Origin of the sequence: Streptomyces narbonensis (genome assembly GCF_014649015.1) — a bacterium.
Lineage (GTDB): Bacteria > Actinomycetota > Actinomycetes > Streptomycetales > Streptomycetaceae > Streptomyces > Streptomyces narbonensis.
In genome coordinates, this window is the sequence record NZ_BMSF01000009.1 from 1 (window position 1) to 57,671 (window position 57,671).

Below are 57,671 nucleotides of genomic sequence, written 5' to 3' on the forward strand. Positions count from 1 at the left end.
CGGGTGGAAGCCCACGTACTGGACGTACGTGGGCTTTCGCCCGGTGCGGCGAGAGTGCGTGCCTGGGGGCGCCTCCCAGCGGTAGCTGGGGGAGCGCCGCGGGGCAGACGGGAATGTGACGACACCCCCTAGGCGCGCAGGAAGTGGAGCGGCGGTTCCGGGTTTGCCGGCCTTGTTCAGGCGCCCGGGGCCGCCGTCACCATGCCGGCCGCGATGGCCGCGCCGAGCGCGGCGTAGTCGTCGGCGTTCTGGCCGGCATAGGCGAGCGAGAAGTCGGCTACGGAGCGGTCGAAGACGTCCGAGGCGCCCAGGTAGCCGGCGATGGCGATCCGGTCGCCGGAGCGGGCGTGGGCGCGGGCCAGGGCCCTGCCGCAGAGCCGCGCGTAGGTCCGGAGCATGGACGGGGTCATGGTCTCCACCTCGGCCGAGCCCTTCATGTCGCGCAACTGGCGCCAGTAGAAGTGGCGTTGCTCGGGTCCGGTCATCCAGCCGAGGAAGATGTCGCTGGCGGCCTGGGTGAGGCGCTGCCCGCAGACCACCCGGCGGCCCTGGTGTTCGTATTCCGTCGCCGGCAGATAGGGCTCCAGGGCCGAGCGGCCGGCCTCCTTGATCTGCAGGATGAGCGGGTCGCCGTCGTCGCGGCCTTCGAGGAGGAGGACGAAGCAGCGGGTGCCGACGCTGCCGACCCCGACGACCTTCCGGGCCGCGTCGACGAAGCGGTAGCGGTCGAGCAGGATGCGCCGCTCCTCGGAGAGCGAGCTGCGGTAGTCGCTGAAGATCTTGCCGAGGGTGACACGGTCGACGTCCGTCGTCCGCTCCAGGAGCGGCGGGTCCTCGACGATGCGCCGCACGCCGGCCGCGTCCGTCTCGGTGAGCTTGTTGAAGGCCTGGAGGCTGGTGCGGCGGCGGGCCTTGGCGATCCGGCCGGCGACGCGGGCGCGGTCGCCACGACCGACCAGGGGAAGCAGGTCGTCGGCGGCTATCCGCTCGTACCAGACGTCGAGTTCGCCGAGCTCCGCGAGGCGGCGCATGGTCGTGCGGTACGACTCCGTGGCCACGAGCGCGGCCCGGTGGGCCTTGGCCTTCGCGCTGCCGTTCTGGAGGGCGGCGACGGTGACGCTCGCGGCGAGCCGCTTGACATCCCACTCGAAGGGGCCGGGGAGGGTCTCGTCGAAGTCGTTCACGTCGAAGAGAAGCGTCCGTTCGGGGGAGGCATACACCCCGAAGTTCAGCAGGTGGGCGTCGCCGCAGAGCTGGACGGTGAGTCCGGTGTGGCGCTGGGCGCCGAGGTCGGCCGCCATGACTCCGGCGGCGCCTCGGAAGAAGGCGAAGGGCGAGACCGCCATCCGGCCGTAGCGGAGGGGCACGAGGCCGGGCAGACGGTCCTGGGACTCGCGCTCCAGGACGGCCAGCGCGTCGGGACGCTGTGAGGAGGGGATCCAGCGGCCGTGCGAGGAGCGGGGGACGCGCTTACGGGCCTCCCGGCCCCTCGCCGCGCGCTCCGACGGTGTCGTCATCCGGCCTCACCCGCCTCTTCCGCCGCCGCGGCACTGTGCCCGCCGCCTGGTCCCCATTACACGGTGCGACGCTCGTTTCGGCCACTCTGCCGGGCCGCTCTAGCGGAATGGTTTAGACCAATGATAGGAATTGATCACCGATACGGCCCATGCGGTCACGCTGTGCTTAGAGAGGGTTTGATCATGGCCGAGCCCGATGCCGAGGCGACGGAAGTGCCGCTCTACCTCCGGGTCGCCGCCGTCCTGCGCGAGGACCTCGCCCACCGGCGCATCTCTCCCGGGAGCCGGCTCCCTTCGGAACGTTCCCTGTCCCAGCGCTACCACGTCAACCGGCAGACGGTACGCAGCGCGCTCCAGCTCCTGCGGGACGAGCGACTCGTGGTGACCGACCGGCGCGGGACGTTCGCCGCGGCGGCCGGCGCCGCCGAGCCCGTACCGCCGCCGCTCGCAGCCCGCCGGCCGACCTTCCCAGGCGGCCCGCGCGTGAGCGAGGCCCTGGTGCGGGCCTCGCTCACCTGGGAGCCGCCGCCGACGCCGCTCACCTCCCGGCTGCTGCTCGCCCCCGGCGAGCCGACGCTCGTCCACCGCCACCTCGTGTTCGGACCCCACGGGGCGGCGCTCCAGCGGGCCGTGTCGTGGTTCTCCCGGCCGGCGATCTCCGAGATTCCCCAGCTCGCCCGCTACCGGCGGATCAAGGACAGCCACCACCAGCCCGACCTGCGGCTGCTCTACCACTGGATGCACCAGGCGGGCCTGCGGGTCACCCACCGGGAGTCGATCGGCGTGCCGCCCGTCCCGTCACTCCCCGTGAGTACGAGTGGGGGTGTGAGCGCGAGTGGGAGTGCGAGTGCGGTGCCCGGCGACGGTGGCGGCGGCGCGGCCCGGCTGGTCGTCCACCGGGTGGTGAGCGACCAGCACGGGCACGCGCTGGAGATCACGGACATCGACTTCTCGGCGCGGTCGGCGGCCTGGACGTACGAGTTCAGCGCCTGAGGGGAGAGCGTTCCCGCCGGCGGACCCGGCAGGTGATCCCCGCAGCGGTCCCCCGCCGGTGTCCCGCCCCGCTACGGCGTCGTGACCAGGGGCCTCGGCGGGGTCCGCATGCCGTTGCCGATGTGGAAACTCGGGTGCGGGGGCTGGTTGTAGGCGGTGTTCTGCCAGGCCAGCCCCGTGCGGTACATCGTGTCGTGCAGCAGGGTCGTGATCCGCGTCCCCGTCTCGTACGGCGTCGAGTAGATCCGCAGCGCGGTGTTGTCGCTCGTGCGCCACACGACCTCCTCGCGCCAGTCGCCGAGGATGTCCCCCGAGAGCGCGGGCGTCGCCTTGGTCGTGTTGTTCGACGCGACCGACGCGCCGGTGAGGAGGCGGGTCTCGCCTGCGGTCCCGTACTTGTCGATCCGGGTGCCGTCGAGGAGTTCCCTGGTGGTGTCGCCGTCCCACCAGTTCAGGAAGTTGGTGGAAGAGGGCTCTCGGCCCTTGGCGGCCCCGGCCTCGTCCCGTAGCGAAGTGTCGGACGAGGACCACACCTCCGCCCCGTCGTTCCCGGCCCAGATGTCGCCCGCGACCCCGCGGCCGTTGTCGCAGCAGGCCGCGAGCTGCCAGCGGGCGGTGCCGTTCGCCGGGTCGATGTACAGCTGGGAGGGCTGTGAGGAGGACTCCGAGACCTTGAAGTACTCCAACCCCGCCTTCCCCGGGTCGAGGTCGCCGAGGTGCTGGGCGTCGCCGTGGCCCGTCCTGGTGGTCCACAGGCCGTTGCCGTTGTCGTCCACGGCCATCGCGCCGTAGACGATCTCGTCCCTGCCGTCGGCGTCCACGTCGCCGATGGACAGACTGTGCGAGCCCTGGCCGTCGTAGCCCTTCCCCGCGTTCGTGGAGCTCGACGAGTCGAAGGTCCAGCGGCGCGTGAAGGCGCCGTCGCGCCAGTCCCAGGCGGCGATGACGCTCCGCGTGTAGTAGCCGCGCGCCATGACCAGCGAGGGCCTGGCGCCGTCGAGGTACGCGGTGGCCGCGAGGAAGCGGTCGACCCGGTTGCCGTAGCTGTCGCCCCAGGAGGAGACGGTGCCGCGCGCGGGCACGTAGGCGGTGGTGCCCATGGCGGCGCCGGTGCGCCCGTCGAACATCGTCAGGTACTCGGCTCCCGCCAGGACGTACCCGCTGCTGTTGCGGTGGTCGGCGGAGGCACTGCCGATCACCGTGCCGCGTCCGTCGACGGTGCCGTCGGCGGTCTTCATGGCCACCTCGGCCCTGCCGTCGCCGTCGTAGTCGTAGACCTGGAACTGCGTGTAGTGCGCGCCCGAGCGGATGTTGCGGCCGAGGTCGATCCGCCACAGACGGGTGCCGTCGAGCGTGACACCGTCCACGACGGTGTTGCCGGTGTAGCCGGACTGAGAGTTGTCCTTGGCGTTCGTGGGCTGCCACTTGAGGACGAAGTCCAGGTCGCCGTCGCCGTCGAGGTCGCCCACGGAGGCGTCGTTGGCCTCGTAGGTGTACGCCACGCCGTCGGGTGTCGTGCCGCCGGCCGGTGGGGTGATCGGCACGTCCTTGTAGCCGGTGCGGAGCTGCACGGCGTGGACGGAGTCCGCCTGTTCGACGCCGCCGATCACCGCGCGGACCGTGTAGTCGGCGTGGCTCGGCGCGCCGGCGTGGAAGTAGTTGGTGGACGCGGTGACGGGCGTGGCGTTGACCTTCGTACCAGCCCGGTAGACGTTGAAGGCGACGGAGTCGGGGTCGGTGGCCAGCCAGCGCCAGCTGACGAGGTTCCCGGTGCCGGTGTGGACGCTCACCACGCCCCGGTCGAGCCGCTCGACCTGCCGCGCGGTGGCGGCGGACGCGGTCCCTGTGGTCGCGGTGAGCGCGGCGCAGGTCAGCACGCCGGCCGCGAGCGCGGCGGTCAGGCGGCGGGCGACGACGGGAAGTCGGGAGTACGGCACTTGCGGGTACTGCACGAGTCCTCCTGGGGGCAGAGAGCCGTTGTGTACCCCCCAGTCGTCGCGGCCGCGGGATCGGTTGCCCGTCCCCTCCGTCAGTCGGTGTCGCGCGGGTCGAAGGACTCCGTGTCGACGCGCAGGGGCCGCGGGAAGGCGCGGGCGACCGACTCCCAGGGCGTGAACTTGAAGTTCGTGCTCTCGCGGTCGCCGTCGGCGGGCGCGGCCGCGCCGTCGTGGGTGACGAGAAGGCCCCGGGGGAAGCTGCGGCCGAGCGGGACGTTGACCACGGTGCTGCCGTCGGAGTGCTGCACCCCGTCGGTGGCGGATCCGTCGCCGATCGCGAACGAGCCGAGGTAGGCGTTGCCGCGCTTCCGGTCGTAGGCGGCGAAGGTGTCGTCGCCCTGGCTGGACGCGAGGACGTAACCCGCGCCGTCGCCCGCGTGGTAGACGGTGACGCCCTCGGCGTCGGCGCTCAGGTGCTCGCCGCCGAAGCCGGGGTCGCGGGCGGTGTCGAGGACGCACTCCTCCTCGGCGCTGTCGTACGTCCACGGAATGCCGTACTCGCGGACCCGGTCGAGGAGTACGGGCTTCGCGAACCCGGCGTCGTCGACCGCCATGCGCCACAGGCCGACGGCCTCCTGGGCCGCGTAGAGGACGTGCTCCTCCTGGTCGACGGCCATGCCCTCGACCTGCGGGCGCTCGCCGGGGTCGGCGCACGGCCGCCAGGAGGTGCCGTCGGGGAGGGTGAAGGAGGCGGGCAGGTCGAGGGTGTCCTCGGTGCGGTAGCCGACCCGGCCGCCCCGGTCCTCCAGTTCGAGCAGGCGCAGGCTCGTCTCCTCGCGCCGCGAGACCACGACGTACGCCTCGTCGTCGTCGCGGTAGGCGGCGAGGCCGTAGGCGGTGCGCTGCTCGTCCACCTCGGACTCGTCGGCCGCGAAGACCGGTGCCACGTCGGCGGCGGTCACGTCGCGCAGGGGCGGGAGGCCCTTGGCGACGGCGACGGGGTCGATGGCGTAGGCCCGGACGCGGTCCCGGCCCCGGTCGCTCACGAGGGCCAGGTCCGTCTTCCGGCCGGCCAGGTCGAAGCCGTAGACGATGTCGACGTTGTTGAAGCGGCCGGGTGCGGCGTCCTCGCCGGGGGCCTGCGGCGCGGCGATGTGCTGGAGCCGGCGTCCGTCGAGGCCGTAGACGTCGAGCCCGGCCTCCTTGAGGGTGCCGATCACGATGCTGCGGCCGGGGCGGGTCGGGTCGACCCAGACGGCGGGGTCGTCGGCGTTCGCGTTGCCGCCCGCCTCGTCGTCGTGGACGGCGGGCGTCTCGACGCGCGCCGTGACGGCGGCGGGGAGCGGGACGGGCTGGGTGGTCGCGGAGGCGGCGGTGACCACCGCGAGGGCGGTGGCGGCGAGAGCGGTCAGAGCGGAAGCGCTCACGGTACTCCTCGGTAGGGTGGACGGACGGGCGAGACGCTACGGACGGAGGGTGGAGCTCCGGGGACACCGGCGTGAACGCCGGATGCACCGTGAACACCCGCCGAACGTCCGGGAGTTCATGGCCGTGTGGGAAGGGGCGTCGGACGCCCTCTAGAGTCGACGACCGTGGAACACACCGACGAAGATCTCGGGCGCCTCGTCTGGGGCGAGGCCGAACAGCGCGCCGCGCGAGGCGACACCTCGTACGTCCGCGAACTCGGGGAGGAGCTGGCCGACCGGCATGCGGCGGCTGCCGAACGGGTCCGGGAGTACGACCGGCATCTCGCCCATGTCGTGCGCGTCCTCGCCCTCTCCCCCGGCCGCGACGGGCTCGCCCAGCTGCTCCGGCTCCTCGACGCCAAGACCCCGTCCGGATCCGGCGGCAACCTGCGCGCGATCGCCTCGCTCCTCGCGGAGCATCATCGCGTCGCCGACCTGGCAGACGCCGTCTTCGACCGCGTCGAGCGGGACCGGCTGGACGAACTGCGTGCCTGTCTCTTCCACGAGTTGGTGCTCCGCGGCGTGGACATCGACGACTTCCCGGGGCTGCGCTCCTGGCCGCTCGTCCGACCCGGCTGGCATCCTCTGGCCTGGCTTCCCCCGTACCGCAGCGACCTCGAGGCCGAGGCCGACTTCCCCAGCCGCTCGATGCGCGGCGCCACGTGGGAAATACCGACCGGGCTGCCGACCGAGGGCCGGGTGGACCCGCCCGCACCGCGCACCACCGAGAAGTCCGCGCTGCGGGACATCGCCACCGTCGATGTGCACGAGACGGTGGTGAGCGCTGTGAACGCAGGCGACTGGGGGAACTGCGCCGCATGGGTCTTCCGGCTCGACGAACCCATCGCGCCTGACGAGGTGCCCGCCCTGCTGCCCACCCTGCCCATGCCCTGTGTCGAAGGGCTGGGCCCGGAGGGCCGCTTCGAGATCGCGGTCCGCCCGGCGGACGACATCTGGCGCCTGCTGTTCGCCACCGCATCGATGGGCGGCATGTACGGCTCCGGTGTGCAGGGCGCGTACGGACGGCTGTGGGCCTGGCGTTCGCTCGCGGGACTCAGCGGTGCTCCGGCAGGCGCGAGCGCCGAGGCGGTGGAGCGGCACGCCCTGCAGAGCGCCTGGTTCCACTTCGAGGCGGACACGGACTGGTTCCACAACGAGGTCGGCAACGACTACGGCATAGCCGCCCTCTCGCCGGACCGCCGCCGGATCGCCGTCCTGGCGGCGACGGACACCGACTAGGACCTTTCGGCCTGAGGTCTCCCCAGGCCCTCAGGGGCCTGGGGAAAGCCGCGAGCGTGCGCGCCGGGCGTCGCGCGCCGGGCGGGACCTTCTGCAACACCCTTTAGACGATTCCCTCGGCGATGTCCGCTTCCTCGCGGGCCGTTCCGTACGTCTTCGGGGTGCCGTACGAGCGGCGGGCGACGTACCACCAGACGCTGGCGAGGACGAGGACGACGGCGAGCGCGATCACGGCGTAGTTCATGGTGTCGACCGTCACCGGCGACTTCTGCGGCAGGCAGTAGAGGACGGTCACCAGGGCCACCCACACGACGGCGGTCCAGCCGATCGGCTTGCTCCAGCGGCCCAGGCTCCACGGCCCGGGGGTGAAGCGGTTCCCGGCGCGCAGGCGGAGGTAGATCGGGATGGCGTAGGCGGGGGTGATGCCGATGACGTTGATCGCGGTGACCGCGCCGTAGGCGGTGGCGGAGTACAGCGCGGGCGCGGCGAGCAGCGCCGCCACGGCTACGGCCAGCCAGACGGCCGGGACGGGGGTCTGTGTGCGGGTGCTGACCTTCCGCCAGATCGCGGAGCCGGGAAGGGCGTTGTCGCGGCTGAAGGCGAAGACCATGCGGCTCGCGGCGGCGACCTCGGCGTTGCCGCAGAAGAGCTGGGCGACGATCACCACGAGCAGGAGGGCAGTGGCTCCGCCCGAGCCGAGTGCGTCGAGGAGGATCTGGGCGGGCGGGACGCCGGTCGCGGAGTTCTGCGCGGCCGCGTAGTCCTGGATGGCGAAGCTCAGTCCGGCCAGGAGGGCGAAGCCGGCGATCCAGGAGACCCAGATGGCCCGCACGATGCCCTTGGCGGCGGCGACGGAGGCGTTGGAGGTCTCTTCGGAGAGATGGGCCGATGCGTCGTAGCCGGAGAAGGTGTACTGGGCGAGGAGCAGGCCGATCGCCGCGACGTAGAAGGGGTTGGCCCAGCCGGTGTCGTTCACGAACTCGGTGAAGACGAACTCGGCGGACTGGTGGCGGTCGGGGATGAAGGCGAGCGCGCCGACGATGAGCGCGACGCCCGCGAGGTGCCACCAGACGCTGATCGAGTTGAGGACACTGACGAGGCGGACGCCGAAGAGGTTCAGGACGGCGTGCAGGAGCAGGATCGCCAGGAAGATGAGGAAGGTGGAGCCCGCGGTGGGCACGAAGCCCCACTGGAGGTTAAGGAAGGCCCCGGTGAAGAGGGCGGCCCCGTAGTCGATGCCGGCGATGGCCCCGACCAGGCCGAGGAGGTTCAGCCAGCCGGTGTACCAGCCCCAGCGCCGCCCGCCGAGCCGGTCCGCCATGTAGTAGAGCGCGCCGGAGGTGGGGTAGGCGCTGGTCACCTCGGCGAGGGCGAGGCCCACGCACAGGACGAAGAGGCCGACTCCGGCCCAGCCCCAGAGCATGACGGCGGGGCCGCCCGTGCCCATGCCGAAGCCGTACAGCGTCATGCAGCCGGAGAGGACCGAGATGACGGAGAAGCTGATCGCGAAGTTGCCGAAGCCACCCATCCGACGGGCCAGGACGGGCTGGTAGCCGAGCTCTCTGAGCCGCGCCTCCTCGTCCTGGACGGGGGGTGGCTTGCGTATCGCGTCGGTCGGGGCTGCGGTGCGGGACATGGGGACCTCCGGGGACGGGGGGTGAGCGGGGACGGGCGGTGGAGAGGGGTGAGCGGGGACGGGCGGTGGAGAGGGGTGAGCGGGGAGGGCGGTGAACGGGGGGCGAGAGGGGCGGGCAGTGGTCAGGGGCGGGCGGGGCGCGGTCGAGCGGGGCGAGGAGGATCGGGGCGCGATCGAGCAGGACGCGGGGGGCGGCGCCGTCAGTGCGCTTCAGCCGGTGAGGCAGCGGGCTCTGGCACGCACGAAGACCTCCTCCGCCAGGGCCCGGTCGTCCGGCCGGGCCGTGCGGTAGGCCCATGGCAGCGTCGCGTAGTACGGCCCGAGCGCTTGGAAGACGCGGGCGGCGTCGTCGAAGCGCAGGGCTCCGTAGAGGGCGTGGGCCAGGTGGTTCAGGTCGAGCAGGGAGGCCTCTTCGGTGGCACAGAAGAGGAACCAGGTGTCCAGGGCGCGCTCGGCGTCGCGTACCGCGTCCTCGGCGACCCAGTGAAGGTCCAGGGCGCGCTCGTGGCCGCGCTCGCGCCGGTAGCGCTCGACCCGCACGTAGAGCGGCAAGGCGTGCAGGGCGGAGCCGACGGGAGCGGAAGTGGAGGCCCACTGGGCGTAGTTGACGGCCTCGGAGATCGGGCCGGGGTTGCGGGCGTAGACGCACTGGAGCATGCGGTGGTGTGCTTCGCGGTTGTACGGGTCGCGCTTCTCCGCCTCGGCGAGCAGCCCCCACGGGCCGGGGGCCAGCATGGGGGCCGGCGGGGAGAGCCGGTGCTCGGCCATCCGCTGGCGGCCGTCGAGGGCGGCGAGGGCGAGGAGGCCGACCCAGGGCACGGGGTCGGCGGGGGCCAGTTCGGCGGCCTCGCGGCACCCGGTCCAGGCCTCCTGCCAGAGTTCGCGGGTACGGGCGTGGCCGGCGCGGTGGGCGCGGACGGCCCGCTCGACGGCGACGCGGCTGTGCATCACGGTGGCGGGGATGCTGCCGGGCTGTTCGGTGCGCCAGGCGTGGACGACGTCGGTGCCGGCGGCGACGGCGGCGAGGACCTGGGTGCGCCGGGTCCAGCCGTCCCATCCGGAGGTCTCGTCGAGCAGGCGGGCCATGGCCACCCAGCGGCCGGTGCGCAGGTCCTGGACGGCGTTGCGCAGGGCGTGGTCGTGTCCCGCGGGGTGGTAGACGGGCCGGAAACCCTGTGCGGCCATCAGGGGGTGGGGCCTGGTGTGGGTGACATGCTTCCTCGGTGGATGGAGGGGGGTGGTCAGTCCCCCGACGGCCTTCCTGCCGTTGATCGGCGATCACTATAGAGGGCACTGGACGCGACCAGTCCACTCTTCTCGGTGACGGTAACTATTAAGACAGCGACCGAATTTGACTTACTGTCAGTCACGGGGGGTCGACCTGACGGTGTCACTCGCCGACGCTTGACGCGGGCCGCGGGCGGCGGCACCCTGACCCTTTTCGGTGATCGGACGATCACGTTCCGATCCGGCGACGGGGGCAGTGGGATGACGGGCGGTCCGGTACTCGCCGTGGACCAGGGAACGTCGGGCACCAAGGCGCTCGTCCTCTGCCCGGAGCGCGGGGTGATCGGCACCGGCACGGCTCCCGTCCGGCCCCGCTACCTCCCCGGCGGCCTCGTCGAGGTCGACCCCCGTGAGCTGTACGGCTCCGTCGTCGCGGCCGGGCGGGCGGCGCTGGCCGAGGCCGGGACCACGGTCACGGCCGTGGGCCTCGCCAATCAGGGCGAGACGGTGCTCGCCTGGGACCCGGCCACGGGCGATCCCCTGACGGACGCGCTGGTCTGGCAGGACCGCAGGGCCGCCTCCGTCTGCGACGGACTCGCCGACCACGCCGAGCTGTTGCACCGGCTGACCGGTCTGCCCGTGGACCCCTACTTCGCCGCGCCCAAGATGGCCTGGATCCGCCGTCACGCCACCGGCGCCGGGGTGGTCACCACCAGCGACGCCTGGCTCGTCCACCGGCTGACGGGCGCCTTCGTCACCGACGCCGCCACCGCCGGACGCACCGGACTGCTCGATCCGGACACGGTCGCGTGGTCGGAGACGGCCCTCGACCTGTACGGCCTGGGCGGCGAGCGGCTGCCCCGGGTGGTGGACTGCGACACCCCGGTCGGCACCACGACGGCCTTCGGCCCGCCGCTGCCGCTGACCGGCCTGCTGGTCGACCAGCAGGCCGCCCTGCTCGCGCAGAGCGCGAGCGAGCCGTCCGCGGCCAAGTGCACGTACGGCACGGGCGCCTTCCTTCTCGCGCGGACCGGGCCGGAGCCCCGGCGCGGCACCTCGGGCCTGGTGAGCTGTGTCGCCTGGCGGCTGGGCGGACACGTCGAGCACTGCCTGGACGGCCAGGTGTACACGGTGGCCTCGGCCGTCCGCTGGCTCACCGACCTGGGCGTCCTCGCCGGCGCCGAGGAGATCGACACGGTCGGCGGCGGCGTGCCGGACACCGGCGGGGTCACCTTCGTACCCGCGCTGGCCGGCCTCGCCGCGCCGTGGTGGCGGGGAGACGTGCGCGGCTCGCTCACCGGCCTCGGCCTGGACACCTCCCCCGGCCATCTGGTGCGCGCGCTGTGCGAGGGGATCGCCGCGCAGGTGGTGGAGCTCGCCGCGGCGGTCGCCGCCGACCGGGGAGCGCCGCTGACCTCGCTGCGCGCCGACGGGGGCCTGACCCGGTCGGCGCTGCTCATACAGACCCAGGCCGACCTGCTGCAACTCCCCGTCGAGGTGGCGTCGTCACCCGATGCCACGGCTCTCGGAGTGGGCGCGGTGGCCCGCCTCGGCCTCCACCCGGGTCTCGCGCTGCACGAGGCGGTGCCGGAGTGGAAACCCTCGGCCGTCTACGAGCCCCGGATCGACGCCGACGAGGCCGCCGCACGCCTGGCCGCGTTCCGCGCGGAGGTGGCGTCGCTGATCGACCGCGGCGGGGCGGGGGGCGCGGGCGGTGCCGGGAGCACGGCGGGCGCCGGGAGTGTCGCGGGCGCTGGGAGTGCCGCAGGCACGGGCGCCGCGGGCGCTGGGAGTGCCGGGTGACCGTCACCCGTACCGGCCCGTTGCCCACCGGCCCCGAGGCCGAGTACGACGTCGTGGTCGTCGGCGCGGGGGTCGTCGGCTGTGCCATCGCGCGCGCTCTCGCCCGGCACCCGCTGCGGGTCGCTCTCGTGGAGGCCGCGCACGACGTCGGCGACGGTACGTCGAAGGCCAACACGGCCATCCTGCACACCGGTTTCGACGCCGCGCCGGGCACGCTCGAAGCCCGGCTGGTCCGCGAAGGGCATCGGCTGCTCGGCGCGTTCGCCGGCGAGGCGGGCATTCCCGTGGAGCCGCTCGGCGCGCTCCTCGTCGCCTGGGACGAGCAGCAGCGGGCCACGCTCCCCCGCCTCGCGGAGAAGGCGGAGCGCAACGGCCACCTCGCCACCCGGCTGCTCTCGGCCGAGGAACTAAGCTCACGAGAACCGCATGTGGGGCCGGGCGCGCTGGCGGCGCTCGCCGTCCCGGGCGAGTCGGTGATCTGCTCGTGGACGACGACCCTCGCGTACGCGACGCAGGCCGTGCGGTCCGGGGTCGACCTGCATCTCGGCTGCCGGGTGGAGCAGGTCCGTACGGGCGATCCCTGGCACCGGCTCGTCACCCGGCGCGGAGTGCTGAGGACCCGGCACCTGGTCAACGCCTGCGGGCTCCACGCGGACGCCTTCGACGCGCTGCTGGACCGCCGCGACTTCACCGTCACCCCGCGCCGGGGCCAGCTGCTCGTCTTCGACAAGTTCGCCCGCGACCTGGTCCGGCACATCCTCCTTCCCGTGCCAGGGCCGCTCGGCAAGGGCGTGCTCGTCTCGCCCACGGTGTACGGGAACGTCATGCTCGGGCCCACCGCCGAGGACCTCGACGACAAGACCGCCACCGGCACGACGGCCGAGGGTCTTGCCGGGCTCCGCGAGCAGGGCGGCCGGATCGTGCCCGCGCTGCTCGACGAGGAGGTCACGGCGGTCTACGCGGGCCTGCGCGCCGCCACGGGACAGGAGGACTACCGGTGCGCGGCCCACCCCGCGCTCCGGTACGTCACCGTGGGCGGGATCCGCTCCACCGGGCTCTCCGCCTCCCTGGCGCTCGCCGACCACGTGCTGGGGCTCCTCGCCGACTGCGGTCTCGAACCCGGTCCGGAACGCCCGCTCGCCCCGGTCCGCATGCCCAATCTCGGCGAGGCCTTCCGCCGCCCGTACCGCGACGCCGAACTGATCGCGCGGGACCCGGACTTCGGGGTGATCGTCTGCCACTGCGAACGCGTGACGCGCGGCGAGATCAGGGCCGCCTACGCGTCGGAGATCCCTCCGGCGGGCCCTGACGGACTGCGGCGCCGGACGCGCGCCCGGGGCGGACGGTGCCAGGGGAACTTCTGCGGCGCCGAGCTACGGGCACTGAGCGAGGAGTACGGGAAGGGGGCCCGGTGAACCGCGTGGTCGACGTACTCGTGGTGGGCGCGGGACCCGCCGGGCTCGCCGCCGCCGCGCGGCTCGCGGCGGCGGGCGCGGGGCGGGTCGAGGTGCTGGAGCGTGAGCACACGGCCGGCGGCGTACCGCGGTACTGCGGGCACCCGGGGTTCGGCGCGGACCGCCGGGGGCGGCCGCTGGACGGTCCGGCGTACGCGCGCCGCGCGCTCCGTGCGGCGCTCCGCTCCGGCGCCGTCGTCCGGACCGGGGTCTCCGCCACGGGCTGGGCCGGGCCGCTCGCCCTGGACGTGACGGCTCCGACCGGACTCGAACGGATCCGGGCGCACGCCGTGGTCCTCGCGACAGGGGTGCGCGAACGTCCGCGCAGCGCCCGGCTCGTGCCGGGCTCACGGCCGGCCGGGGTGCTGACGACGGGCGAACTCCTGCGGACGGCAGGGATGTTCGAGGGCGACCGAAGGGCCCTGAGGTCGCACCTCGGACGGCGTGCGGTGGTCGTCGGCGGTGAGCCGGTGGCCCGGCACGCGGCAGGGGCGTTGCGCACGGCGGGCGTGGAGGTGGCGGCGGTCGTCACCGAACTCCCCTTCCCAGCGCGGGGTTTCGGTGCCGTACCCGTCCTCACGTGGACGTCGGTGGTCGAGCTGCTGGGGCGGGGGCGGCTGACCGGGGTCTCGGTCCGGGGGCGGGACGGGCGGACGTCCGTGCTGCGCTGCGACACCGTGGTGTTCACCGGCGACTGGATCCCCGACCACGAGCTGGCCCGGGCCCGGGGTCTCGCACTCGCGCCGGGGACCCGTGGGCCCGTCACGGACGGCGCGTACCGCACGGCCGAGCCGGGGGTCTTCGCCGTCGGCAACCTCCTGCACGGGGTGGAACCGGCGCAGGTGGCCGCCGCCGAGGGCCGCAAGGCCGCCGACGCGGTCCTCGACCTGCTCGCCGGCCGGGCCGGTCCACCCGCGGGAGTGCCGGTGCTGACGGCAGGACCCCTGCGGTGGGTGACACCGGGGCTCCTCGGCCCGGCACCCGCCGCCCCCTTGCTCGTACGGCCGGACCGGCGGCTCGTACGACCGCTCCTGACCGTCGCCCAGGACGGCTCGCCGCTCCGGCGGGCGCGGTTGCGCGGGGAGCCTGCGCCCTGGCGGTCGGTGCGGCTGGGGCCGGAGTGGACACGCGGCGTGGATCCGGCGGGCGGCCCGGTGGTGGTCGGCGCGGAGGAGTACGCACCGTAGGAACATTCCGTCAGACTGTCCCGTATGCCGGACAAACGCAGCGCGGGTCTCCTGGTCTTCCGTCACACGGCGGCCGGGGGTGTCGAAGTCCTCATCGGCCACATGGGCGGGCCCTTCTGGGCCTCCAAGGAGCAGGCGGCGTGGTCGATCCCCAAGGGGGAGTACGAGCCGGACGAGGCTCCCGAGGTGGCGGCGCGGCGGGAGTTCCTGGAGGAACTGGGACTCCCGGCGCCCGAGGGCACGTGGATCGACCTCGGGGAGGCCCGACAGCGCAGCGGGAAGCTCGTCACGGTCTGGGCGGTCGAGGGCGAGGTCGACCTGGAGGCGGTGGTGCCCGGCACCTTCACCTTGGAGTGGCCACCCCGGTCCGGCACCCACCAGGAGTTCCCGGAGATCGACCGGGTCGGCTGGTTCGCCCCGGGCGAGGCCGCTCCGCTGCTCGTCGCCGGACAGCGGGTCTTCCTGGACCGGCTGACAGGACATCTGGGCATGCCGGCCTAGGCCGTGTTGGGGAAGTTGCCGGTGCGTCGAGTGGACCGTCCGGGGAAGTCCCGGGCGGTCACGACGTTCGAACTGCCACGAACTCACCGGGGCCTGGGGAGCTTCGCCCCGGGATCACGGCCTGTCAGGCGACAGGACCGCCCGCATTGAGGATCAGCCGCTGGAGCACCTTCAGCGTGGTGACGTAGTCCTTGTCGTCGATGCCCTCGTGGAGGGCGGCGCGGATCGCGGGGGAGTTGCGCGCGAGGTCGACGCGGGCCTGTTCTCCCTCCGCGGTGAGCCACAGCCGGTCCTCGTCGTCGCGGGTCAGCCAGCCGCGCTCCAGAAGCGCTTCGGCCTCCACCGCCAAATCGTCCTCGGGCCGGATGTAGGAGGCCATGGCCTTCCGTAGCTCGAACAGGCTCATCCCCGCGCCGTCGGGCGAGATGTCGTTCACCGACAGGTTGCGCAGCAGCCAGAATTGGGGCTGGGTGAAGCCCTTCTCGGCCTGCCGGGCACGGGTGTACGCGATGAGCGCCTCGTAGGCGACACCGGTCCAGTACGCGGCGGGCTGCCCGGCGAGTTGGGCGTCGGAGATCTGTTGGGTCGTCATGAGATGTTCCCTCCCGGCACTTCAGCGTGGAGCCCGCATGTCGTGCGGGTCATACGGAGACCGTATGACCTCAAGTGCGGTTGAGGGCAAGCAGATGATCTTCACGACGACCGCCGGCACGGCGACGAGGCACTGGGTCGCCTCGAAGCGGACCGTGAGCCTGCCGAACCGGGCGACACTTCACACCGCACCTTCCATGCACTCACGGAGTGTGATGATATGCTACTCACCGTGACAATGGAGCCCGAGGGCATCCCTCGACACCTCACCAACGCGCCCAATCGCGTCTACTACTTCGACATCGGAACCGGCACCTGGCACGGAAAAGCCACCTTCCGCGTCACCTCCTGGCGTCGCCTCAGGCGCAGCCGCATCGGGTTGACGAACAAGCTGCTCGTGACCGCGATGCATGTCGTCGAGCGGCTCACCGGTGCGCCGAAGCAGGAGTCGACGATCGTGGCGAAGCCGAACGAGGGCGAGTTCGGTCAGGCCGACAACGTGGTCAGGATCTCCAAGTTCGGCGTGACCCTGTACCTCCTGGAAGAGCGGTACGTACTGCACAGCGACGGAATCGGAGTCACCGTGCTCGGCGACGAGAGGCTCGGACCCGTGCCGCGCCTGCTCACGCGGTCCTTCACCTACTCCGCGGAGATCCGCGACGAGGGGATGGCCGCGACCTACCTCATGCCGCTGCTCGGAGCCATGTGGACCGCGGACTACCGGGTCGCACCCGACCGCCAGAGCCTCTTCGCGGAACTGGTGTGCGACTGGGGCAGGGCGACCGAGGAAACCCGCCTGATCAGCGCGCCGGCCTAGCGGGCGGCAGGAACACACTCCCGATGACCGCCGAGTTCATGATCCCCGCCGCAAAGGTCACCCTGGTCGCCGAGTTGCTCGCCGACCGGGTCAGGCAGTACGAGACCGCACAGGATCACCGGGCCGCGTTCGCCTACACCTACTACCGCCTCACGACGACGCTCGCCACGGGCCTGGACACGGGCACCCCCGCGTTCAGCGACCCGCCGTGGGTCGCCGAGCTGTGCGAGACGCTCGCATCGGCCTACTTCAGGGCCATGGACAGCATCGACGCATGGCTGGCAGGACGATCCGGCGGCTCCACCGGCGAACTCCAGCCCGACGACCTGCCGGACTCCATCCCTCGGCCATGGCGAGACGTCTTCGCCGCTTCGAGCTTCCGGCACTCCTACATGCTGGAGGACGTGCTCTTCTCGATGATGGCCCACATGTCGTACGACTTGCCCGAGGCGTTGCGGCACATGGCGACGTCCACGGGCGACCGCGGCCGCATCGCCGACTTCCACCGCATGAACGAGCTGCTGGCGTCCTGTATCGACGTGGTCCAGGACGACCTTTCGTCCAGGTACCTTCACGGGCTCAGTTCTCTGGACAGGCTGTTCACCCGTAGTGACGAACTGTTGACCAATTACGGGATCCGGGTCGCACGGGGCTTGGCCTGGTTCAACTGCGACAGACTCCTGGACCCGGATGCGACCGAGGAAGCCTCGCGGTCGATCGGCAGGAGCACCGCCGCGCTCATCTCCGAAATCCGCTCCCCCGGCGACTGGAAACTGCGCTCCGGCCTGTGGATCCTGCGGAGGTTGATTCCCGACCGCCGGCACTGGCCCACGCCCGGTACGCCCCTCGTGTAGACGGCGCCCCCTGGTCCGGCGATCCCACGGGACGGCCCTGAACCCCATTGTCAGACCCGTGCGAGAGGGTGGTGGGCGTAGACCTGTCGAGAGGGAGCCCGACATGATCACGATGACCGCCACCGAGCGCGCCGCTGCCCAGGCGTACCTGCGGCTGCTGGAGTCCACGCAGGCGGTGCTGACCGACCCGCAGCTCGCCCCGTACGCCGGGGTGATGCTCACCCATCCGATGGCGGAGGCCGACGAGGCGCTTCGCGCGGCGGGGCTCTCGGGGAACGAGGACCGGTTGTTGCGCCTCGTCTCCTCGCTGCGGGCCTCACCGGCCGACGTGTGGGGGTGGAGCGGGTAGCGCCGTCGACGGCGGGTCGTCAGGGGGCAGGGCGGACCGGGAGGGTTCGGACGCTGTTGCCGACGAAGCCGGCGTGGCTCGACAGCTCGGTCTCCGCGACGGCCAGATCCAGGTCGGGGAAGCGGGTGAAGAGCGCCTCCAGGGCGATCGCGGCCTCCATGCGGGCGAGTGGGGCGCCCAGGCAGTAGTGGGGGCCGTGGCCCAGGGAGAGGTGCTTCGTCGTCGTGGCGCGGGTGATGTCGAAGCGGTCGGCGTCCGGGCCGTGTGCCTTCGCGTCGCGGCCCGCCGCCGAGTATCCGGCGAGGACGGGCGTGCCCTTGGGGATGAGGGTGCCGTCGACCGTGAGGTCGCGGGTGGGGTAGCGGAACGGGAAGTAGCTGACCGGGCTGTCCCAGCGCAGGGTCTCCTCCACCACGTCCGCCCACGAGGCCCGGCCTTCGAGGACGAGGGCGAGCTGCTCGCGGTGACCGCAGAGTGCCCGTACGGCGTTGGTGACGAGGTTCAGCGTGGTCTCGTGGCCCGCGATGATCATCAGGAGCAGGGTGCCGATCAGCTCGGGCTGGCTCAGCCGGTCGCCGCCCTCGTCCCGGGCGGCGATGAGGGCGCTGGTGAGGTCGTCGCCGGGGGTACGGGCCTTGTCGGCGGCGATGGAGGCGAGGAGCTCGACGAGTTCGCGGTTGGCGGCGACGGCCCGCGCGGGCTCGGTGTCGGTGGCGACCACGAGGCTGGACAGGTGGTGCAGCCGGTCCTGGTGGGCGGGGTCGACGCCGAGGAGTTCGCAGATGACCCCGAGGGGCAGCGGGAGCGCGTAGTGGCGGCGCAGGTCGGCGGTGCCTGCGCCGGTGCGGGCCGCTTCGGCGAGGCCGTCGAGGAGTCCTGACGTGACGGCCTCGACGCGCGGGCGGAGCTCCTCGACCCGGCGTGCGGTGAAGGCGCTGCTGACCAGGGCGCGCAGGCGCCGGTGGTCGGCGCCGTCCGCCGTGGTCATGCCGGGCACGGTGGCGAAGGTGCGCAGCGGCCAGCCGTCGGGTATCCGGCCCTCGGCGAGGGCGGTGAAGTGCTGGGCGCCCTTGGCCACGTCGGGGTGGGAGAGGAAGTCACGGAGCGCGTCGTGGCCGAGGACCGCCATGCCCTCGATCTCGCCGGGGAGGACCACGGCAGCCACGGCACCCTCGGCGAGGAGCCGGGCGTTGGCCGCGTGCGGGCAGCCTCCGGCCGGGTCCATGCCGTGCGGCGGGCGGCCGGGTGCGGCGCTGTGCGGGGTGTTCACGGAGGGCGCTCCTGACTGCGACGGCGGGCCCGTGCGGCTCGCAGGCGGTCAGATCCTACGGTCAACCCCCGGATGTGGGTGAGGTGTTGTCCGGGGTGCGGCCCTCTGTGGTGCCGCGGCCGAGGAGTTCCGCCAGGCCCCGGCGGGTCGCCGCGACGATCACCCGGTCGCCCGGGCCGAGCACCCGATCCGGGGCGAGACGCCAGCCCTGGGGCGATGCCCCGGCGCCGTGAGAACCGGCGCTCCGGGCCAGGGCGATGACCCGCCAGGCTCCTGGTGTGAAGGCCTCGGCGACCGTGCGGCCCTCCAGGAACGGATGGTCCGCGACGTCGACGGCGGCGAAGAGCAGGACGCGCCGCTCGACGGGTACGGCCCCGAGGACCTGGCGGCCCATCATGGCCCCCGCGAAGGCGGGCGCGGCGAGGTGGGAGACGCTGCGGCTCCGGGTGAGCGCCTCGGGGTGGGCGGTGCGCAGGGTGCGGTAGACGGCGGTGGCGAAGTCGTCGTCGTACAGGCGGAGCACGACCCGCAGGTCGGGGGCGACCGAGCGGGCGGAGAGCGCGGCCTCCAGGTTGGTGATGTCGACGCTGGTCAGGGCGAGGAGGGCGTGGGCCCGGTGGACGCGGGCGGCCTCCAGGACGCCTTCCTCCGTGACGTCGCCGATGACGGTCGGGACGCGCAGCCGGCGGGCCAGCGCGATGCCGCGCGCCTCCGGGTCCGACTCGACGCACACGACGGGGATCCCCATCCTGCGGAGCCGGCCGAGGACACGGGTGCCGACCTTGCCGAGGCCGAGGAGGACGACGTGGCCGTGCAGCCCACGGGGCGGCCGGCGCAGGGTGGTCGCCGTGCGGAAGGTGCCGAGCCCTTCGAGGAGGGCGGCGACGATCACCGGGAGCAGGAGCAGTCCGACGAATCCGGCGAGGATCTGGAGGACCTGACGGCTGGTCGGCTCGCCGACCGCCGGGTCGCCGATGGCGAAGATGTCGAGGAGCGTCAGATAGGCGGCGTGCAGGGGGTGGTCGCCGGTGGTGAAGGTCGAGGCGAGGGCCAGGGCGAGGACGGCGGCGGCGGCTCCGGCGAGGGACCAGCGCAGGCGGCGGGAGAAGAGCGAGCCGACGGGCAGTCCGGTGCCGCCGAAGCGGCCCGTCGGGACGGTCGGGGCGGCGGGGGTGACCGCTTCGAGGGTCACGGCGGCCCGGCCGGTCGCGGCGGCCACCGTACGGTCGTCGGGCAGGAGGCGCGGGCCGTCGTCGCCGCTGCGCTCGGAGCCCTCGCAGCCCGCCGGGTCGCCGGCCGTGGCGGAGAGCAGCGCGAGGGTGAGCCGGCCGGGGTCGGGAGCCTCGCCCGCGGGCGGTGTCCGCTCGACGGCGTGCAGCAGGAGTCCGCCCGCCTGGACGACCTTGCTGGTGCCCGCGACGGCCGCCGCGGCGAGTCCGGGGGCCGCGGTGTCGGCGTCGGAGAGGACGGTGGTGGCGGCGTCGAGCTTCTCGGGGTCGAGGCCGGGCTCGGCGACGGCCGCGGCCTGGTCCAGGAGGTGTTCGAGGTGCTGGCCGAGCTTGCGGTTGTAGAGCCGGATGACCAGGCGCAGCCGGGGGTTGAGGCGGCGGGCCGTGAGCGCGGCCCGGATGTTGGTCTCGTCGTCGTCGTGGACGAGCGCGAGCGCGGCGGCGCGCTCGACTCCGGCGTCCACGAGGGCCCGGTCGTCGGCCTCCGCCGCTTCGACGATCCGGAGCGTGCCCGCCGGCTCGTCGCCGTCCGCGTCGCCTCCGGACGCGGCGGTGGCCGCCGCCCCGGTCGCCGCGGTCGTGCGCGTGACGGCGGCGGTGACGCGGCCGAAGAGGGCGAGCGCCCGGCCGCCCGTGCGGGCGGCGGGGAGGGGCGGGGCGTCGGGCCGTACGGGCACGAGGAGGGTGACCCGCTCTCCGTACACCCCGTGCAGTTCGCCCGCGAGGCGGTGGGCGAGGGCGTCGTCCCCGCAGACGACCATGTGTCCGGCGGGGGCCGCACGGGGCTGCCGCTCGGCCCGGAAGGCGGGCGCGCCGAAGGGCCCGCCGAAAGCCCCGCCGGCCGGGCCTCCCGGGGCGCGCGCGGGACCGGGCACCGGCCTGGCGGCCGCGCCGGGGACAGGCGATCCGGTGGGAGGAGCTCCGGCAGGAGGCGCTCCGGCGGGCGGGACGGTCCCGGGAGGGCTTCCGGCCGGTGGCGCTCCGGTTCCTGCTCCGGCGGCCGGAACGGCGTTGTTCTGGTTCGGGTGTGAGGGCACGTCACCAGGATGCCCTGCGGCACCGACAGCAGTTTGACGGGCCGGTGCGGCTCCGCCCTCCCCCGGGCGGGCGCACGGCGTGCGGCCGTACGCCGGAACCTCTAAGCCGGTCGGCGCACTCCGATCTGCGCGGGCCACCCCTCCTTCCTAATGTGGCTGAATGATCGTCACGTCAGCTGTCCGTCATGCTGCCGCCGGTACCGCGGCGCTGCTGTTCGTGCTGCCCGCCCCGGCGGCCACGGCCTCCCCCGCCCGTCCCCTCTCCCCCGGCTCCTCCCTCGGAGAGCCGACGCCGCCCGCACCGAGGTTCGTCGACCCCGCGCGGCTCGACCGGAAGGGCACGCAGGTGCAGCGGCTGCCGGGGGCGCCGTCCGTCCCCGAGCTGTCCGCCCTCTCGTGGGTGGTGGCGGACGCGTCCTCGGGCGAGGTCCTCGCCGCGCGGAACGCCCACCGCAGACTGCCGCCGGCCAGCACCCTCAAGGCGCTCTTCGCACTCACCGCGCTCCCCCACAACGACCCGTCCGATCAGCACACCGTGGCCGATTCCGAGCTGACCGGGATCGGGGCGGGCAGCAGCCTCGTCGGGATCAAGGAGGGGTACACGTACAAGGTGTCGGACCTGTGGAACGGCGTCTTCCTCAGCTCGGGCAACGACGCCGTGCACGTCCTCGCCGCGATGAACGGCGGCTGGGACTCGATGTCCCGGAAGATGCAGGAGAAGGCCCGCTCCCTCGGCGCCCGGGACACCCATGTGGTCTCCCCCGACGGGTACGACGCCCCGGGCCAGGTGTCCTCCGCGTACGACCTCGCGGTCTTCGGGCGGGCCGGGCTCCAGGACCCGGCCTTCACGCGGTACTGCTCCACGCCGTACGCGGACTTCCCGGCGGGTTCCTGGTCGTACGGCATCGCCAACACCAACCGGCTCCTCACGGGCGAAGACGGCGTCGCCCGCTACCCGGGGCTCATCGGCATCAAGAACGGCTACACGACGAACGCGGGCAACACGCTGATCTCGGCGGCGCGCCGGGGCGGCCGGACGCTGGTCGTCTCGGTGATGAACCCGCAGGGCGGCGGCGGGCTCACCGTCTACGAGGAGGCCCGCTCACTGCTCGACTGGGGCTTCGAGGCCGCGGGGCGGGTGCAGCCCGTGGGCTCGCTGCTGCCGGAGCGGACGAAGGCCGCGGCCGATGCGGGCGCCCGGGCCGTGGCGGCGGCGCGTGCCGGCGACCGCGAGGACGACGACGTCCCCGTCGCGGCCGGTGGGGCGCCGCGGGCCGGGGCGGCGATGGCCGCCGCCCACGAGGGCTCCCCGGGCGAGGACGGTCCTGCGGCTCGGCTGCCGTTGGCGCTGGTGGGCTCGGCCTGCGCGGCGGCCCTCGCGCTGTGGGCCTTGCGGCGCAGGGCGGCGCACCGGGTCTGACAGCACACGCCCGAAGGCCTCGGGGTACGCAGGCCACGGGGGACGGTGTACGCAGGGGGACGGTGTACGCGGGGGGACGGTGTACGCGGGGGGACGGTGTACGCGGGCCGGGTGGCACGGGTTACGCCGGCCACGGGGGACGGATTACACCGGCCATGGAGGAACGGGGTACACGGGCCACGGGGCACGGAGTACGCCGAGCCACGGGGGACGGGGGGTCAGGAACCGCCGGTCGTGCGGCGCCACTGGAGACATCGGACGGTCGTGCGGACGACCGTCCGGTGGGCGTCGCACGGTCCGGCTGCCGGAGGGGTGCCCGTTGATCCGCCGGGCACCCCCTGGGCTGTGCGGTCAGGCGCCCACGTAGGCCGCGAGGTGCTCGCCGGTGAGGGTCGAGCGGTCGGCGACGAGCTTCGCGGGAGTGCCCTCGAAGACGATCGTGCCGCCGTCGTGGCCGGCGCCCGGGCCGAGGTCGATGATCCAGTCGGCGTGGGCCATGACCGCCTGGTGGTGCTCGACGACGATGACCGACTTCCCGGAGTCGACGAGCCGGTCGAGCAGGCCGAGGAGCTGCTCGACGTCGGCGAGGTGAAGGCCGGTGGTCGGCTCGTCGAGGACGTAGATCCCGCCCTTGTCGCCCATGTGCGTGGCCAGCTTGAGCCGTTGCCGCTCGCCGCCGGAGAGCGTGGTGAGCGGCTGCCCGAGGCTGAGGTAGCCGAGGCCGACGTCGGCGAGCCGGTCGAGGATCTTGTGCGCGGCCGGGGTGCGCGCCTCACCCTCCGCGAAGAACTCCTCGGCCTCGGTCACCGACATCGCGAGCACCTCGCTGATGTCCTTGCCGCCGAGGTGGTATTCGAGGACCGAGGCCTGGAACCGCTTGCCCTCGCAGTCCTCGCAGGTCGTCGCGACCCCGGCCATCATCCCCAGGTCGGTGTAGATGACTCCCGCGCCGTTGCAGGTCGGGCAGGCGCCCTCGGAGTTGGCGCTGAACAGCGCGGGCTTCACGCCGTTGGCCTTGGCGAAGGCCTTGCGGATCGGTTCGAGCAGCCCCGTATAGGTGGCGGGGTTGCTGCGGCGCGAGCCCCGGATGGGGCTCTGGTCGACGGAGACGACCTCCTCGCCGGCCGGGATCGACCCGTGCACGAGCGAGCTCTTGCCGGAGCCGGCCACCCCGGTGACGACCGCGAGCACGCCGAGCGGGATGTCGACGTCGACGTCGCGGAGGTTGTGCGCCGACGCGCCGCGGATCTCCAGGGTTCCGGTGGGCGTCCGCACCGCGTCCTTGACGGACGACCGGTCGTCGAAGTGCCGCCCGGTGATGGTGTCCCCCGCCCGCAGCGCCTCGACGGTGCCCTCGAAGCAGACCGTGCCGCCGCCCGTGCCGGCGCCGGGGCCGAGGTCGACGACGTGGTCGGCGATCGCGATCGTCTCCGGCTTGTGCTCCACGACGAGCACCGTGTTGCCCTTGTCGCGCAGTCGGAGCAGCAGGTCGTTCATCCGCTGGATGTCGTGGGGGTGCAGGCCGATGGTGGGCTCGTCGAAGACGTACGTGACGTCGGTCAGCGAGGAACCGAGGTGCCGGATCATCTTGGCGCGCTGCGCCTCGCCGCCCGAGAGGGTCCCGGCGGGCCGGTCGAGCGAGAGGTAGCCGAGGCCGATCTCCACGAAGGAGTCGAGGGTGTCCCCCAGGGCCTTCAGGAGCGGTGCCACGGAGGGCTCGTCGAGTCCGCGGACCCAGGTGGCGAGGTCGCTGATCTGCATGGCGCAGGCGTCGGCGATGCTGATCTTCTTGATCTTCGAGGCCCGGGCGCCCTCGCTGAGGCGCGTGCCGTCGCACTCGGGGCAGGTGGTGAAGGTGACCGCCCGGTCGACGAAGGCCCGGATGTGCGGCTGCATGCCCTCCTTGTCCTTGGACAGGAAGGACTTCTGGATGCGCGGGACCAGACCTTCGTAGGTCATGTTGATGCCCGCGATCTTCATCCGCGTCGGCTCGTGGTGGAGGAAGTCGTGGAGTTCCTTCTTGGTGTACTTGCGGATCGGCTTGTCCGGGTCGACGAGACCCGACTCGGTGTAGAGGCGGTAGTTCCAGCCGCCCGCCGTGTAGCCGGGGATGGTGAGGGCGCCCTCGTTGAGCGACTGGGTGTCGTCGTAGAGCTGGCCGAGGTCGATGTCGGAGACGGTGCCCCGGCCCTCGCAGCGGGTACACATGCCGCCGGTGCGCTGGAAGGTCGCCTTCACGGCCTTCTTGTCGCCCTTCTCGACGGTGATCGCGCCGCTCGCCCTCACCGAGGGGACGTTGAACGCGTAGGCGCTGGGCGGGCCGATGTGCGGCTTGCCCAGGCGGCTGAAGAGGATGCGGAGCATCGCGTTGACGTCGGTGGCGGTGCCGACGGTGGAGCGGGGGTCGGCGCCCATCCGCTGCTGGTCGACGATGATCGCGGTCGTCAGTCCTTCGAGGACGTCGACCTCGGGCCGGGCGAGGGTCGGCATGAAGCCCTGGACGAAGGCGCTGTACGTCTCGTTGATCATCCGCTGCGACTCGGCGGCGATCGTGTCGAACACCAGGGAGCTCTTGCCGGAGCCGGAGACGCCCGTGAAGACCGTGAGCCGGCGCTTCGGGATCTCGATGCTGACGTCCTTGAGGTTGTTCTCGCGGGCTCCGAGCACCCGGATCGTGTCGTGGGTGTCGGCGGCGTGCGGCGCCGCCGACCGCTTGCCCGTCCTCGGGGCAGCCTGGCTCATCGTTTCTCCTCTGTCGGACGGGTCGAATCGCGATCATCGCGATCCTCGCACCGCTTCGCCCCCGGTGCCCGGGAAAAGGCGATGCCCACGACGGCCACGCTAGCCGGGCCCCGACGGCCACGCTTCTCGGTTCCTGACCGGAACCCGCGGGTCAGCTCCCCGCCAGGCCCTCCAGGGCCTCCCTGGGCGCGGGGCGGCCCTGGGCGACGTACCGCTCGGCGGCGCGGACCGCCTCGTGCGCGGTGCGCTCTCCCATCAGGACGCAGAGGGTGTACGCCGTGTCCTCGAAGCGTCGGCGGACCGACAGGTCGCACGGCCTGGCGAGCACGGACCGCTCCTGGGTGCGGTAGTGGCGGAGCAGCCGGTCGACCGTGTTCGCGTCGGGCAGCAGCATCGGGTTACTCCTGTCTCATGGCTCCCGAGTCGCTCCATCCTGACGGTCGTCGGCCACGCCCGCGACCCGCACGGGCACAGCGCGTGACGGGGCGGCTCCCGGAGTGCGGTTCCGCCGTCCATGGCGGAGGGTCGGAGACATGAACCCGAGCGCGCAACAGCGGGTGGTCGTCACCGGCGCCACCGGCAACGTCGGCACGAGCCTGGTGCGGGCGCTGGCCCGCGAGCCGCTGGTCGGCTCCGTCCTCGGCCTCGCCCGCCGCAGGCCCGGCCTGGAGCTGCCCGGGGTGGAGTGGGCGGAGGTCGACCTCTCCCTGGAGGGCGACGAGCCCCGGCTCGCCCAGTACGTGGCGGACGCGGACGCGGTCGTGCACCTGGCCTGGCGCTTCGGCCCGACGCACGATCCGGTGGAGACCTGGCGGACCAATGTCCTCGGCGCGGTGCGCGTCTTCGACGCGGTCGCGGCGGCGCGGGTGCCGGTCCTCGTGCACGCCTCCTCGGTCGGCGCGTACTCCCCCGGCCCGAAGGGCGGCGCGCCGGTGTCCGAGGCCTGGCCGACGCACGGCTGGCCCGGCGCCGCGTACACCCGGGAAAAGGCCTATCTGGAACGGGTCCTCGACACCTTCGAGCGCGACCATCCGCTCACTCGGGTGGTCCGGATGCGCCCCTCCTTCCTCTTCAAGGAGGAGTCGGCGAGCGGGCAGCGGCGGATCTTCGCGGGCCGGTTCTTCCCCGGCCAGCTGATGCGGCCGGAGCTGATGCCGTTGCTCCCGGAGTTCGAGGGTCTCCGCTTCCAGGTCCTGCACACCGAGGACGCCGCCGACGCCTACCGGAGGGCGATCCTCCGGGACGTCCGCGGCGCGTTCAACCTCGCCGCCGACCCGGTGCTCGACGCCGACAGCCTCGGCCGCCTGCTGAACGCCCGGCCCGTGAAGGTCCCCGCCGGGGCGGTACGCGGCGCACTGTCGGCGGCGTGGCGCCTGCGGCTCGCGCAGGCCTCCCCCGGGCTCTTCGACGCGCTGCTGCACATGCCCCTGCTCTCCACCGAGCGGGCCCGGCGGGAGCTGGAGTGGGAGCCGTCGGCGAGCTCGCTCGAGGCCGTGGAGGCCTTCCTCCGCGGGGTCCGTGCGGGCACGGGCGACGACACGGCTCCCCTGGCGGGCCACCGCATCGGCTGAGACCGCGGAGGCTGCCCGGGTGGGCGATCCGAGGCGGCCGCCGTCCGTCCGTCCGAGCCGGCTGTCGGCTGTCGGCTGTCGGCTGTCGGCTGTCGGCTGTCGGCGGCCGACTGCTGATCACTGATCGCTGACTGCCGACTGCCGACTGCCGACTGCCGAGCCTGTCGTCGTCAGCCGGAGGCGCCCGACCAGTCGACGATCCTGATCCCGGCGCCCGCGGCCTCGTGGCCGCGACAGTGGGCGCGGTGCCGGCTCAGTACGGCGTCGATGTCGAGGTGACGGGCGAACTCGGGACGGGCGGCCAGGCGTTGGGCGTAGGCCCAGAGGGCGGGGTGGGCGGCGACCCGGTCCATCGCGGCGGCGTCCAGATGCCAGCGGTGGACGGTGTCGAGCTGGACGAGGGTGACCCAGACCTGCACGTCGGCGGCGGTGGGGCGGTCGCCGAGGATGTAAGAGCGGTCAGCGAGGCGCCGCTCCAGGGAGCCGAGCGCCGAGAAGAGGACGCCGAGCGGGTCGTGGTGGGCGGCGTCGCCGTCGAGGCCGAGTTCACCGGCGCGCTGGGCGGCCCTGTTGATGCTCCGCTCGCACAGGTCGGCCATGGCCTCGATCTCGCCCCGGTGCTCCTCGGGCACCAGGTCGGGGCCGTCCCCCCGGAAGCGCAGGGCGAGGTCCCGCAGGATGTCGGGGACATGGGTGCTGACGATCCGCCCGGTCCATCCGTCGCTCAGTACGGGCGCGGCGGCGGGCCCCGCGTACAGGTGGGCGCTCGCCTCGTACAGCGGGCGGAGTGCCGCGTATCCGCCGTCGGGAGTGTCGGGGGTCGCGGGGAGCACGGTCAGCGGGAGCGTGTCGTCGAGGCCGAGCAGGCCGTGGGTGAGGGCGATGCTCAGACAGCCGGGGCCCGAGGGCGCCAGGTGGAGCCGGTAGCGGTGCGGTACGGCGTAGTGGCCGCTGCGCACGTCGCGGCCGATCCGGCCGCGGAAGGCGGGCACGGCGGAGGCGGGCAGGAGCGAGGACGGGACGACGAACATGCTTCTCCCTGGAGGGTGCTCGGTGCTGGGTCCGGGCGGTGCGCGGCGGTGCCGGCGCGGTCGCGGTGACACGACGGCGCCGACTGCCGCGCAGGGCCGGGAGGCAGCAGAGGAACGGGAAGGAGGAGGCGGACGGACCCTGGCGGGCGGGCGGAACGAGGGGACGGGCGGGCCGGACCGAGGGCTTCAGTCGGCTGCGCTGCAGACCCGCAGCAGGTCGATGTGGCGCCGCGAGGTGAGGGGGACGGGGCGCGGGAGGGGCGCGGCATGTGCGGTGTCCCGCCGGCCGGTGCGTCCCATGGTTCCCTACCCGTTCACTCGGTTACTCCTTCGACGAGTCTCCGACCGGTCACCCGTGACGTCAAGGGTGCGGGACGCGCCGCCTCCGGGGCGCGCGTGTCGGGCCGGGGGCGTACGGAATAATGCGCGCATGCGCATTTCAGCCAGGGCCGACTACGCGGTGCGGGCCGCCCTCCAGCTCGCCGCAGCCCAGGACGCGGGGCCGCTGAAGGCCGAGGCGATCGCCGAAGTCCAGGGGATCTCGCACAAGTTCCTGGAGGGCATCCTGGGCGACATGCGCAAGGGCGGGCTCGTCCAGAGCCAGCGCGGCGGCAACGGCGGGTACTGGCTGGCGAGGCCGGCCGAGTCGATCTCGGTCGCGGAGGTCATCCGCTGCGTGGAGGGCCCGCTGGTCTCCGTACGCGGGGAGCGGCCGCCGGACCTCGCGTACACGGGGCCCGCCGAGTCGCTGCTCCCGCTGTGGATCGCGCTGCGCGCCAGTGTGCGCGAAGTGCTCGGGGTCTCGCTCGCGGAGGTCGCGTCGGCCGAACTGCCGGCGGGGATCGCCGCGCTCGCGGACGACCCGGAGGCCTGGACCAACCCCTGATCGGCCGGCCCGGAGCCCGGGATCGCACTGGGAGGAAGCCGCCATGCGGGCCGAGCGGTTTCGGGACACCGCTCGTGGCGTGAGGTCGCTCAGTCGGGCAGCGCGACGGTGAGGTCCACCTCGACCAGCTGCCCCGCGAAGCCCAGCTGCGCCACTCCCAGGAGCGTGCTGGCGGACGTGAAGGCCGGCCCGAGGGCGGAAGTCGTGAGCCGGTTCCAGACAAGCCCCAGGTCCCCTCTGTCGTCGCTCCGTACGTAGATCACCGAACGCACCACGTGCTGCGGCTGGGCGTTCACCGCCGCAAGGGCGGCGAGTGCGTTCGCGACCACCTGACCGACCTGCACGTCGAGGGAACCCTGACCTACGAGTGCGCCGCTCCGGTCGAGGGGGCACTGCCCCGCGAGATAGGCCGTTCGTCCGGCCTCCACCACGGTGATGTGGTGGTAGCCCGGCGTCTCGTGCAACAGATCGGGATTGATGCGGCTGATCTTCGCTGTCATGCCGAGAGTCTGACCAGTTCGCCAACGGCATGCACCGGAATTTGTCCCGCCGCGCGACCGTCCGACACGGCGCGAGGTCGAGGGACAAGCCGAGCGGGTGTCCGAAATTCTCTCATTCCGCCGATTCTCGTGGGTGGAGAACTCCGCACGACCTGCGCCGACATGACGATGTCTCACAGATCAAGACGCACGTGTCCAGCTTTCGGATGCCCCTTGGGGGCGGGCGACTGCCTCTGTCACTATCCCTAGTACTTCAGTGGGAATACAGGGGATCGGGTGAGGTGACGTGAGTACGCCGAGGAAATCGGTCAGGAGAACCGCGATACGCATCGTCCCGGCACCGGCCGACCGGCCTGCGGACGACGAGATCTGGCCCCGCGTCACCCGTGAGCTCGCCGACGATCTCGCCGTCGACGCCCCCGCGCGGGACCGGGCCGGCAAGGCCCCCTTCGACGAGGTCGCCCGGCTTCAGGAGGCCGGACTGCCCGCCCTCCTCACGGCGCCCGGGGCGAACCGGCGGGGTGCGGACTGGCGGGCCGCGTCCGCGGTCGTACGGGAGATCTCCGCCGCCGACAGCTCGGTCGGCGAACTCCTCGCCCACCACTACGTCCTGTCCTGGAGCAGCCGCTTCTTCGGCCCGGCGGAGGACCCGGAGCCCGCCCGCGCGGGCGACGGTCCCACCACCCTCGACGTGCGGACGGCCGAGGAGCACTGGCTGCTCGCCGGGGGCGTCGAGCCGCCGCGCACCGAGAAGGAGCCCGGACTCCGGCTCACACCCGACGCGGACGGCTGGATCCTCGACGGGCGCCGCGCGTTCGCCTCCGGCGTCGCCGTGGCAGACCGGCTGGTCGTCGGCGCCCGGCCCGGCGGGACCGGCGACCGGCTGATCGTCCTGGTGGACCCGGCGCATCCCGGCGTGTTCACCGACGCCGGCACGGACCGGGTCGGGCAACGGCTCTCCGGCGCGGGCACCGTCACCTTCGACCACGTCCCGGTCCCGGCCGGCGACGTCCTCGGCCTGCTCCCCCACGACGAACACGACGTCATCCCCTTCGCCGGCCTCGCCCCGCTCGCCCTGCGGCTCCTCCTCGTCCAGGTCGGGCTGGGCATCGCCGAGGGGGCGCTCGCCGAGGCCCGGGACATCAGCCGCGCCGGACAGGTCGGACCGGCCGTGGCCCACCCGGCCGGCGGCCCGTCCACCGTCGGCCCGGATCCGCTGGGGACGGGCGACGATCCCTACCTGCTCCTGGCCTACGGCGAGCTGGCCACGACCGCACACGCCGCCTCGGCCGTGGTCGAGCGGGCGACGGACGCCCTGGCCCGCGGACTCCTCGCCGGACGGGCGCTGAGCCCCGAGGAACGCGCCGACATCGCCGTCCTGGTCTCCGCCGCCGAGACGATCACCAGCCGGGCCGCCATACGCGTCACGACCCGCGTCCTCGAACTCGTCGACGGAGCCGAGGGGGCCGACGCCCGGTCAGGAGGGCCGGGATTCGACCGCTTCTGGCGCAACGCCCGTGCGCTCACCGCCCATACACAGCCGGCGCACCGGCTCCGCGACATCGGCGACCACTACCTCAACGGCGCCCACGCGCGGCTCACCCTGCCGGCCTGACCTGACCGGACGGCACCGGACGAGACCAGGCGGGACCGGACCGGACGACACCGCACCGGACCGGACGACACCGCACCGGACCGGGCCTGACCGGACGGGACCGGGCCTGACCAGACGGGACCGGGCCTGACCGGACGACACCGCAGAAGGGACGGACGGTCCGGCATGTCGGGACGTCCGTCCCTCTCGTCGGGCTGCCGATGGGCCCAAGCTGGAGGGAGGAGGGCCCGGCCGCCCGGCCGGCCCGGCACGCTATCGACGGAGGCAGTCCGATGAGTCGTGAGATCGTCGCAGGAGTGGACGGTTCCCCGGAGAGTCTCGCCGCGGCCGACTGGGCCGCCCGCGAGGCCCTGCACCGGGGACTCCCGCTGCGGCTCGTCCACGCCTGGCGCTTCGAACGCCTCGACCACCCGCTGCTCCGGGACCGCGCGGGCCAGGAGCGGGCAGCCCAAGAGGTCCTGCGCGAGGCCGAGGCGACGGTCGCACGCGACCACCCGGACGTCACCCTCATGGCCGAGGTGCTGCACGACACCCCGGTCGCGGCGCTGCTCGGCACCGAGTCGCGGGCCGAGATGCTCGTCATCGGCTCGCGCGGCCAAGGCGCCCTCGTCGGCTTCCTGCTCGGCTCGTACGGGCAGCAGATCATCGCCGCCGCCGGCCGGCCCGTGGTGGCCGTCAGGTGCCGCGACGGCCAGCCCTCCGAACCGCCGGTCGGTGACGTCCTCGTCGGCCAGCTCGGCAGCCCCGAGGACAGTGCCGCGGCGCTCGGCTTCGCCTTCGGAACCGCCGCCGCGCGCGGGGCGGCGGTGCGGGCCGTCCGCGCCTGGAACCTGCCTCCCCTCTACGCGTACAGCCCGGCGTCGATGCGGCTCGCCGACGAGGCCGGCGGTCTCGTCCCGTACGAGGAGAAGGCGCTGCGCGAGGCCTTGGCGCCCTGGCGGGAGCGGTTCCCCGAGGTGCCGGTGACGGAGCACGTCGAACTGGGCAGCGCCGGTCAGGTACTGCTCTCCGCCTCGGGGGCCGCGCAACTCCTCGTGGTCGGTCGCCGGGCCAAGCCCGGCGCCGTGGGCCCGCGCATCGGTTCCGTGGCCCACGCGGCGCTCCATCTCGCGCCGTGCCCGGTGGCGGTGATCCCGCAGGGCTGAAAGCCTCGGACGTGCATTGACGCGTCGGGTTGACGAGGAGTGTCGGGGCGGCCGGGGCCGGAAAGTGTTATCGCCGTCGTCCCGGTGGCTCTCCCCAAGCGCCGGACCGTGCGGCGACCTCGGCGAGAGAGCGGAGCTCCATGCGACACCACGACCATCCCGGTCACCCCGAAGACCCTGAACACGTCGCCCTCGACGGGCACCCGGACCACGACGGGCACGTCGTACGGCTCGATCACTCCGTGCGGGACGGCGGGCGCCACCGGAAGAGCGCCAAGGGCCGCGGCTCGCGCCGACGCGGCCCGCGGCGTCCCGGCTTCCGCGCCGCCGTCACCGCCGCCGGGGCCGCGGCCGTCGTCCTGACGGTGGCCGCCGGGTGGTACGTCGCCGCCCCCGCACCGGCCGCCGGTCCCTCGGCCGTCGCCGCACCCGAGACCGTCCCGGACGCCGCGGGAGCCTCGCCCGGCAAGGCCACGCCGGTGCGGGAGGCCGCGACTCCCTCCACGTCTCCCCCCTCGACCGCACCCGCGCCCGCCCGCTCCGCGGCGACGTCGCCGGCGGCCCGGACCACGCCCCCTCGGCCGGAGTCCGCACAGACGACGAAGGCAGCGACGCAGACGCCCGGTCCTCCCTCCTCGGCCGGGCGGGGGCAGTCCGGGCACGGGACCGAGCAGGGGCGGCAGCCGGGCGGTTCCACGGGTTCCGGGTCCGGGTCCGGGACGGATTCCAGGTCCGGGTCCGGGACGGATTCCAGGTCCGGTTCGGGTTCCGGGTCCGGCAGCGGGACCACGAACACGTCCGGGACCGGGACCGAGGCGGCCGGCGGGAGGGTCTCCGCGTACGTCCAGGAGGTCGTCGGCCTCGCCAACGCCGAGCGGGAGAAGGCCGGCTGCGGGCCGCTCCGCGCCGAGAGCCACCTGCGGACCGCCGCCCAGGGGCACTCCGACGACATGTCCGCGCGGGACTACTACGAGCACGACAGCCCGGAGGGCCGTTCCGCGGGCGACCGGATGACCGGCGCCGGGTACTCCTGGTCGACCTGGGGGGAGAACATCCACCGAGGGCCGAAGACTCCGGCCGAGGCGATGGCGGACTGGATGGACAGCCCCGGCCACCGCGAGAACATCCTCAACTGCTCCTTCGAGGACATCGGCGTCGGCGTGACGCTCACCGCCAGCGGCCCTTGGTGGGTGCAGAACTTCGGCGCCAAGCGCTGACCCGCGGCCGATCCGCGCCCTTCGGGGCGCGGCCCGGGTTCAGGAGGCCGGGGCCGCCAGCTTCTGCACCCAGATCGTGCCGCCGGGACCGGGCGCCGACGCCACACCGGTGTCCCGGTACCGGCAGTCCAGCATGTTCTCCTCGTGCATCGACCCGTCCATCCATCCGTCGACGACGGTCGCCGGATCCTTCGCCCCCTGGGCCAGGTTCTCGGCCCAGGCGCTCCAGTCGTACCCGGAGGCGGTGATCCGCGCGTCCGCGAAGTCGCCCTCCGGGCTGTTGTGGGCGTAGTAGCCCCGCGCGACCATGTCGCGCGCGTACCCCCGGGCCGCCGCGACCAGCCGCGGGTCGGTCCGCAGCGGGGCGCAGCCCGCCGCCGCCCGGAGGCTGTTGACCTTCTCGGTCACCCGCTCCTCGGCGGTCGGCGGGGGTGGCGGGGGCGTGGTGCGGCGGGGTGCCGGGGTACGGGTCGTGGGGGCCGGGGCGGCGACGGTCGCGGCCCTGGTCGTGGGCGGCGCCTGGGTGACCGGGGGCGCGGGTGCCGGGGTCGCGGCGCGGGGCCGGTCGGGTGCCACCCGTACCTCTTCCTGCTCCGGGACGAGCAGGGCGAGCGCTCCGAGGACGGCGACGGTCGCGGCTCCGGCGAGGCAGGCACGCCGGATCGGCGTCCACCAGCCCACGGGATCGGCGGCGAGGGCTTCGTCGCCGGGGCTGGCCAGCGCCCCCGCGGCGACCGGCGGGACGAGCCCGATGCCGACGAGCAGGCCCTCGACGGGGGCGAGGCCCCGGCCGCCGGCCGTCCGCCCCGTACAGGCGGCGCAGGTGCGCAGGTGGCGCGCGATCCGCTTGCGCCAGAGGGGCGAGGGGCGGCCGTCCCAGGTGGTGAGGGAGTCCGTGAGCTCGGGGCACGAGGGGTCGGCGTCGAGAGCGCGGACCACGGCCCGGCCGGTCTCCAGGCGTTCCTTCATCCGCTGGACGCGGACGGCGGCGTGCTGCGGGGAGACGCCGAGGCCGTCGGCGAGTTCGGCTCGGGTCAGCTCTCCGGCCGCCTCCAGCCACCACAGGGCGAGGAGTTCGCCGTCCTCGTCGTCGAGCCAGCGGGTGGCGCGGGCCACGTCGCGGCGCTCCCCGGAGAGGCGGAGGCGCAGGATGGTGAGCTCGGTGAAGTCGCCGGCGGGGTCGGCGAGGTCGGCGGCCCGGTCGAGGCCGGGCACGGGGGCCTGCCGGTTCTCGCGCCAGCGCCGGCGTATGCCGTTCATGGCGATGGCGACGAGCCAGGAGCGGAAGCGTTCCGGGTCGCGCAGGCCGGCGAGCCCGTCGAGGGCGCGGACCATCGTCTCCTGGACGATGTCGTCGGTGTCGGCGTGGCCGTCGAGGGCGCGGCCGACGACGTTGTGGACGAGGGGCAGGTAGGCGCGTACCAGCTCGTCCCTGGCGTGCGTGTCACCGGCCCGGGCCGCCTCCACCAGTGCGGTGGTGCGGCGCTCGTCGCTGTGCATGGGTCTGCTCCCTCATCCGTGGCCCGAGTCCCCCGTCGTTCGGAGACCCGTGAGAGCGGGAGGGATAACACTTCTCGGTGAGATTTCTCGGTCACACTGCTCGGTGACGCTTCTCGGTCACACTGCTCGGTGACAGTACCGGGTGACACTTCTCGGTGACACGTTCGGTCGTGCGTCTGCGGTCGGGGCAGACTACCTCTGTGGTCGCGGCAGGTTCGGGACGGTGGCCCCGGCGCCTTGACGGACGGCCTCCACGACCGCGTCGTGGAGGTCGCGGCTCTCCGTCTCGGTGCTGCACGGAACGGGACTGCCCGACATGGTGAACCAGTCGGATGCGCCGCTGTACTGCACGGCTACGCGTGCCTCGCCCTCGGTCCAGGTCGTGTGCACGGTCACATCGCCCGTGACGACGCCGGCCTCGTCGGTCAGCACCCCACCTCGCCCGGTGTAGACACCGGCGGTCGTCCAAGATGCCCAGCTCATCCATCCAGGTTCACACCAGGACGCCGGATGCGCCACCGACGGGACCGCCCCGGCCGGAATCCTTCCGGCCGGGGCGGTACGTGTCGTCCGCCGGGGCGGGCGACGGCGTCGCGCGCCTGATCAGGCGAGGGTCGCGAGGGCCTCGTTCAGCGTGGCGGACGGGCGCATCACGGCCGCGGCCTTGGCCGGGTCGGGCTGGTAGTAGCCGCCGATCTCGGCCGGGGAGCCCTGGACGGCGACGAGCTCGTCGACGATCTTCTGCTCGTTGGCGGCGAGCGTCTCGGCGAACGGGGCGAAGGCCTTGGCCAGCTCCGCGTCCTCGGTCTGGGCGGCGAGCTCCTGGGCCCAGTAGAGGCCGAGGTAGAAGTGGCTGCCGCGGTTGTCGATGCCGCCGAGGCGACGGGTCGGCGACTTGTCCTCGTTGAGGAAGGTGCCGGTGGCGCGGTCCAGCGTGTCGGCGAGGACCTGGGCGCGGGCGTTGCCCGTGGTCGTCGCGAGGTGCTCGAAGCTGGCGGCCAGGGCGAAGAACTCGCCGAGGCTGTCCCAGCGGAGGTAGTTCTCCTTGACGAGCTGCTGGACGTGCTTCGGGGCGGAGCCGCCGGCGCCGGTCTCGAAGAGGCCGCCGCCCGCCATCAGCGGGACGACCGACAGCATCTTGGCGCTGGTGCCCAGCTCCAGGATCGGGAAGAGGTCGGTCAGGTAGTCGCGGAGGACGTTGCCAGTGACCGAGATGGTGTCCTCGCCGCGGCGGATGCGCTCCAGGGAGAACTTCGTCGCCTCGACCGGGGACAGGATCTTGATGTCCAGGCCCTCGGTGTCGTGCTGCGGCAGGTACTGCTCGACCTTGGCGATCAGCTGGGCGTCGTGGGCGCGCGCGGCGTCCAGCCAGAAGACGGCCGGGGCGCCGGTGGCGCGGGCGCGGGTGACGGCGAGCTTGACCCAGTCCTGGATGGGCAGGTCCTTGGTCTGGCAGGCGCGGAAGAGGTCGCCCTCGGCGACTTCCTGCTCCAGGACGACGTTGCCCGCGGAGTCGACGAGGCGGACGGTGCCGGCCTCGGCGATCTCGAAGGTCTTGTCGTGGGAGCCGTACTCCTCGGCCTTCTGCGCCATGAGGCCGACGTTCGGGACGGAGCCCATGGTCGACGGGTCGAAGGCGCCGTGGGCGCGGCAGTCCTCGATGACGGCCTGGTAGACGCCCGAGTAGCTGTGGTCCGGGAGGACCGCGAGGGTGTCGGCCTCCTGGCCGTCCGGGCCCCACATGTGGCCGGAGGTGCGGATCATGGCCGGCATCGAGGCGTCGACGATGACGTCGGACGGCACGTGCAGGTTGGTGATGCCCTTGTCGGAGTCGACCATCGCCAGGGCGGGGCCCGCGGCGAGCTCGGCGTCGAAGGAGGCCTTGATCTCCTCGCCGAGACCGTGCGGGAGGGACTCCAGGCCCTTGAGGACGCCGCCGAGGCCGTCGTTCGGGGTGAGACCGGCGGCCGCGAGGACCTCGCCGTACTTGGCGAAGGTCGCCGGGAAGAACGCGCGGACGACGTGGCCGAAGACGATCGGGTCGGAGACCTTCATCATCGTGGCCTTGAGGTGCACGGAGAAGAGCACGCCCTCGGCCTTGGCGCGGGCGACCTGCTCGCCGAGGAAGGTGCGCAGGGCGGCGGCGCGCATGACGGCGGCGTCGACGACCTCGCCGGCGATGACCTTCAGCGGCTCGCGGAGCTCGGAGACGGTGCCGTCGGCGGCGGTGAACTCGAAGCGGAGGGTGTCGTCCTGCGCGATGACGGTGGACTTCTCCGTCGAGGCGAAGTCGTTGTCGCTCATGGTGGCGACGTTCGTCTTCGACTCGGGGGTCCAGGCGCCCATGCGGTGGGGGTGGTTCTTGGCGTAGTTCTTGACCGAGGCCGGAGCGCGGCGGTCGGAGTTGCCCTCGCGCAGGACCGGGTTGACGGCCGAGCCCTTGATCTTGTCGTAGCGGGCGCGGACGTCCTTGTCCTGGTCCGACTGCGCGTCGTCCGGGTAGTCCGGGAGGGCGTAGCCCTGCGCCTGGAGCTCGGCGATCGCGGCCTTCAGCTGCGGGATGGACGCCGAGACGTTCGGCAGCTTGATGATGTTGGCGCCGGGGGTCTTGGCGAGCGCGCCGAGCTCCGCGAGGGCGTCGGGGATGCGCTGGCCCTCCTCCAGGTACTCCGGGAAGACGGCGATGATGCGGCCCGCGAGGGAGATGTCCCGCGTCTCGACCGTGACGCCGGCCTGCGAGGCATACGCCTGGATCACGGGCAGGAACGAGTACGTCGCCAGGGCGGGCGCCTCGTCAGTGTGGGTGTAGATGATGGTCGAGTCAGTCACCAGGGTTCTCCAGCTCCACGTCTGCGTATGCGAGATTGCTCGACATCAAGATATCTCGTGATCGAGGTCCTCCGTAAAGGGCCCCACGACCTCGCCGTCGCGCGGGGCCCCCGCGGCCTCCACGAAGGGGCCGCCGAGCCGGTACGGGGAGGGGGCCCGGTCCATGTCGACGCGGCGGAGCAGGGCGAGCAGGAGCAGTCCGGCGGCGGCGGTGACGCCCGCGGCGAGGGCCTGTCCGCAGCGGTGGGCGAGCCGGAGCTCGGCCGGGTCGTAGGGGGCGGTGGCGGGCAGGGCGAGGGTGTCGCCGAGGAGCCAGAAGCCGGCGCCGAGCCCCAGGGTCGCGAGGGCGGCGAGCGGGGCGGCGGCGAGCAGGGCGCGCGAGCGGGGGCTTCGGCGGGCGGGGCGGACCTTGCCCCGGCGGGCGAGGAAGGTGGCGAGACCGCAGAAGACGGCGAGGACGACGAGGGTGGCGGCGATGAGGTCGCCCGGGCGGTGGTCCCCCGCCGCGACGGTGTAGGCGCCGACGGCTCCGGCCCAGAGGGTGCCGGCGAGGACGGTGGGTCCGCGCAGCCGGTACGGGACGAGGAGGGCGAGGCCGAAGGCCGTGCCGAGGGCGAGGGTGCTCTGGGCGCTGGGGAAGCCGCTTTGCAGGAGCGCCCCGCCGGAGTCCAGCAGCCGGGGGCGCGGCGCGTACCGCTGGAGGAGCCCGGTCAGCGCGAGGGACGTGACGAGGGCGCCGGCGACGGCTCCGGTGAGCGCGTACCGCTTGCGCAGGACGCCGGTGGCGAGCAGCAGGACGCAGCCGAGGACGAGCGAGAGCGTGGTGAGCCCGGCGAGCGAGGGGTGCTCGCGGAGCAGGGTGGCGGCGGCGGTGTCGGCGCGCCGTCCGGTGAGGGCCGCGTCGCCCCAGCGGCGGCCGGTCGCGGTGAGCACGAGGCCCGCGTAGACGACCGTGAGGAGGAGGACGGCCCCGAGGCAGCCGCGCCGGGTCCGGGTGCGGACCCTGGCGCTGAAGGAACCGGCGGCCTCGCCGGCCACGGCGGCGTACCACCAGGTGTCACCGGTCTCCAGCGGCCTCGGGGTGCCGCCGGCGCGGAGCCTGTCGTAGGAAGCCATGCCCCGATTCGAACCCACGCGCGGCGGACCCGCCCGCTGGATGCACCCGAACGACACGCCGAAGGCGTCAGCGGGGGGCGGGTACGGCCGCCCCGGGCCACACGGCCGGGGGGCGCGCGGCCGGGGTCGCATCGCCGGGTCGCGGCCGAAGGCGGGTGGAGGGCGGCGGGAAGCGGCCGGGGTGCGTGGAGGGCAGCCGGGAGCGGCCCGGGGCGGGGGGGCGCTCACGCGACGGCGACACGGGGGGTGGTCGTGCGGCCGTGGCGGCGCGTGCCGTAGAGCGTGAAGGCCGTGTTCACCAGGGCCACGTGACTGAGCGCCTGCGGGGTGTTGCCGAGTTGGCGGCCGGCCACCGGGTCCCATTCCTCGGCGAGGAGCCCGACGTCGTTGCGGATGGCGAGGACCCGTTCGAAGGCGGTCCGGGCCCTGTCGGGGCGGCCGGTCGCGGCGAGGGCGTCGGCGTACCAGAACGTGCAGGCGACGAAGGCCCCCTCGGTGCCGCCGAGGTCGTCGAGGTGGTGCGTCCCGCCGTCCCTGACGTCGCCGTACCGGCGGAGGAAGCCGTGCTCGTCGAGCCGTTCCATCGCCTTGACGGTGCCGAGGACCCGGGGGTCGTCGGCCGGCAGGAAGCCGAGCCGGGGGATCAACAGGGCGGTGGCGTCGACCTCGTGACCGCCGTAGTACTGCGTGAACGACTGCTGGTCCTCACTCCAGCCGCGGGCGCAGATCTCGGCGTGGATCTCGTGACGCAGGGCCTGCCAGCGGCGTACGGAGCCGCGCAGGCCGGCGACGCGGGCGAGGCGGACGGCGCGGTCGGCGGCGACCCAGGCCATGACCTTGGAGTGCACGAAGTGGCGGCGGGGGCCGCGGACTTCCCAGATGCCCTCGTCGGGTTCCCGCCAGCGCGTGCCGAGGTACTCCAGGAGCTCGGCGACCAGGGCCCAGGCCGGCGGGTCCAGGGCGACCCCCGCCCGTACGGCCGAGTAGACGGTGTTGAGCACCTCGCCGTAGATGTCGAGCTGGAACTGGTCGACGGCCGCGTTGCCGAATCTGACGGGGCGTGAACTCTCGTATCCGGGAAGCCAGTCGGCGTAGGTCTCGGGGAGCCGGCGCTGCCCCTCGACCCCGTACAGCGGCTGGAGGTCGGCGGGGTCGCCCGCGACGGCCCGGAGCAGCCAGTCCTTCCAGGCCATGGCCTCCCGCCGGTATCCGCCGCGCAGCAGACAGGAGAGGGTGAAGGTGGAGTCGCGCAGCCAGCAGAAGCGGTAGTCCCAGTTGCGCTGGGCGCCGATGCTCTCGGGGAGGGAGGCGGTGGCGGCCGCGACGATGCCACCGGTGGGGGCGTAGGTGAGGGCCTTGAGGGTGAGGAGGGAGCGGAGGACGGCCTCCCTGGCCGGCCCTTCGTAACGGAGCGCGCCCGCCCAGTCGTTCCAGAAGGCGAGGGTGCGCAGCAGGGTCGCGTCGATCTCGGCCGGCGAGGCGGTGGGGGGCACGGCGGTGTGCGAGGGGCGCCAGCCGAGGACGAAGGCGACGCTGCTCCCGGCGGAGACGGTGAACTCGACGGTCGTACGGTCCGGGGTCACGACGGGGTCGATGCCGGGGCCGCAGGAGAGGTAGGCGGCGTCGGGTCCCGCGATGGAGGCGACGGTGCGCCGGTCCACCGCGCGGGTCCAGGGCACGATGCTGCCGTGATGGAAGCGGAGTCTCAACTCGCCCCGCATGGCGACCCGTCCGGCGATCCCCTCGACGACGCGGACGATCCTCGGCCCGCCCTCGCCGGCTGAGCCCGGGTACTCCGGGGAGTCCTGGGAGCGCGGGGGCATGAAGTCCGTGACGCGGACGGTGCCGGTGACGGACTCCCAGTAGGTGTCGAGGACGAGCGTGTCGCCCCGGTAACTCCTGCGCGAGCAGCGGGCCCTCCCGACCGGGGCGAGGAGCCACCGGCCGTGGGCGGGGTCGCCGAGGAGGGCCGCGAGGCAGGCGGGCGAGTCGAAGCGGGGCGCACACCACCAGTCGACGGACCCGTCGGTCCCGATGAGCGCAGCCGTCTCCAGGTCGCCGACGAGGGCGTAGTCCTCAATTCGCCCTGCCATGACCGGATTGTATGTCTTTCAGGATTCCCGCGCAGAAACAAGGAAGGCGGGGAAGGGTAATCCCCAGGTGTTTCGGAGGTCTTTCGGCGGAGTTCCGGAGATGGTTCGGAGTTGATTCAACAGACGGTTCGGAGGTATTTCTTCTCGGTGTTTCGCATACTCTTGCGCATTTCTTGACGCCGTCGCCCTCGGCGCAGGATTCTGAAATGCGCGGTGTGCAGCAATGCGCGGTCCGCCGCGCGGAAGGCCGTACCCATGAGTAGCGACGCGCACCCCCTGCGCCGGTCGACCGACCGGGTGCCCGGCCCCGGTACGAGCACCGTGAGCCTCGTCCTGACGGTCCGCCCCGACGGCCAGGACCCGGGGAACGCGCTCGACCTGCTGCTCGGCCAGGTGCCGGAGTACGTGCGGGACGTGGTCCTGATCGGCGGGCCGACGGGCGCGGGACCCGCGCGGGACGGGACGACCGTCCGGGCGCTCGGGGTCTGGGACTTCACCCGGGGCGACATTCCGCACGCGGGGCTGCGCGCGGCCACCGGGGATCTGATCGTGCTGATGGACGCCGACGGCAGCATGTCGCCGCACGAGATTCCGCACTTCTTGCACTACCTGGAAAGCGGATTCGACTTCGTCAAGGGATCCCGTTTCATCGCGGGCGGGGCCGCCGCCGACTATCCGCTCGGACGACGGATCGGCCACCGCGCCCTCCTGCGTGTGGCACGCCGGCTGTACGGCCAGCAGCTGACCGATCTCTGGTACGGCTTCTGCGCGTTCCGGCGGGGCTTCGTCGACCTCCTCGACCTGCGCGAGGACGGTGTGGAACTCGGCGCCGAACTCGTGACGCACGCCCTGCACTACGGGCTGCGCGTCGCCGAGGTGCCCAGTCGCGAACTGCCGAGCCGGCACGGCCCGTCGCACCCGCGCACCGTCCGCGACGGTGCGCGCATCCTCGGCACGCTCCTCGACGAGCGGCCCCACAACGCCCTCTCGCGGTTCGCCCACGGCAGCCTCCGACGCGCCCGCGCCGGCCCCGGCACCTCTCCGGTTGACGAATCACATCCCGGGGGCTAAGGCTGGAAACAGCATCATTTTCGACCTGAGCAGACCCTCGGTTGGGTCGGTTGCCGGAAGAGGCTCGTCGTGACCTCACTCCACATCAACCGCGTGCCGGCGGCACCCGCTCCGCATCCCCTGCGGCGGGTGACCGACTGGCCCCTCTCCGAGGCCCGGCGCCGTCAAGTCTGCCGCAGCCCGCGCCGCCCGACCCCCCACCCGGCCCGCCGGACGTCCGACCGGCTCCGCGCCGCCGTCACCGCGCCCCTCTGCCGGGCGTGCAGGCCCCGTGGCGCCGCCCGGCGCCGCCGCGCCCGTACGGTCAGGACGCACGCGCCGCGCCGCGCCGGTTCCGGTAAGCCAGCCGGATCCGACGGTCCAGCAGAGTCCCCCGGTCCGTCCGTCCCGGCCCACGGCGGCCCCCGTCGTGGCCGACAGGCCGCCCTCGTCGTGGTGAGGCGGCGGGTGTCGTGACAGGCGCCCGGGACGCCGTCCTCGTCGCCGTGTCCGGTCCGGACCGCGCGGGCACGTCCTCGCTGGTCCGCAGGCTCGCCGCGCTGCTGCGCGAGCGGAGCGTCACGGTCGTCACCACGCAGTGCCACGGCTGCTTCCTGTGCCGCAGGTTCCCGGTTCCACCACGGGTGAGGGATGCGGGGGAACCGGGTGAGCGGCGGGCACGGCGGGCTTCGGATCCCGAGCGCCGGGGATCCCTGCTCCGCCGTGCCCACGCGTCCCTGGACGCCGCCGAGTCGGCGGGCCGGATCGCGGTCGCCCTGGTGACGGCCGCCTCGCGGGCGCGCGGCGGGCAGGCCGTGGTCCTGACCGACCGCGGGCCGCTCGACGGTCTGGCGGGTTTCGACCCACCCGGCTCCTCGGTGGCCGCGCGTGCCTTCCGCCGGATCGCGCAGCGGTACGGCCTGACGCTCCTCGTGGAGACCGCGCTCGAGGCGCCGCCCGGGCGCGGCCGGCGGGAGGCCCCCGCCGTTTCGGCCGCCCGGTGGTACCGCTACCGGGCCTGGTCCGTACGGCTGCCGCGGGTGGCGCGCCTCGATGGCGCGCGGGCCCCTTCGCTCCTCGCCGCCACCGCCTTGGAGCAGGTCCTCGACACGGTGCGGGAGCGGGCCGCGAGCGAGGCGGAGGAGGAGAACGGCGGGGGCACGAGCGGGGGCGGATGGAGCGGGGGCCCGAAGGGCGCCGCCGAATCCGGGGGCCCGAGGAGCGCGGGCACCGAGTCCGGGGGCCCGACGTGCGGAGGCACCGAGCGCGGAGGTGAGGTGCCTCCGCATGTGGTCGTGTCCGTCTACGACGACACCGGGGACCGCGGCCGGGGCGGCGCCGCCCCGATCGTCGGCAAGGTGGCCCGCAGGCTCGCGGAGGACTTCCGGGTGACGGTCGTGACGGCCGGCCGTCGCGCCGGGACCGAGTACCGGGACGGTGTCCGGTACGTACGCCTGCCGGTGTGCCGGGCGGGACCGCGAGCCGGGCGGCTGGCCTTCCTGGCGCTGCTGCCGTTCGTGGCCCGCCGCATCCGGCACGACCTGTGGCTGGAGAGCTTCACCCCGCCGTTCCCGACGGGCTTCCTGCCGCTGGCGACCAGCGCGCCGGTCGTCGGCATCGACCGGGGGCGCGGCGCCGCCGTGCCACGGCGCCGCTCCCCCGTGTCGTTCCTCCGGCGGCTCGGACTGCGCCGCTACGGGCACATCGTGGCGACGAACGCGGCGGACGGCTCGGCGATCCGGCGGCTCAGCCCCCGGGCCGACGTCCAGGTCTTCGCCGAGGGCATGGACCCGCGCCTCCTCGACGAGTCCCGGCTCGGCAGCGGCCAGTTCATCCTCTTCCTGGGGCGGATCGACACCTGGGCCAAGGGCCTCGACCTGCTCCTCGACGCCTATGACCGGGCCCGCCCGCCCCTCGACCTGCTGCTCGCCGGCAGCGGCACGCCCGCCGAGGAGCGCCGTCTCGCGGCGCTCGTCGCCGCCCGCGGCCGGGGGCCCGACCCCCGGATCCACTGGGTGGGGTACGCCGACGAGGAGCGCAAGCGGCAACTCCTGCGCGACAGCGCCTTCCTCGTGCTGCCCTCCCGCCACGAGACGTTCGGCCGCGTGGCCCTCGAAGCCATGTCGTACGGCAAGCCCGTCCTCCACTTCGATCTGCCCGCCCTGCGCTGGACACGTGACGGCGGCTCCGTGGCCGTCGCGCCGTTCGACGTGGTGGCCTTCGGTGAGCGGATGGGCGAGCTCGCCCGCGGACCGGCGCTCCGCCGCGACCTGGGCCGGCGCTCGGCGCTCGCCTCCCGGCGCTACACGTGGGACGAGATGACGGGCCGCTACCTGGCCCTGGCCCACCGGCTCCTGGACGCGCCCGCCGCCGTACGGAGGCCGAGGAGAGGGACGTCATGTCGGACGACCCGCTGACCGGCTTCGTCCGGGCCGTCGTCGGGTCCGGCGCCACCGGGCTCGTGCTCTCCCCGCGCCCGGACGACGCCGTGCCGCCCTGCCGCGCAGACTGCGTGGTGCGGCGGGCTCCGCTGACGGCCGCGACGGTCGTGGCGGTCCCGACGGGGGCGGGGGTGCGTGATGGTCCCCCATGAGCGGCCACGCGTCCTGCTCCTGACGAGCTGCCCGCTGGACGGGGCGGAGGGCTCGGACGTCCGGCTCGCCTCCGACGTCCTCGAAGCGCTGCCCGACGTCGACTTCGTCTGGTTCGCCCAGTGGCCGGACCACCGCCGGCACCCGCCGCGCCGCGGGCGCCCCGTCCGCATGCTCACACGGAGTGGTTCCGCCCACACCCCGCACCGGGTCCAGGCCGCGCTCACCGGGGCCGTGTTCGCGCGCCGGGTCGACCTGGTCCATGTCTTCCTCACCGTGGGCCGCGCCTTTCCCCTCTTCTCCCGGCTCCGGCCGCTGCTCCTCGGGGGGCGGCCGGTCGTCCACACCGTGACCGGCGTGATGGACGCCCGCTTCCTGGACCGCGCCAGGCCCCTGGGGGCGACGGTCGCCCTGTCGGAGTCGATGGCGCGGCGGCTGCGAGCCGCGGATTTCGGGGACGTACGGGTCGTCCCGCCCATGATCGACCTGGACGCGTGGCCTTACCTGCCGCGCCCGCAGGGCTACCCGGTGGTCCTCTTCGCCGGGCACCACGATCCGCGCGGCGGTGCGGAGACCGTGATCGACGCGGCGGCCGAGGCCTGGCGGGAGGGGGCGCGGTTCCGTCTGGTGCTCGCCGTCCGCGCGCGGCCGGGGCAGCGGACCGGGCTCCTGGAAGAGGCGCTGCGGGAGCGGGCCGGTGCGGCGGGGCTGCCCGACGTCGAGGTCCTCGGCCACGTCGAGGACATGCGGGAACTGATCACCTCGGTGCACGTGCTGCTCTACCCGCCGGACTCGCTCGGCGGGAAGGCGGACATCCCGCTGACCGTGCTCCAGTCGCTGGCCTCGGGGCGGCCGGCGATCCTGAGCGACCTGCCGCAGTTCGCGGACTTCGGCCACGCGGTGCTGCGGGCGCCCGCGGGCGACGCGCGTCGCACCGGGCAGCAGCTGGCGTGGCTGCTCGACCAGCCGCGCTCCTGGGACGTGCTCGCGGAGCGGGGCAGGTCGCTGGCCGAGGACCACTTCGGTCCCGAGCGGTTCGCCGCGCGGTACGCGGCGCTCTACCGGGAGCTCCTGGCCTGACCGGACACGGGGCGCCCCCTCCTACGGCGCGGGGCCGTCGCGCCGCAGCGCGGTCAGGAGCAGGACGCCGGTGTCGCCGTACTCGGGCAGGGTGCGGTCCTTCGTGAGCCGCTCGATCCGCAGGCCCGTGGTGCGGGGCGCGAAGACGGTCCGGAGGGCGTCCCCGTCGACCGGGCAGGCCGGCCAGACCGGTCCGGTGCCGATGCGGTAGCTCGGCATGCGCTCCATGAAGGAGGCGACGAGCCGGCCGCCGGGGCGGACCGCCCGGACGAAGGCGTCGCAGAGGGCGGTGAACTCGGCGAAGTCCTCGGTGACGCTCTCGGCGACGAAGTTCATCGACGCCAGGGCGTACGTGCCGTCCGTCAGGTCCTCCGCGACGCCGGGCACGACCCGGACCCCGCGGAGCGCCTCCGCGCAGCTGTCGGGGAGTGCGGGGTCGAGGCTGCGGCACAGGGTGTAGAAGGGCCGCCAGCTGTCGTCGGGGCCGTCGTCGAGCTGCTGCCGCAGGTAGCGGACGCTGGCTGCGCTCGGTTCCAGGGCGTCGACCCTGAGGCTGGCGGCGCCCGCCTGCATCAGGGGGTACAGGTTGGGGCCCGCGCCCAGTTCGAGGGTGCGGGAGAGGGAGCCGGGGGCGATGGTCCGGTAGACGCCGGCGTGGTGGCGGATGACGCCGACGTCGCAGGGGTGGAGCCTGCGGTAGTTCTCGGCGAGGTAGTCGGCCACGGGCCAGGCGTTCCAGTCGGCGTCACGGTTGCGGCGCGGTCCCAGCACCCGGTCCTGCGGACGAGCCGGGCCGGGCGACCCGGCCGTGTCCATCACCGCTCCGGCGGCCGGCGGCCGGCCGCGACGGGACCGGGGACCGGGGCCTCGGTGTGCTGGAGGGTGAACCGCTCGGCGAGCGCCGTGAGGGCCTCGCACAGCTGGTCGATCTCCTCGTCGGTGTTGGCCGCGGTGATCTGGATACGGAAGCCGACCCGGTCGCGCGGGACGAGCGGGTAGGACGCGAGGGTCACGTAGATCCCGTGCTCCCAGAGGAACGTGGCGACGGCGTCGAGGTCCTCGGCGTCGGAGAGCGGGATCTCGACGATCGGCAGCCCGTCGGTGTTCGGCGTCGCGAGGCCGAGGCCGCGCACGTGGTCGAGGACCCGGGCCGTCATCCGGTAGAGGTCGGCCCTGATCTCCTCGCCGCGTTCGTCGTTGACGTCGAGCCCGGCGAGCGCGGTGGCCAGCGAGGCCGTGGGCGAGGGCCCGGAGTAGAGGTACGGGGCCGCCGCCACCTTCAGGTGGTCCTTGAGCCACTTCGGTACGGCGAGGAAGGCGAGCAGCGAGGAGTAGGCCTTGGAGAAGCCGCCGACCAGCACCAGGTCGTCGTAGGTCTCGCCGAGGTGGCGGACGATGCCGTTGCCGCGCGAGCCGTAGGGGCTGCTCTCGTTCCGGGAGCGCTCGCCGATGACGCCGAAGCCGTGGGCGTCGTCGACGTACAGCAGGGCGCCGTTCTCCCGGCAGATCCTCGCGAGGGCCGGCAGGTCGGGGAAGTTGCCGGTCATGCTGTTGACGCCGTCCATGCAGACGAGCCGGCCCGCGTCGCCGGGTGCGCCGCGGAGCAGGGTCGCCAGCTCCTCGGGCCGTTCGGAGCGGAAGCGGTGGATCTCGGCGCCCTGGCCGCGGGCGACGACGCAGCCGTCGTACACCGTGCGGTGGGCCTGCGCCTCGACGAAGACCTGGCCCGTGCCGGCGAGGAGCGGGATGACGGACTGGTGGATGAGGGTGATGGTGGGCAGCAGGAGGGTGTCGGGGGCGCCCAGGAGCTCGGTGAGCCGTTCCTCGATGCGCGGGTAGAGCCGGGGGCTGCCGATGAGCCGGGACCAGCTGGGGTGGGTGCCCCACCGTCTGACCTCCGGTTCGATCGAGGCCATGATCTCGGGGTCGAGGTCGAAGCCCAGGTAGTTGCAGGAGGCGAAGTCGACGAGCCAGTCCCCGCCGACCCGGATGCGGCGGCCGTCCACCTCGTCGATGACGGCGTCGCACATGAGGCTGGTCCGCTGGAGGTGCTCCAGGTCACGCCAGCGGGACGGGCGCGGCGGCCGCCCGGTCCGGGGGGCCGTGGTGGCCGGCACGGTTCCGGCGACGGCGGTCGCGGCGACGGTGGCGGGCACGGTGCCCGGGGAGGAGCCCGGGACGGCCGTGGAGGCCGGGACTGCCGTGGAGGCCGGGACTGCCGTGGAGGCCGGGACTGCTGTGGAGGCCGCGGCGACGGACTGCGCCGGACGGACGGCGGGGCCGGCGCCGGGGGCCGGGGCGCGGTGCAGGTACGACTGGGCCTGGTGGGCGGTCATCGGCCGGGCGAAGAGGTAACCCTGCCCGTAGCGGCAGCCCATCTCGGCGAGGAGCTGCCGCTGTTCCTCGTGTTCGATGCCCTCGGCGACGACCAGGAGGCCGAGGACGTCGGCGATGCGCACGATGCCCTCCACGAGGGCGACCTGCTGGGGGTCGGTCGTGATGTCGTCGATGAACGACTTGTCGACCTTGAGGATGTCGATGGGGAACTCGCGGAGGTAGCTGAGCGAGGAGAAGCCGGTGCCGAAGTCGTCGATGGCGATGGAGACCCCGAGGTCCTTCAGGGCGGCCATGGTCGTACGGATCTGGGCGTCCTGGCGCATGAGGACGGTCTCGGTGAGTTCCAGGACGAGCGAGCCCGGCTCCAGCCCCGAGGAGCGCAGGGTGCGCCGTACGCCTTCGAGGAAGCCCGGGTCGCGGAACTGGCGGGCGGAGACGTTGACGTTGGCGTAGAGAGGCGGCTGCTGCGGGCGGTTGCGCTGCCAGCGGGCGATGTCGAGCGCCGCGTGTTCCAGGACCCAGGCGCCCAGCGGCATGATGTGGCCGCTCTCCTCGGCCAGGGTGATGAACTGGTCGGGCGGCACCATCCCGCGCCGGGCGTGCGGCCAGCGGATGAGGGCCTCCAGGCCGGCGGGAGCCCCGCCGTCGACCTCCACGATGGGCTGGTAGCGCAGGGCGAAGGCGTGGTCGGCGATGGCCGTGTCCATGCCCGCCTGGAGTTCGTGCCGGGCGACGAGCCGGGAGTGGAGCTCGGGGTGGAAGAGCCGCCAGCGCTTCTTGCCGGCCGCCTTCGCCGCGTACAGGGCGAGGTCCGCGTGGCCGAGGAGCTCCTCGGCGTGGGCACTGTCGAGGACGGTCGCGATGCCCACGCTCGTGGAGACGGAGACGGCTCCGTCGGTGAGGTGGAAGGGCTGGCTGAGGGTGTGCACGATCTCGGCGGCGAGGGTCTCGGCGTCGCTGGGCTCCCTGGCCCCTTCGATGAGGACGGCGAACTCGTCGCCGCCGAGCCGGGCCGCCGTGTCGGTGAGCCGCAGGACGGAGGTGAGGCGGCGGGCCACGGCGACGAGGAGCTCGTCGCCGACGGAGTGCCCCATGGTGTCGTTGACGACCTTGAAGTCGTCGAGGTCGACGAAGAGCATGCAGGTCAGGGTGGACTCGCGGCGGCCGCGGAGCAGGGCGCGCTCGATCCGTTCGAGCAGCAGGACGCGGTTGGGGAGGCCGGTGAGGGAGTCGTGGAAGGCCCGGTGGGTGAGCTCGCGTTCCAGTTTCCGCTGCTCGGTGACGTCCCTGAGGGTGAGGACGAGACCGTGCACGGTGCGCTCGTTGCGGAGGTTGCTGCACCGGACCTCGACCTGGAGGTCGGCGGCGGCGCCGGGGCCGCCCGGGCCGCCGTGGAGCAGCTTCCAGTCGTCCCGGGCGTCGACCGTCTCGCGTGACCTGGCGTCGGCGAGAACGCGCAGGGCGCCGGCCTTGTCGGTGGGCGCGAGCAGTTCGGTGAGCGGGGTGCCGGGGAGCAGGGAGTGCCCGAGCATGGACTCTGCGGACGGGCTCGCGTACCGGACGGTGTCGTCGTCGTCGACGATGAGGATGACGTCCGAGGTGTTGTGCACGAGGGTTCGGAAATAGGCCTCGCTCGTCCTGCGGTTGACCTCCTCGCTGAGCCTGAAGCGCTCCAGGGCGAGGGCCGCCTGGGAGGCGAGGGACTGGGCGGGGCCGCCGATCTCGGAGAGCTTCTTCTCGGGTCCCGCGAGGAGCAGCACGCCGAGCAGCGGTTCGCGTCCGGCCGCCGTCTGGAGCTCCAGGGGGCAGAGGAGTACGTGGGACTCGGGCGCCGCCTCGGCGGCGACGGCGGGGTCGAGGCGGTCCACGGCGACGAGCCGGGCGCCGTGGGCGACGAGCTCGGGCCAGGCCGTCGCGGGCGGACACGTCAGCGTGTCCGTGTGGCAGCTCCACGGGTGGGCAGCGGTGGCGACCGCGGTGAGGCCGCCCCTGCTGTCCCGGGTGAGGAGGAGGACCCGGTGGTCGGTGCCGGGGCCGAAGAGCGTGGCGGAGGCCGTCTCCACCGCTCCGGCGACCTCACGGGGGCTGAGGGCGGCGACGAGGGAGGCGGCGGCGACCCTGAGGCTGCGTTCGCGCGCCTCGGCCTTGCCGTGGGCGCTCATCATGCTCCACAGCCGGGCGAGGACCAGCAGGAACATGAGGGCCGAGAAGATCGCGATGACACCGATGTCCTGGTCCCTGTCGTGGCGGAGCGACTGGAGGAGGAGCAGGGCGGGGGCGACGAGGGAGGCGCCGGCGAGGAGGGCGAGGCGGCGCTCGGCGACGCGCGGTGCCGGTTCGGGGGCGCGTTCGGTCAGCCCTGTCATCGAGGGGTGCAGGGCTGCGAGGCCCCAGGCGGTGAAGAACACGACCCAGCCGAGGTCGAGGGGGGTCCCGACCTGCCAGGTGCCCTTGAGCTGGAGGGTGCCGTAGATGACGTCGGAGGCCAGGATGCCGCAGGTGCCGAGGGTGAGGAGCTGCACCGACCGGGAGCGCAGGCCGCCGGGGACGAGCAAGCGGGCGAGCATCGCGAGCATCAGGACGTCGCCGAGGGGATAGGCGATGGAGATGGCCTTCTCGGTCCAGTTCATGTCCTCGCTGCGGGCGAGCGGGGTGATGAGGTTGACCCAGGAGAGCAGCGCGAGGCCCGAGGTGAGGATCAGCGCGTCGAGGACGACCGCGAGGTCGCGGCCGGCGGCCCGGTAGCGGATGAAGCCGAAGAGGCCGATGGCGAACAGCGGGTACGTGGCCAGGTACAGGGCGTCGGCGACGGAGGGGAAGGGCCTGGTCTGCCCGAAGAAGGACTCCAGGGCGTTGTAGGCGGTGTCGCCGGCGACGAAGGCGAAGTTGGCGGCGGCGAGCACGAGCCAGGGCCAGCGGCGGGCGGGCTTGTGGAGACGGACGCCGACGAGGATGGCGACGACGCCGCCGAGTCCGATGAGCGCCCAGAGGGTGGTGTGGCGGTCGGGGAACTGCAGGTATGCGATGGTCAGCAGCGTCACGACCAGGAGATAGACCAGCGTCCACGTGCGGAGTGACCCGGACGCCTTGCGTGACCGGATCGGCTGACGCAACGCCATCGTCGACCGCCCCCTAGCGGGTCGGACGCCGTGCGGCGCCCTGGTCGCGGATACGGACCCGTACGGTGTCCATTGTCCGGGGGGCCGGAGCGGGCTGCACCTCGGAGCCCCGCGGAGCGGGAGGCCCCGGGGGGCGGTTTCGCGTCAGGAGGAGGCGCGGACGACCAGCTCGGTGGGGAGCATCCGGCGGGGCTGCTCGTCCGGGTCGCCGGGAGCGGCGATCTCCTGGAGGAGCAGGCGCGCCATGGTGCGGCCCATCTCCTCGATGGGCTGCCGGACGCTCGTGAGCGGCGGGTCCATGTGCCGGGCGACGGCGGAGTCGTCGACGCCGACGAGCGCGACGTCCTCGGGGACCCGGCGGCCCGCCTCGCGCAGCACGCCGCGTGCCCCGGCGGCCATCACGTCGGAGGCGGCGAAGACGGCGTCGAGGCCGGGCCTGCGGTCGAGGAGTTCGCGCATGGCGCGCCGGCCGCCCTCCTCGGTGAAGTCGCCGTGGGCGACGAGGCCCTCGTCGGGCGGGAGTCCGGCTTCCGCCAGGCCCTCGCGGTAGCCGTCGAGGCGGCAGCGGGCCACGTACATGTCGAGGGGTCCGGTGATGGTGGCGACGGAGCGCCGGCCGCGGGCGGCGAGGTGCGCGACGGCGGTCCGCCCGGCTCCGGTGTTGTCGGAGTCGACGAAGGAGACCCGCTCGTCCTCGCTGCGGCGGCCGTTGAGGACGGCGGGCAGGCCGAGGGCACGGACCTGGTCGGGCAGCGGGTCGTCGCCGTGCACGGAGACGAGCAGGACGCCGTCGACGCGCTGGGCGGCGAGGTACTGCTCGAAGCGCTGGCGCTCCTGGTCGCTGCGGATCAGCGTGAGGAGCAACTGCTTGTCGGCGTCGGCTAGTTCGGCGCTGACCCCGCGGATGATGTCAAGGAAGTAGGGCTCGGCGAAGAGCCGGGCCTCGGTCTCGGGGATGACGAGGGCGACGGCGTCGGTGCGGCTGCCGGCGAGGGCGCGGGCGGCGCGGTTGGGGACGTAGCCGAGTTCGGCGACGGCCTGTTCGACGGCGGCCTTGGCCTGTTCGCTCACCTTCGGGGAGCCGTTGATGACCCGGGAGACCGTGCCGCGGCCGACGCCGGCCCGGGCCGCGACCTCTTCCAGGGTGGGCCTGCCGGTCTGCCGTCCGCTCACCGCCATGTGCCGGTTCTCCCCTCGGGCCGCCGCACCGCCTGCGTTTCCCGCGAACCTATCAGGCGGGAGGGCGGCGGCCCGGGGCGCTCAGGCCTCGGTCGGGGCGAGTTCGGCCATGGCGCCCCAGCCCTGCTGCGGGACCTCGACGTTGATGATCTCGGGGGTCGTGGCGATGGCTCCCGCCATGGCGGCGAGGCCGGCGGTGAAGTGGGCCGAGGCTACGTGGGCGGCGCCGGCCTCGGCGTCGGCGAAGGCCTCCAGGAGGACGAAGACGTTCGGGTCGTCGACGCTGCGGGACCAGTCGAAGAAGAGGTTGCCGGGCTCCTCGCGGGTGGCGCGGGTGAAGTCGGCGACCAGGTCGAGCCAGCGGTCGGCGTGGTCGGGGCGGGCGGTGAAGCGGACGGCGATGAAGATCATGCGTCCACTCTGCGGTGGTCCGTCGGACCGGGCCAGCCGGGGCGGTCAGGATTCCGGCAGGGCCGGAAACTCGGGTACGGCTCGGGCGAGGGCCGCCCGGAGCTCGCCCTGGCGCCGCACGAAGTCGGCGGTGGGGAGGGAGACGGAGAGGGCGTGGACGATGCCGTCGCCGCGCTCGGGGAGCGCGACGGCGAGGCAGGTGTACGCGAGGTCCGCCTCGCCCACCGAGACGGCGAAGCCCTGGCCGCGCACCCGGGCGGCCTCGGCTTCGAAGCGTTCGGCGCTGGTGATCGTCCGCTCGGTGAAGCGGGCCATGCCGTGCTCCGCGAGGTAGCGGCGGCGCAGTGGGCGCGGGAGCGCGGCGAGCAGGGCCTTGCCGTGGGCGGTCGCGTGTGCGCGGTCCTCGGGGCCCGGGGTGAAGGGGTGGGTGGCGTCGGTCACGGGGGCGGTGGTGTCGACGACGGTGATCAGTCCGTCGCGGTAGGCGGTGTGGTACGCCTCCGCTCCCGTGGCCCGGCGGAGCCGGCCGAGGAGCTCGCCGGTCCCGGCGCCGAGTCCGTGGTGGCGCTGGTGGGATCGGTGCAGGACGGGGACGCGCGGGCCGGGGGCGTAGCCCTCGGCGGTGCGGACGAGGTAGCCGCGCGCGAGCAGGGGCCCTGTGACGTGGTACACGGTCGAGAGTGCGCAGCCGAGCTTCCGGGCCAGGGTCTTGGCCGCGACGGGCCGGTCGGCGTCGGCGACGGCATCGAGCACGGCGAGGGCCCGGTCGACGGTCCGGGGGCCGGGGCTCGGGCTGGGGGTGGCGGGCATCGTTCCAGGTTAGGGCCTGTCCCGTGCCGTCCCTCAGGGCCTGTCCGGTGCCGTCCCTCAGGGCCTGTCCGGTGCCGTCCCAAGGGCCTGTCCGGTGCGGCCTGTCCCGTGCCGTCCCTCAGGGCCTGTCCCGTGCCGTCCCTCCGGGGGCCGCGGGCGAACCGCGACCCACCCCGGGAGGGCCCCCCGCGGGGCCGTCGGAACACTCCGTACAGGCTCGGGGTCGCTCCGTATCCCCGCAGGTCATCACTGCTTTATGTGCATTTGACACTCTTTCGGCGTACCGTCGTGGAGATCCCCCCATCCTCGATGCCCCGGGAGAGCGTGTGCCCCGCTCCAGGACCGACCATGCCCCGACGCCCCGTGAGGGGCGCAGTCCGCTCCTCCGGACGGCGGCGATCGCGACGGGTGTGGTCGCCGTCGCCGTGGGCGGCCTGTACGTGGCGGGGCTCCTCACCGGCGGGGACGACATATCCGCCGGGACGAGCGTCGCCGGCGTGGATGTGGGCGGGATGAGCCGCGCCGAGGCGCGGGCGAAGCTCGCGGCCGACGCCCCGGCCGCCTGGAGCGCGCCGATACCCGTCCAGGTCGGCGACCGCGAGACCACGGTCTCCCCCGCCGCCGCCGGCCTGACCGTGGACGTGGAGAAGACCGCCGACCTGGCGGCCGACCCGTCCCGCGATCCCGTGACCGTCATCGGGCGCCTCTTCTCGTCGGGCGAGCGGGAGATCCGGCCGGTGTTCGCCTACGACGAGGCCAAGGCGAAGGCCGCCGTCGCCGAGCTGGCCGAGAAGAACGACCGGAAGGTCCGTGAGGGCTCCGTCTCCTTCCGCTCGGGCGAGGCCGTCGCCACCCGTGCGGTGACCGGTCAGAAGCTGGAGACCGGACGTGCCGCCGAGACCCTGCGCGCGGCCTACCCCGCCGCCTCCGGCGCCACGCCCGTGACCCTCCCCGTCACGCTCACCGAGCCGAAGCTGGGCGACTCCGAGGTCACCCGATTCCTCGACACGTACGCGAAGCCCGCCGTCTCCGGGCCGGTGACGCTCACCGCCGGCACCGAGCAGCTGCGGATCTCCGCCGCCACTCTCGGCGACCACCTCTCCGTGAAGTCCGAGAACGGCAGGCTCAGCGCCGTCCTCGACGCCGAGGCCCTGCTCCGCGACCCCGACGTCGCCGAGCCCCTCGCCTCCATGACGGGCGCCCCGGTCGAGGCGACCCTCGGGGTGCGGGACGGCAAGGTCGTCGTCGAGTCGGAGGGCAGGCCGGGGCAGGAGGTCACCGCGAAGGCGCTGGGCGACGCCGTGCGCCCGCTGCTCTCCAAGGACGGCGCCGCGGCCCGTACGGCCACGGTGGCCACCAAGGTCACGCAGCCCCACCTGACCGCCGACTCACTGGCCCGCCTCGGCATCACCGAGCAGATGTCGACCTTCACCGTGAACTTCCCCACCGCGCCCTACCGGACGACGAACATCGGCCGGGCCGCCGAGCTCATCAACGGCTCGGTCGTGCAGCCCGGCGAGGTGTGGAGCTTCAACAAGACGGTCGGCGAGCGCACCCCGGACAACGGCTTCGTGGACGGCACGATGATCCTCGACGGCCAGTACCGCTCCGCGCCGGGCGGCGGCGTGTCCGCCATGGCCACCACCGTCTACAACGCGATGTTCTTCGCCGGCGTGAAGCCCGTCGAGTACGGCGCCCACTCCTTCTACATCGAGCGCTACCCGGCCGGCCGCGAGGCCACCGTCGCCTGGGGCAGCCTGGACCTGAAGTTCCGCAACGACTCCGGCAAGCCGATCTACATCAAGGCCGGCGCGACGGACTCCTCGGTCACCGTGAGCTTCCTCGGGACGAAGAAGTACGACTCCGTCGAGGCGGTGGAGGGTCAGCGCACCAACGAGACGGAGCCCACGAAGCGCGAGGGCACCGGCGAGGCCTGTGTGCCGCAGCCGCCCCTGGAGGGCTTCGACATCTCGGTGGACCGGGTCTTCAAGGACGGCGGCGCCGAGGTGAAGCGCGAGACCTTCAAGACGCACTACACCCCGCGTGACGAGGTCACGTGCAAGTGAGGTCCTGGGACAGGAGCTGACGGAAGGGTGTCTTCCCCCACGGTCCGGGCATGACTCCGGAGCGCGGCCCGTCAGGGAGCGGACGGGTCCTGCCCGCCGGCCCCCGGTCGGGCCCGCCCCGACCCGCCGGAGGCACGCCTTGGCCCAGCGCAGCGACCCCAGCGACCTCTTCACGCGGCTTCTCGACGACGGCGTGCGCGCGGGTGTGTACCCCGGCGCCGTGTGGGCCGTGGGCGATGCCCGTACCACCCTCTTCGAGGGGGCGGTCGGGGCGCTCGATCCCGCGCGGCCGGACGGGCCGATGCGCCGGGACACGCTCTTCGACGTCGCGAGCCTGACCAAGATCCTCGCGGTCTGGTCCGTGGTGGGCACCCTCGTCGACGCGGGGAAGCTGGAGCCGGAGGCGCCGCTCGGCGCGTACTGGCCGGAGGCCGCGGGGCGGCCCCTCGCCGGCGTCACGGCCCTCAACCTCCTCACCCACACCGCCGGGCTGCCGCTGCGCGCCAATCTGCGGCCGCTGTACGGCTCCGACCCGCAGGACGTCCGGGACGGGGTCCTCGCCGAACCGCTGCGGCACCGCCCCGGGGAGGCCGTCGCGTACACCGACCGGGCGGCGCTGATCCTCGGCTACCTCGCCGAGCACCTCACGCGCCGCTCGCTGACCCGGCTCGCCGGGGACCGGGTCTGGACGCCGCTCGGCATGACGGAGACGCGGTACGGTCCCCTGTCCGCCGGGGACGTGGAGCGGTGCGCGCCCACCGAGTACGACGAGGAGAGCGCCGCCCCGCTCCGGGGGACCGTGCACGACTTCTCGGCCCGGCTGCTCGGCGGCGCCTGCGGGATCGCGGGGGTCTTCACCACCGCCGGCGACATCGGCCTGTTCCTGCGCCACGTCCTCGCACCGGTGCCCGGCACCTTCTCCGCCGACTGGACCGCGGCCTCGCTCCGGGTCCGCACGGGCCCGCTCACCCCGCCGCGCGGGCTCTTCTGGCACCCTGCGCCGGGCACGGACCCCGTGGACGACGTCTGGGCGCACTTCGGCTTCACGGGCACGGGCCTGTGGGTCTCGCCCGCGCGCGGGCGCTGGGCGGTACTCCTCACGAACCGCCTGTACTTCACCCGGGACCCCGGTCCGCTGGCCCGCGTCCGTGACGTCTTCCGGACCCTCGCCTTCCCGTGACGGCCGGGCCCGGCCCGGCCGGGCGGTGACCAGCCCGTGGAACGGCCGTGCTCGTACGCCGGGACTCTGCGAGCCTGCTCCTCGCGGGCCGGGCGTGTGATGCGCCACCCCTCTGAAGCCTCGCGCGGACCTGGGGTTACCATATGAGCGCCGCCTAGCTCGAAAGATAAACTTGTGACTGTCAATGACGACTCGTTCACCAGCTGGAAGAACCGCGAGGAGATCGCGGAGTCGATGATCCCGATCATCGGGAAGCTGCACCGGGAGCAGGACGTCACCGTCCTGGTCCACAGCCGCTCCCTGGTGAACAAGTCGGTGGTCAGCATCCTCAAGACCCACCGCTTCGCCCGGCAGATCGACGGCGAGGAGCTCTCGGTCACCGAGACGCTCCCCTTCCTCCAGACGCTCACGACCCTCGACCTGGGCCCGTGCCAGATCGACATCGGCGTGCTGGCCGCGGACTACAAGACCGACGACCGCGGTCTCTCCGTCGCCGAGTTCACGGCCGAGGCCGTCGCCGGCGCCATCGGTGAGAACAAGATCGAGCGCCGCGACGGACGCGACGTCGTCCTCTACGGCTTCGGCCGCATCGGCCGCCTCGTCGCCCGCCTCCTCATCGAGAAGGCCGGCTCCGGCAACGGTCTGCGCCTGCGCGCGATCGTCGTCCGCGGCGGTGGCGAGCAGGATCTCGTGAAGCGCGCCTCGCTGCTGCGCCGCGACTCGATCCACGGCCAGTTCCAGGGCACGATCACGGTCGACGAGGCGAACAGCACGATCGTCGCCAACGGCAACACGATCAAGGTGATCTACGCCAACGACCCCTCCGAGGTCGACTACACGGCGTACGGCATCGACAACGCCATCCTCATCGACAACACCGGCAAGTGGCGCGACCGCGAGGGCCTCTCCAAGCACCTGCGCCCCGGCATCGACAAGGTCGTCCTCACCGCGCCCGGCAAGGGCGACGTGCCCAACATCGTGCACGGTGTGAACCACGACACGGTCAAGCCGGACGAGAAGATCCTGTCCTGCGCCTCCTGCACGACCAACGCGATCGTCCCGCCGCTGAAGGCGAT

General features: G+C 73.5%; 44 protein-coding genes (1 of these 44 running past the window's edge). 22 read left to right on the forward strand and 22 right to left on the reverse strand.

Features of this window, described 5'->3' with window-relative positions; translation table 11 throughout:
* Positions 1-176: 176 nt before the first annotated feature.
* Entirely contained in the window at positions 177-1,517 is a 1,341-nt protein-coding gene (locus tag IE124_RS18330; RefSeq protein ID WP_189508845.1) for a DUF2252 domain-containing protein, read from the reverse strand.
* 183 nt (positions 1,518-1,700) lie between these two features.
* On the opposite strand from IE124_RS18330, the gene IE124_RS18335 reads away from it, so the two are divergent.
* Entirely contained in the window at positions 1,701-2,510 is an 810-nt protein-coding gene (locus IE124_RS18335; RefSeq protein WP_189508846.1) for a GntR family transcriptional regulator, read from the forward strand.
* Between the two features lie 71 nt (positions 2,511-2,581).
* On the opposite strand, the gene IE124_RS18340 is transcribed toward IE124_RS18335, so the two are convergent.
* Complete coding sequence (locus IE124_RS18340; RefSeq protein ID WP_370468779.1) at positions 2,582-4,462, reverse strand: rhamnogalacturonan lyase; 1,881 nt, start codon at positions 4,460-4,462, stop codon at positions 2,582-2,584.
* 77 nt (positions 4,463-4,539) lie between these two features.
* On the reverse strand, positions 4,540-5,874 hold the full coding sequence (locus tag IE124_RS18345) for a phytase (RefSeq protein WP_189508847.1): 1,335 nt from the start codon (positions 5,872-5,874) through the stop codon (positions 4,540-4,542).
* 165 nt (positions 5,875-6,039) lie between these two features.
* Here IE124_RS18345 and IE124_RS18350 point away from each other — a divergent pair, with 165 nt between their 5' ends.
* Complete coding sequence (locus tag IE124_RS18350; protein WP_189508848.1) at positions 6,040-7,152, forward strand: DUF6183 family protein; 1,113 nt, start codon at positions 6,040-6,042, stop codon at positions 7,150-7,152.
* A 103-nt stretch (positions 7,153-7,255) separates the two neighbouring features.
* On the opposite strand, the gene IE124_RS18355 is transcribed toward IE124_RS18350, so the two are convergent.
* Together IE124_RS18355 and IE124_RS18360 are read right to left on the reverse strand one after the other, a co-directional pair.
* Positions 7,256-8,788, reverse strand: a complete 1,533-nt coding sequence (locus IE124_RS18355) for an amino acid permease (RefSeq protein WP_189508849.1) — start codon at positions 8,786-8,788, stop codon at positions 7,256-7,258.
* 210 nt (positions 8,789-8,998) lie between these two features.
* Complete coding sequence (locus IE124_RS18360; protein ID WP_189508850.1) at positions 8,999-9,973, reverse strand: hypothetical protein; 975 nt, start codon at positions 9,971-9,973, stop codon at positions 8,999-9,001.
* Positions 9,974-10,276: 303 nt separating this feature from the next.
* On the opposite strand from IE124_RS18360, the gene IE124_RS18365 reads away from it, so the two are divergent.
* Genes IE124_RS18365 through IE124_RS18380 form a run of 4 tightly spaced genes read left to right on the forward strand, consistent with a single transcriptional unit; the run spans position 10,277 to position 14,960 of the window.
* Positions 10,277-11,818 carry an FGGY family carbohydrate kinase gene (locus IE124_RS18365; RefSeq protein WP_189508851.1) on the forward strand — a complete coding sequence of 514 codons (1,542 nt, stop codon included), beginning with the start codon at positions 10,277-10,279 and terminating at the stop codon, positions 11,816-11,818.
* Positions 11,815-13,233, forward strand: a complete 1,419-nt coding sequence (locus IE124_RS18370; protein ID WP_189508852.1) for an FAD-dependent oxidoreductase — start codon at positions 11,815-11,817, stop codon at positions 13,231-13,233. Before IE124_RS18365 ends, IE124_RS18370 begins: the two co-directional genes overlap by 4 nt.
* Positions 13,230-14,459 carry an FAD-dependent oxidoreductase gene (locus IE124_RS18375; protein ID WP_189508853.1) on the forward strand — a complete coding sequence of 410 codons (1,230 nt, stop codon included), beginning with the start codon at positions 13,230-13,232 and terminating at the stop codon, positions 14,457-14,459. The genes IE124_RS18370 and IE124_RS18375 overlap by 4 nt, the downstream gene beginning before the upstream one ends.
* Positions 14,460-14,483: 24 nt before the next feature.
* Positions 14,484-14,960 carry an NUDIX hydrolase gene (locus tag IE124_RS18380; protein ID WP_189508854.1) on the forward strand — a complete coding sequence of 159 codons (477 nt, stop codon included), beginning with the start codon at positions 14,484-14,486 and terminating at the stop codon, positions 14,958-14,960.
* A gap of 124 nt (positions 14,961-15,084) precedes the next feature.
* Here IE124_RS18380 and IE124_RS18385 read toward each other — a convergent pair whose 3' ends face one another.
* Complete coding sequence (locus IE124_RS18385) at positions 15,085-15,552, reverse strand: winged helix DNA-binding protein (protein ID WP_189508855.1); 468 nt, start codon at positions 15,550-15,552, stop codon at positions 15,085-15,087.
* Between the two features lie 231 nt (positions 15,553-15,783).
* Here IE124_RS18385 and IE124_RS18390 point away from each other — a divergent pair, with 231 nt between their 5' ends.
* From IE124_RS18390 to IE124_RS18400, 3 genes are all read left to right on the forward strand, one after another.
* Positions 15,784-16,368 (forward strand): hypothetical protein, encoded by a 585-nt coding sequence (locus IE124_RS18390; RefSeq protein WP_189508856.1) that lies wholly within the window; start codon positions 15,784-15,786, stop codon positions 16,366-16,368.
* A 23-nt stretch (positions 16,369-16,391) separates the two neighbouring features.
* Complete coding sequence (locus IE124_RS18395; protein WP_189508857.1) at positions 16,392-17,222, forward strand: DUF5995 family protein; 831 nt, start codon at positions 16,392-16,394, stop codon at positions 17,220-17,222.
* Between the two features lie 112 nt (positions 17,223-17,334).
* Positions 17,335-17,571, forward strand: a complete 237-nt coding sequence (locus IE124_RS18400) for a hypothetical protein (RefSeq protein ID WP_189509174.1) — start codon at positions 17,335-17,337, stop codon at positions 17,569-17,571.
* A 19-nt stretch (positions 17,572-17,590) separates the two neighbouring features.
* Here the strand turns inward: IE124_RS18400 and IE124_RS18405 are convergent, their stop codons facing one another.
* Together IE124_RS18405 and IE124_RS18410 are read right to left on the reverse strand one after the other, a co-directional pair.
* Complete coding sequence (locus IE124_RS18405; RefSeq protein WP_189509175.1) at positions 17,591-18,796, reverse strand: cytochrome P450 family protein; 1,206 nt, start codon at positions 18,794-18,796, stop codon at positions 17,591-17,593.
* Positions 18,797-18,902: 106 nt separating this feature from the next.
* The gene (locus tag IE124_RS18410; RefSeq protein WP_189509176.1) at positions 18,903-20,831 is read right to left on the reverse strand and encodes a potassium channel family protein; all 1,929 of its coding nucleotides are present in this window, start codon (positions 20,829-20,831) and stop codon (positions 18,903-18,905) included.
* Between the two features lie 436 nt (positions 20,832-21,267).
* Between IE124_RS18410 and IE124_RS18415 the strand changes: the two genes are divergently transcribed.
* The gene (locus IE124_RS18415; protein ID WP_189508858.1) at positions 21,268-22,527 is read left to right on the forward strand and encodes a D-alanyl-D-alanine carboxypeptidase family protein; all 1,260 of its coding nucleotides are present in this window, start codon (positions 21,268-21,270) and stop codon (positions 22,525-22,527) included.
* 351 nt (positions 22,528-22,878) lie between these two features.
* Here the strand turns inward: IE124_RS18415 and IE124_RS18420 are convergent, their stop codons facing one another.
* On the reverse strand, positions 22,879-25,269 hold the full coding sequence (locus tag IE124_RS18420) for an ATP-binding cassette domain-containing protein (RefSeq protein WP_189508859.1): 2,391 nt from the start codon (positions 25,267-25,269) through the stop codon (positions 22,879-22,881).
* A 151-nt stretch (positions 25,270-25,420) separates the two neighbouring features.
* Positions 25,421-25,663 (reverse strand): DUF5133 domain-containing protein, encoded by a 243-nt coding sequence (locus IE124_RS18425; RefSeq protein WP_189508860.1) that lies wholly within the window; start codon positions 25,661-25,663, stop codon positions 25,421-25,423.
* Positions 25,664-25,802: 139 nt separating this feature from the next.
* Here IE124_RS18425 and IE124_RS18430 point away from each other — a divergent pair, with 139 nt between their 5' ends.
* Positions 25,803-26,840 (forward strand): NAD-dependent epimerase/dehydratase family protein, encoded by a 1,038-nt coding sequence (locus tag IE124_RS18430; RefSeq protein ID WP_189508861.1) that lies wholly within the window; start codon positions 25,803-25,805, stop codon positions 26,838-26,840.
* 170 nt (positions 26,841-27,010) lie between these two features.
* Here IE124_RS18430 and IE124_RS18435 read toward each other — a convergent pair whose 3' ends face one another.
* The gene (locus IE124_RS18435) at positions 27,011-27,871 is read right to left on the reverse strand and encodes a glutathione S-transferase C-terminal domain-containing protein (RefSeq protein ID WP_189508862.1); all 861 of its coding nucleotides are present in this window, start codon (positions 27,869-27,871) and stop codon (positions 27,011-27,013) included.
* 430 nt (positions 27,872-28,301) lie between these two features.
* On the opposite strand from IE124_RS18435, the gene IE124_RS18440 reads away from it, so the two are divergent.
* The gene (locus IE124_RS18440; protein ID WP_189508863.1) at positions 28,302-28,757 is read left to right on the forward strand and encodes an RrF2 family transcriptional regulator; all 456 of its coding nucleotides are present in this window, start codon (positions 28,302-28,304) and stop codon (positions 28,755-28,757) included.
* Positions 28,758-28,846: 89 nt separating this feature from the next.
* On the opposite strand, the gene IE124_RS18445 is transcribed toward IE124_RS18440, so the two are convergent.
* Positions 28,847-29,257 carry a RidA family protein gene (locus tag IE124_RS18445; protein ID WP_189508864.1) on the reverse strand — a complete coding sequence of 137 codons (411 nt, stop codon included), beginning with the start codon at positions 29,255-29,257 and terminating at the stop codon, positions 28,847-28,849.
* A gap of 286 nt (positions 29,258-29,543) precedes the next feature.
* On the opposite strand from IE124_RS18445, the gene IE124_RS18450 reads away from it, so the two are divergent.
* The 3 genes from IE124_RS18450 to IE124_RS35380 all read left to right on the forward strand — a co-directional run bounded on the left by IE124_RS18450 (position 29,544) and on the right by IE124_RS35380 (position 33,234).
* Positions 29,544-30,872 carry an acyl-CoA dehydrogenase family protein gene (locus IE124_RS18450; RefSeq protein ID WP_189508865.1) on the forward strand — a complete coding sequence of 443 codons (1,329 nt, stop codon included), beginning with the start codon at positions 29,544-29,546 and terminating at the stop codon, positions 30,870-30,872.
* A gap of 272 nt (positions 30,873-31,144) precedes the next feature.
* Positions 31,145-32,017, forward strand: a complete 873-nt coding sequence (locus tag IE124_RS18455) for a universal stress protein (protein ID WP_189508866.1) — start codon at positions 31,145-31,147, stop codon at positions 32,015-32,017.
* 140 nt (positions 32,018-32,157) lie between these two features.
* On the forward strand, positions 32,158-33,234 hold the full coding sequence (locus IE124_RS35380; protein ID WP_268246738.1) for a CAP domain-containing protein: 1,077 nt from the start codon (positions 32,158-32,160) through the stop codon (positions 33,232-33,234).
* A gap of 39 nt (positions 33,235-33,273) precedes the next feature.
* Here the strand turns inward: IE124_RS35380 and IE124_RS18465 are convergent, their stop codons facing one another.
* The 5 genes from IE124_RS18465 to IE124_RS18485 form a co-directional block, all read right to left on the reverse strand.
* Positions 33,274-34,734, reverse strand: coding sequence for a sigma-70 family RNA polymerase sigma factor (locus IE124_RS18465; protein ID WP_189508867.1), 1,461 nt, complete (start codon positions 34,732-34,734; stop codon positions 33,274-33,276).
* 192 nt (positions 34,735-34,926) lie between these two features.
* Complete coding sequence (locus IE124_RS18470; protein ID WP_189508868.1) at positions 34,927-35,217, reverse strand: hypothetical protein; 291 nt, start codon at positions 35,215-35,217, stop codon at positions 34,927-34,929.
* A 120-nt stretch (positions 35,218-35,337) separates the two neighbouring features.
* A complete protein-coding gene (locus tag IE124_RS18475) occupies positions 35,338-37,563 on the reverse strand; it encodes an NADP-dependent isocitrate dehydrogenase (protein WP_189508869.1) in 2,226 nt (741 codons plus the stop codon).
* Positions 37,564-37,608: 45 nt separating this feature from the next.
* On the reverse strand, positions 37,609-38,679 hold the full coding sequence (locus IE124_RS18480) for a phosphatase PAP2 family protein (protein WP_189508870.1): 1,071 nt from the start codon (positions 38,677-38,679) through the stop codon (positions 37,609-37,611).
* A 224-nt stretch (positions 38,680-38,903) separates the two neighbouring features.
* A complete protein-coding gene (locus IE124_RS18485; RefSeq protein WP_189508871.1) occupies positions 38,904-40,772 on the reverse strand; it encodes a glycoside hydrolase family 15 protein in 1,869 nt (622 codons plus the stop codon).
* Positions 40,773-41,027: 255 nt separating this feature from the next.
* Here IE124_RS18485 and IE124_RS18490 point away from each other — a divergent pair, with 255 nt between their 5' ends.
* The 4 genes from IE124_RS18490 to IE124_RS18505 all read left to right on the forward strand — a co-directional run bounded on the left by IE124_RS18490 (position 41,028) and on the right by IE124_RS18505 (position 45,493).
* Complete coding sequence (locus IE124_RS18490; RefSeq protein ID WP_189508872.1) at positions 41,028-41,843, forward strand: glycosyltransferase family 2 protein; 816 nt, start codon at positions 41,028-41,030, stop codon at positions 41,841-41,843.
* 452 nt (positions 41,844-42,295) lie between these two features.
* A complete protein-coding gene (locus IE124_RS18495) occupies positions 42,296-44,239 on the forward strand; it encodes a glycosyltransferase (RefSeq protein WP_189508873.1) in 1,944 nt (647 codons plus the stop codon).
* Positions 44,221-44,415 (forward strand): hypothetical protein, encoded by a 195-nt coding sequence (locus IE124_RS18500; RefSeq protein WP_189508874.1) that lies wholly within the window; start codon positions 44,221-44,223, stop codon positions 44,413-44,415. The genes IE124_RS18495 and IE124_RS18500 overlap by 19 nt, the downstream gene beginning before the upstream one ends.
* Entirely contained in the window at positions 44,402-45,493 is a 1,092-nt protein-coding gene (locus tag IE124_RS18505; RefSeq protein ID WP_229832613.1) for a glycosyltransferase family 4 protein, read from the forward strand. The genes IE124_RS18500 and IE124_RS18505 overlap by 14 nt, the downstream gene beginning before the upstream one ends.
* 21 nt (positions 45,494-45,514) lie before the next feature.
* Here IE124_RS18505 and IE124_RS18510 read toward each other — a convergent pair whose 3' ends face one another.
* The 5 genes from IE124_RS18510 to IE124_RS18530 all read right to left on the reverse strand — a co-directional run bounded on the left by IE124_RS18510 (position 45,515) and on the right by IE124_RS18530 (position 53,349).
* Positions 45,515-46,309 (reverse strand): class I SAM-dependent methyltransferase, encoded by a 795-nt coding sequence (locus IE124_RS18510; protein ID WP_229832560.1) that lies wholly within the window; start codon positions 46,307-46,309, stop codon positions 45,515-45,517.
* Positions 46,309-50,949, reverse strand: a complete 4,641-nt coding sequence (locus IE124_RS18515) for an aminotransferase class I/II-fold pyridoxal phosphate-dependent enzyme (RefSeq protein WP_229832561.1) — start codon at positions 50,947-50,949, stop codon at positions 46,309-46,311. Before IE124_RS18515 ends, IE124_RS18510 begins: the two co-directional genes overlap by 1 nt.
* A 144-nt stretch (positions 50,950-51,093) precedes the next feature.
* A complete protein-coding gene (locus IE124_RS18520) occupies positions 51,094-52,128 on the reverse strand; it encodes a LacI family DNA-binding transcriptional regulator (protein ID WP_189508876.1) in 1,035 nt (344 codons plus the stop codon).
* 81 nt (positions 52,129-52,209) lie between these two features.
* Positions 52,210-52,539 carry a putative quinol monooxygenase gene (locus tag IE124_RS18525; RefSeq protein ID WP_189508877.1) on the reverse strand — a complete coding sequence of 110 codons (330 nt, stop codon included), beginning with the start codon at positions 52,537-52,539 and terminating at the stop codon, positions 52,210-52,212.
* 45 nt (positions 52,540-52,584) lie between these two features.
* On the reverse strand, positions 52,585-53,349 hold the full coding sequence (locus tag IE124_RS18530) for an IclR family transcriptional regulator (protein ID WP_189508878.1): 765 nt from the start codon (positions 53,347-53,349) through the stop codon (positions 52,585-52,587).
* A gap of 326 nt (positions 53,350-53,675) precedes the next feature.
* Between IE124_RS18530 and IE124_RS18535 the strand changes: the two genes are divergently transcribed.
* The 3 genes from IE124_RS18535 to IE124_RS18545 form a co-directional block, all read left to right on the forward strand.
* Positions 53,676-55,415 (forward strand): VanW family protein, encoded by a 1,740-nt coding sequence (locus IE124_RS18535; protein WP_189508879.1) that lies wholly within the window; start codon positions 53,676-53,678, stop codon positions 55,413-55,415.
* A 139-nt stretch (positions 55,416-55,554) separates the two neighbouring features.
* Entirely contained in the window at positions 55,555-56,595 is a 1,041-nt protein-coding gene (locus tag IE124_RS18540) for a serine hydrolase domain-containing protein (protein WP_189508880.1), read from the forward strand.
* Between the two features lie 174 nt (positions 56,596-56,769).
* Positions 56,770-57,671, forward strand: the 5' portion of a protein-coding gene (locus IE124_RS18545; RefSeq protein WP_189508881.1) for a glyceraldehyde-3-phosphate dehydrogenase. 544 nt of this gene lie beyond the right edge of the window; the window shows 902 of its 1,446 coding nt (coding positions 1-902); its start codon is at positions 56,770-56,772; its stop codon lies beyond the right edge, outside the window.

Coding starts and splice junctions, on each gene's coding strand:
- IE124_RS18330 (WP_189508845.1), bottom strand. CDS start 1,517: ATGACGACACCGTCGGAGCGCGCGGCGAGGGGCCGGGAGGCCCGTAAG.
- IE124_RS18335 (WP_189508846.1), top strand. CDS start 1,701: ATGGCCGAGCCCGATGCCGAGGCGACGGAAGTGCCGCTCTACCTCCGG.
- IE124_RS18355 (WP_189508849.1), bottom strand. CDS start 8,788: ATGTCCCGCACCGCAGCCCCGACCGACGCGATACGCAAGCCACCCCCC.
- IE124_RS18360 (WP_189508850.1), bottom strand. CDS start 9,973: ATGGCCGCACAGGGTTTCCGGCCCGTCTACCACCCCGCGGGACACGAC.
- IE124_RS18365 (WP_189508851.1), top strand. CDS start 10,277: ATGACGGGCGGTCCGGTACTCGCCGTGGACCAGGGAACGTCGGGCACC.
- IE124_RS18380 (WP_189508854.1), top strand. CDS start 14,484: ATGCCGGACAAACGCAGCGCGGGTCTCCTGGTCTTCCGTCACACGGCG.
- IE124_RS18385 (WP_189508855.1), bottom strand. CDS start 15,552: ATGACGACCCAACAGATCTCCGACGCCCAACTCGCCGGGCAGCCCGCC.
- IE124_RS18395 (WP_189508857.1), top strand. CDS start 16,392: ATGACCGCCGAGTTCATGATCCCCGCCGCAAAGGTCACCCTGGTCGCC.
- IE124_RS18400 (WP_189509174.1), top strand. CDS start 17,335: ATGACCGCCACCGAGCGCGCCGCTGCCCAGGCGTACCTGCGGCTGCTG.
- IE124_RS18405 (WP_189509175.1), bottom strand. CDS start 18,796: ATGGACCCGGCCGGAGGCTGCCCGCACGCGGCCAACGCCCGGCTCCTC.
- IE124_RS18410 (WP_189509176.1), bottom strand. CDS start 20,831: ATGGTCGTCTGCGGGGACGACGCCCTCGCCCACCGCCTCGCGGGCGAA.
- IE124_RS18415 (WP_189508858.1), top strand. CDS start 21,268: ATGATCGTCACGTCAGCTGTCCGTCATGCTGCCGCCGGTACCGCGGCG.
- IE124_RS18420 (WP_189508859.1), bottom strand. CDS start 25,269: ATGAGCCAGGCTGCCCCGAGGACGGGCAAGCGGTCGGCGGCGCCGCAC.
- IE124_RS18425 (WP_189508860.1), bottom strand. CDS start 25,663: ATGCTGCTGCCCGACGCGAACACGGTCGACCGGCTGCTCCGCCACTAC.
- IE124_RS18430 (WP_189508861.1), top strand. CDS start 25,803: ATGAACCCGAGCGCGCAACAGCGGGTGGTCGTCACCGGCGCCACCGGC.
- IE124_RS18435 (WP_189508862.1), bottom strand. CDS start 27,871: ATGTTCGTCGTCCCGTCCTCGCTCCTGCCCGCCTCCGCCGTGCCCGCC.
- IE124_RS18440 (WP_189508863.1), top strand. CDS start 28,302: ATGCGCATTTCAGCCAGGGCCGACTACGCGGTGCGGGCCGCCCTCCAG.
- IE124_RS18445 (WP_189508864.1), bottom strand. CDS start 29,257: ATGACAGCGAAGATCAGCCGCATCAATCCCGATCTGTTGCACGAGACG.
- IE124_RS18455 (WP_189508866.1), top strand. CDS start 31,145: ATGAGTCGTGAGATCGTCGCAGGAGTGGACGGTTCCCCGGAGAGTCTC.
- IE124_RS35380 (WP_268246738.1), top strand. CDS start 32,158: ATGCGACACCACGACCATCCCGGTCACCCCGAAGACCCTGAACACGTC.
- IE124_RS18465 (WP_189508867.1), bottom strand. CDS start 34,734: ATGCACAGCGACGAGCGCCGCACCACCGCACTGGTGGAGGCGGCCCGG.
- IE124_RS18470 (WP_189508868.1), bottom strand. CDS start 35,217: ATGAGCTGGGCATCTTGGACGACCGCCGGTGTCTACACCGGGCGAGGT.
- IE124_RS18480 (WP_189508870.1), bottom strand. CDS start 38,679: ATGGCTTCCTACGACAGGCTCCGCGCCGGCGGCACCCCGAGGCCGCTG.
- IE124_RS18485 (WP_189508871.1), bottom strand. CDS start 40,772: ATGGCAGGGCGAATTGAGGACTACGCCCTCGTCGGCGACCTGGAGACG.
- IE124_RS18490 (WP_189508872.1), top strand. CDS start 41,028: ATGAGTAGCGACGCGCACCCCCTGCGCCGGTCGACCGACCGGGTGCCC.
- IE124_RS18500 (WP_189508874.1), top strand. CDS start 44,221: ATGTCGGACGACCCGCTGACCGGCTTCGTCCGGGCCGTCGTCGGGTCC.
- IE124_RS18505 (WP_229832613.1), top strand. CDS start 44,402: ATGGTCCCCCATGAGCGGCCACGCGTCCTGCTCCTGACGAGCTGCCCG.
- IE124_RS18510 (WP_229832560.1), bottom strand. CDS start 46,309: ATGGACACGGCCGGGTCGCCCGGCCCGGCTCGTCCGCAGGACCGGGTG.
- IE124_RS18515 (WP_229832561.1), bottom strand. CDS start 50,949: ATGGCGTTGCGTCAGCCGATCCGGTCACGCAAGGCGTCCGGGTCACTC.
- IE124_RS18520 (WP_189508876.1), bottom strand. CDS start 52,128: ATGGCGGTGAGCGGACGGCAGACCGGCAGGCCCACCCTGGAAGAGGTC.
- IE124_RS18525 (WP_189508877.1), bottom strand. CDS start 52,539: ATGATCTTCATCGCCGTCCGCTTCACCGCCCGCCCCGACCACGCCGAC.
- IE124_RS18530 (WP_189508878.1), bottom strand. CDS start 53,349: ATGCCCGCCACCCCCAGCCCGAGCCCCGGCCCCCGGACCGTCGACCGG.